The following is a 57,125-nucleotide window of genomic DNA, read 5'->3' as shown; positions in this document are numbered from 1 at the left end:
TCTCGCCATCAAGGGCATCTACTGGGCACGTCGCGATGCCGATGTGCGACGTACTCGCGTCATCGCCGGCGCCGTCGAGCATCATGCGGTCCTCGATGCGGTGCAGTGGCTCGCCGACCACGAGGGAGCTGACGTGACGTGGCTGCCGGTGGATGACGCCGGCACCGTCACGGCCGCGGCACTGCGCGCGGCCCTCGCCGAGCACGACGACGTCGCACTCATCACGGTGATGTGGGCCAACAACGAGGTCGGCACCATCAACCCCATTTGCGAGTTGGCTTCCATCGCTGCCGAGTTCGATATTCCGATGCACAGCGATGCCATCGGTGCGGTCGGCCAGCTCGATATCGATTTCGCCCTCAGCGGACTGTCGGCGATGAGTGTGGCCGCACACAAGTTCGGCGGCCCCATGGGGGTCGGTGCACTGCTCCTGCGGCGTGAAACCGCTTGTGTTCCATTGCTTCACGGTGGTGGCCACGAACGTGACATCCGTTCGGGCACGCCCGACACGGCGGCGATCGTGGCGATGTCGACCGCGCTTGTCGAGGCCGTCTCCGAACGGTGTGAGGGTTCCGCGACACTGAAAAAGCTTCGGGACGAGCTGATCGATCAGGTGCTGACCCAGATCGAGGGTTCCGTGCTCAACGGTGCTGTCGGAAACGGCAGATTGCCCGGGAACGCGCATTTCACCTTTGCCGGATGCGAGGGCGATTCGCTGCTGATGTTGCTGGACGCCAACGGCATCGAGTGTTCCACCGGCTCGGCGTGCACGGCGGGCGTCGCGCGGCCCTCGCATGTGCTCATCGAGATGGGTATCGACCCCGAAGCCGCGCGTGGATCGCTGCGATTCAGCTTCGGCCACACCTCCGTGGCCTCGGATGTGACCCGTGCTGTCGAGGCGCTGCAGGTCGCTGTTCCGCGCGCCCGGGCCGCTGCCCTGGCCAGCGCCGGAGGCCGGTCATGAGGGTGCTGGCCGCCATGAGCGGGGGAGTGGACTCCTCGGTTGCGGCTGCGCGCATGGTGGATGCCGGACACGATGTTGTTGGCGTGCACCTGGCGCTGTCGGCGGCACCCGGCACACTGCGCACCGGATCGCGGGGATGCTGCTCGAAAGAGGATGCCGCCGATGCCCGCCGCGTTGCCGACATGCTCGGAATCCCCTTCTATGTATGGGATTTCGCCGATCGATTCAAAGAAGACGTCATCGACGACTTCGTCGAGGCCTACGCCGAGGGGCGCACCCCCAATCCGTGTGTGAAGTGCAACGAGAAGATCAAGTTCGCGGCGCTGGCCGACCGCGCCATCGCGCTGGGCTTCGATGCCGTGGCCACCGGTCACTACGCGCGGTTGCAGGACGGCAGGCTGCGCCGTGCGGTCGACGCGGACAAGGACCAGTCCTATGTGCTCGGGGTGCTCACGCCGCAGCAGCTGAGCCGCGCGCTGTTCCCCGTGGGCGATAGTCCCAAGCCCGATATCCGTGCCGAGGCCGAGCGGCGCGGACTGCTTGTCGCGAACAAGCCCGACAGCCATGACATCTGCTTCATTCCTTCCGGAGACACCCAGGCTTTCCTCGGTGCGCGCATCGGCGTGCGCCGCGGGAATGTGGTGGACGCCGACGGCAGCGTGTTGGCCACCCATGCGGGGGTACACGAGTTCACCATCGGTCAGCGCAAGGGGCTCGGGCTGGTAGGCCCTGCCGCCGACGGCCGTCCCCGATACGTCACATCGATCGATGCCGACACGGCCACCGTTCGAGTGGGAACCGTTGAGGATCTCGAGATTTGGGAATTCGGGGGAGAGCCGGTGGTGTGGACCTCGGGGCAGGTACCGGCCGGGCCCATCGAGTGCCAGGTTCAGGTTCGGGCGCACGGTTCGGTGGTCGACGCGGTTGTCGAACCGGGAGCCGAGCGGATTCAGGTCCGGCTGCGTACCGCCCTGCGCGGTGTGGCGCCCGGGCAGACGGTGGTGCTGTACCGGCCGGACGCCGAGGGTGACGAGGTGCTCGGCAGCGCCGTCATCACGCGGTGATTCACAGTGCGGGCACTAGTCGGGCCTGCACGCGCTCAAGTGTCTCGTTCAGGTGCTGGAGCGAGAGTGCGTTGTTTTGCCCGAGATGGATTTGAATCTGATATTCAGGCTGGCGATCTCGCCCGAATATCGGCAGCACCACGAATTCCGTTGTCGAAAGATCATTTTCAAGGGTCGCGGTTACCGACTGTAGGCTGACGATGGTCATGAGGGTGGTGAGCTGTCGAGCGAGCCGAGACGTTGAGTCGACGGACTCGAGCATCGCTGTCAACCGTTCATGCAGGCCGGGTTGATTGTTGTCGAAGCGCCACGCGCCGTAGCCGCGCTCTCGGATGTCGGCGAGCACGTGCACGTGCTGGTCGATGTCCGCGCGTGTCAGCCGCGGTTCGACCTCGCGCAGCCACTGGTCGACGGCCGGTTGGTCGCGCCATGCCATGGCCACCAATCCGAATGGAGGGTCGATGGGAAAGCGCTGCCCGAGGTCGAGTTCGGCATCGCTGGGGTGCCCTACCGCATCGATCACTGAGATGTTCCGTGAACCGATCTTCGACAACGAACATGCCGCGCCGAGCATCTCGTGGAGGAACAGCAATGCGTCGCGGCCCTTGTCTAGCAGCGGGTGCTGCCGCCGTAGGCCGTGAACCACCGGGAGTAGTCCACTCCCTAGGGCGTAACGCCGGTCCTCGCGTCTATGCACCCACCCGCGCTGTTCCAGATCATGCAGTAGCAAAGAGCACGTCGACGTCGTGATCGCACAGGCGCGTGCCAGTTCGGTCAGCGTACTAGCCGATGGTGAATCAGCCAGTGCGGTAATGACATCCACGACTCGTTGCGTGGGTGGCGATTTGACCGTTGACATCGTTTGGTCTCCTCCCTACGATCCCTCCGATTATTTCGAACCTACTCTAAATATTAGGAGGATCGTGATCAAGGTAGGCGTATGGGGGCCGGGATCGATGGGTGTCGTCGCGCTCCGGGCGGTGATTGACCATCGCGACCTGGATCTGGTTGGTGTGGTGGTGCACAGCAATGCGAAGGTCGGCCGGGATGCGGGGGAGCTGTGCGGGGCTGAGGCTGTCGGTGTCGTCGCCACAGCTGACCCGGATTCGCTGGTGAAGAGCGATGCGGATGTGGTGATCTATGCGGCGGCCGCCAATGTGCGCCCGCTGGAGGCTATCGCCGATATGGTCTCGCTTCTGCGTGCGGGCAAGAATGTGGTCTCATGCTCGGTGGTGCCTTTGGTCTATCCCGACGCTGTAGATGACGTACTGACCCAGCCTCTGGCTGACGCTGCGCTGGAAGGTGGATCGTCGTTCCTCACGACAGGAATTGACACAGGGTTCGCGAATGATGTTCTGCCCCTGTCGCTGTCTGGAATTTCGCGATCTATCAGCTCGGTTCGTGTGACCGAGATGTTCAACTACGCCACCTATCCCGATGAGGGCGCGGTCTACGAGATTCTCGGATTTGGAAAACCTCCCGAGTTCGAGGCCTTCGCGGCGGCGCCGGGCATCTTTACGTTCGGGTGGGGCCCGACAGTGCACCAGATTGCTCATGGACTCGGCTGCGAGATCGACAGAATCGAAGAAAGCGTGGAACGGCTCGTGGCCGAAGAATCGTTCGAAACGCCAACCGGCCGTGTAGAAGCGGGAACCGTGGGCGCGATGAGATCGATCCTCACCGGCCATGTCGAGGGTGGCCGAACTATCGTCGTCGACCATGTCACCCGAATGCATGATGACTTGGCGCCGGATTGGCCGCAGCCACGGATATCCATGGCGCCAAGGGATCTCGGTTTCGGTGGTGCCAGTGGCCGCGGCGTCTATCGTGTCGAGATCACGGGGTCGCCAGACATTCTCTGCGAGCTCGAGCTGGCCGAAGACCACGACCATGACCTCGGTGCGCGTATTGCTGGTGCCGCGCGCATGGTCAATGCGATTCCGGCCGTCTATGCCGCGAAGCCAGGGTTGTTGTCGGCCTTGGACCTTCCGATTATTACCGGTGTCGGGCTGATGGGTGTCGACCCCGGGCTTTCTCCGGACAGCCGTTGCGTGGGAGGTGAAACGAAATGACAACCAATGACGAGATTGTTCGTGAGTTCTGTGGCCTATGGGCATCGATGGACGTAGAGCAGATGATTGCGTTCTTCACTGATGACGCTGTCTACCACAATATTCCGATGGAGCCGGCGGTCGGTAGGGAAGCAATCGCGACCCTCCTGAATGGATGGGCCGCGGTGCTCGATGGCATAGATTTTCAGATCCATCAGCAGGTCTCTGCGGGGAAGGTGGTGATGAACGAACGTACCGACACGATGCGTGTCAACGGTGCGTCGGTGCCGCTACCGGTGATGGGAATCTTCGAGCTCGTCGACGGAAAGATCCGGGTATGGCGTGACTACTTCGACATGGGTGAGATGACGAAGGCGTTCCAGGCGGCGTCCGCCTGACGTCTCAGGAAGCCGACGGAATTCCCGCTGAACGCATGGCGATCGCGATGCGTTCGGCGACATACTGCCGTCCCGGTGCGGTCGGGTGCATCGGAATTCCCTCATCGCCTACGCCGGTACCCGTCATCGACACGTAGCGCTGGAAATCGGATGCGCACACGCTGTGGTCGCTACTGGTCGCCGGGATGACAGGGGTGAACCCCGCCTTCGAGGATTCGGAGACGATCGTGTCGTTGAGCTGACGTTGCAGACCATTGAGGAAGGTGATGGTCTCTTGCGTGTTGATCAGGCCGACCAGACATCCCTTGGCGTCCGGCGGAAGGATGGGCAGGTAGCCCACCGTGAACACGCGCGCGTTCGGGGCCGCCTGACGGATGGCGGCGTACGCGCCCGTGAGTTTCGGGCCCACCGAGGCGACGTTGGCGCTGAATTGCGCCTTCTTCTCCGGCGGGCAGCTCAGCGCGAACAGGCAGTCGGTGGCGATCTGCTCGAATCCGGCGTCGTTGCCGCCAATGGAGACGATCGCGACCTTGGTGGCCGGGGACAGCCCCGTGTTCTGCGGGCCGCGTGTGGAGGGTGTGTAGACGTCGGTGGAGAGCGCGCCGACACAGGAGTAGTCGGCGAATGTCATCTGCGGGAATGACGTGGCGACCAGATGCGCGACATTGTCGGTCGCCTGGTTGCAGGCGGTGCCGACCGGGCCGGTGATACCGGCGGCGTTAGAACCCGCCGCCATGAACGAATCTCCGATCGCGACCAACTGGGCGCCCGCCACGGGTTCGGCCGACGCGATCGCAGGGCCGGTGACAGTCGCCGCGAACATCGTGGCGATGCCGAACACCGTCGAGAGCGTCTTGACCGCGCGCATGTATCCCTCTCATCCCCGTCGGCCGGCAGACGGCCCCGTCCAATCCTACTGAACGGGATATCGCCGTTTGCCCATGTCGACGTTACCGAGGGTTACACCTTGGCCGCCATCCGCTCGGCGCGCCTTGCCTGACGCTCCAGGTACTTGGTCTTGACCTCTTCGAAATCGCTGGCGGTCTTCTTGAGGCCGGTGATGATGCGGTGCAGGTCTTCGCGGTACCACTCGCCCTCGCCGTTGATGTCGTCACGCTCGAAGATGCGCCACTTGCGCAGCACCGGCTGGACGACCTCGGCAAGGTGTGACTGCGGGTCGTACACGCCGCCGGTGGCGATGGTGACCGCGTTACGGCGGAAGCCGGGGATCGTGTAGCCGGGCATCGTGAAGTTGTCGAGAACCTTGTGAATCGATTTCACCGCCTGGTTGGGTGCGATCTCGAGACCGGCCTCGACCATGTTGCGGTAGAAGATCATGTGCAGGTTCTCGTCATTGGAGATGTGTTTGAGGAGTTCCTGCGCGATGGGTTCGGCACAGGCGACGCCGGTGTTGCGGTGCGAAACACGGGTGGCCAGTTCCTGAAATGACACATAGGCCACCGAGTCGAACAGGCTGTCGGCGAACATGTGGTCGCCGCCCTGGCGGTTCTGTCCGGGGGAGAATCCGCGGGTCATCTGCTCGACACGCAGCTTCTCCAGTTCCACCGGATCGACGGACCGCGTGACGACGAGATAATCACGAATCGCGATGCTGTGACGCTGTTCTTCTGCCGTCCACCGGTTCACCCAGGTGCCCCATGGTCCGTCCATGGTGAAGTTCATGGCGATCTCGCGGTGATATGCGGGCAGGTTGTCCTCGGTGAGCAGGTTGGTGATCATGGCAACCTTGGCGAGTTCGGAGAGTTTGCATTGCTCGGGATCCCAGTCCTGCCCGCCCAGTGCCTTGTAGTTCTTGCCCTCGGACCACGGGATGTAGTCGTGCGGGTTCCACTCTTTGAACACGCCGAGGTGGCGATGAGTGTTCTCCTCCACCACGGGTTCGAGCTCGTGGAGGAGCTCGAGGTCGGTGTATTCCTTCTGCGGCACGGTGCGGTCCTCGGATTCGGTCGAGTTATCTGTGTCTAAAAGTGACACTTATATTCGACCGGATGGCCGCGCACCGTCCTAGTGACGAAGGTCCTCTACCTGGGGTTGGAAAGTCCCTCCTCCCACTGGTTCCCGAACCGGACGCCGAGTGCGGCCCGACGCGGAATCCCGCGTTCGATTGCGGCGGGCGACCGGCAACCGGGACCTGTACTTTCAACGGCTATGAATGGCCTAGTCGACCGGTTCTTCCGGATCTCCGAGCGGCAGTCGACGCTGGGGCGGGAAGTTCGCGGTGGGATCGTCACTTTTTTCGCGATGGCGTACATCGTGGTGCTCAACCCGCTCATCATCGGTGGCGAGCCGGGACGCGCGCACAACGCTGACGTGCTGGGCCATGTGCTGCCGGTGGGTCAGGTGGCGGCGGTGACGGCCCTGGCCGCCGGGGTGATGTCCATACTGTTCGGGTTCATCGCCAACTACCCGTTCGCGCTTGCTGCGGGGCTGGGCATCAACAGTCTGCTCGCGGTGTCCTTTGCGTCGCAGATGAGCTGGCCCGAGGCCATGGGGTTGGTGATTGTCGACGGCCTGGTCATTGTGGCGCTGGGTATCTCAGGTTTCCGCACCGCGGTGTTCCATGCCATTCCCGATGAACTGAAGGCGGCGATCGCCGCCGGAATCGGATGTTTCATCGCATTCATCGGCTTCGTTGACGCCGGGTTTGTGCGACGCATCCCCGACGCGGCGAACACCACCGTGCCGGTTGGTTTGGGAATCGACAACTCGGTGGCCACCATCCCGACCCTGATCTTCGCCGCTGGCGTGCTGTTGATGGGAATTCTGGTGGTGTGCAAGGTTCGTGGCGGACTGCTTATCGGCATCGTCGTGATGACGGGGATCTCGATGATCGCGCAGGCGCTGACCGAACGCGGTGCGCAGCCCGTCGATACCAAGGGATGGAACCTCACCGTGCCCGCCTGGCCGTCCTCGGCGGGCGGCATGCCGGACCTGAGCCTGCTCGGTCAGGTGGACATGTTCGGCGCATTCACCCGGGTGGGTGTGCTGTCGGCGACGGTGCTGGTGTTCGCGCTGGTGCTCTCGAACTTCTTCGACGCGATGGGAACCATGACCGGTCTGGGCAAGGAGGCCGCTCTGACCGACGAACACGGCACTCTGCCGGGAATCGGACGCGCGCTATCGGTGGAGGGCGTTGGTGCGGTCGTTGGAGGCGTCTCCTCCTCGTCCTCGAACACCGTGTTCGTGGAGTCTGCCTCCGGTATCGCCGAGGGTGCCCGGACCGGGCTGGCCAATGTGGTGACCGGTCTGCTGTTCCTGGCGGCGATGTTCTTCACCCCGCTGTATTCGGTGGTGCCGCTGGAGGCCGCGGCGCCGGCCCTGGTGGTGGTGGGCGCCATGATGATCGGCCAGCTGCGCAGCATCGACCTCACCCGCTTCGAGTACGCGTTGCCCTGTTTTCTGACCGTGGTGACCATGCCGTTTACCTATTCGATCGCCAATGGCATCGGTGTGGGGTTCATCAGCTGGGTGGTGCTGGCCGTCGTATCAGGGGAGCGCGGGGCCCGGCTTCGCGCCGTGCATCCGCTGCTGTACGTGGTGGCGGGATTGTTCGTCGTCTACTTCGCCAAGGGTCCGATCGAATCGCTCATCACCTAACGTTCTCGGGGTGAATATGTGGGCGAAGGGAACTGGCCTCGGCTCGTGGCCGGGGTTACAGGTGCGAGCCGCGACGGAGATTGTGGTGGCTGAGCTACCGCTGCCTCACCTTGTGGAGCTGCCCGCGCGCGGAGTGGGCGCCGATCTGATCGGCCGGGCCGCGGCACTGTTGGTCGATATCGCCCTCGACGTCTCACCTACCGGTTACCGGACGACCGCCCGGCCCGGCGCAGTGGTCCGGCGCGCGCGCGGATTCCTGGACGAGGACATGGATGCACTCGAAGAGGAGTGGGAGCGTGGCGGGCATCGGGGGAGCGAACGCGCGGTGAAGGTGCAGGGTCCGGGGCCGGTGACGCTCGCCGCACAATTAGAACTTGCCAACGGTCATCGCGCGATCACCGACCCCGGAGCGGTGCGGGACCTGGCGGCATCTCTGGCGGAAGGGCTTGCGCAGCATCAAGCCACGCTTTCTCGTCGACTTGGCGTTCCCGTACTGGTGCAGGTCGACGAACCCTCGCTGCCCGCCGCACTGGACGGCAGACTGTCGGGAACCAGCATGTTCTCGCCGGTGCATCCCGTCGACACGGCGACGGCGACGGCTCTGTTGGACCAGTGCGCTGCCGCGGTGGGTGGTGAACTGGTGGTGCATTGCTGTGCGGCCGACCCCCCGTGGGAGCTCTTGCGGGGCGCCGATATTCGTGGGGTCGCGGTGGATGCCGCGTACGTGGCGGATGCGCAGGCGCTCGATGGGCTGGCTTCGGTGCTGGATACGGGCAAGGTGGCGCTACTCGGTGTGATTCCCTCCCTTTCGCCGACCGTGCCCGTCTCATCGGACGTGCTGGCGGCCAGTACCGCGGCGCTCGCCGACAAACTGGGCTTTGGGCGCGCGGTGCTGCGGGATCGCATCGGCATCAGTGCCGGATGTGGGCTTGCCGGAGCCGATCTCCCATGGGCGCGCAGGGCAACCGAATTGACGCGCAAGGTCAGCGATCTGATCGATGCCGACCCGGACGCGCTGTGATGGACGTCTACCAGGCCATCGCTACCCGCCGGGACGTACGCGCGGAGTTCACCGGAGAGGTCATCGACGATACGACGTTGCTGAAGCTGCTGCAGGCCGCGCATCGCGCGCCCAGCGTGGGGAACAGCCAGCCCTGGGATTTCGTGGTGGTGCGCGAGGTGGAGGTTCTGGAGAACTTCGCGGCCCATGTTGCCGAGCAGCGTGAGCGATTCGCGGACAGCCTCCCCTCGGAGCGGCGAAAGACCTTCGATCCCATCAAAATTGAGGGAATCTGCGAAAGCGGTACTGGGGTGGTGGTCACCTACGATCACGGCCGTGGTGGTCCGCATGTCTTGGGGCGGCACACCATTGCCGATGCGGGCCTGTTTTCGGCGGTGCTCGCGATCCAGAACCTGTGGCTCGCCGCGGTCACCGAAGGTATCGGCGTCGGCTGGGTGTCGTTCTATGAAGAACAGTTCCTGGCCGAATTAATCGGCGCGCCAACGCACATCAGACCGATCGCCTGGTTGTGTGTCGGGCCGGTGTGTGAGTTCGCCGAGCGGCCCGATCTGGAACGATTCGGCTGGCGCAGCGGGCGTCCGTTGGATGACGCCGTGCACTGGGGCCGGTACCGGGAGACCTAGCGTCCCTTGAAGTCGGGTTCCCGCTTCTCGAAGACCGCACCGATGGCTTCCTGTAAGTCCTCCGACGGCAGGAAGGCGGCGTTCCAGGTCGACACGTACTTGAGGCCGTCGGCTACCACACTTTCGCGCTCGCGGCCCAGCACGTCCTTGACGCCCTGCACCACCAGCGGGGGGTTGGCCGCGATCTCGGCAGCGGTGGCATGCGCGGCCGCTAGCGTTGCCTCGGGGGTGTCGAACACATCGTTGACGAGACCGATCTTCTCGGCCCGAGCGGCATCGATGTCCTTGCCGGTGAACGCCAGTTCACGCAGGTGGCCATCACCGATGATCGGTGGAAGACGATGCAGCGAGCCAATATCGGCGACAATCGCGACCTTGGCCTCGCGCACACTGAACTTCGCCTCGGCACTTGCATACCGGATATCGGCGGCCGCGATGAGGTCGACGCCGCCACCGATGCACCAGCCCTGCACCGCGGCGATCACGGGCTTGCGGCAGGCTGCGACGGCGGTCACCGAGGCCTGCAGCCTCCGAATCTCGTCGAGGAACTCGGTGCGCGGCTTGGCCAGCGCCTTATCGGCCAGCAGCGGCATGAAGGTGCCCGCCATCGCGGCCAGGTCCAGCCCGTAACTGAAATGGGAGCCGGCGGCCGCGAGCACGATTGCCCGTATCTCCGGGTCGGCGTCGAGTTCGGTGAAGATCAGCGGCAGTTCCCGCCAGAAATCGGGTCCCATCGCATTACCCTTGCCGGGCCCGATGAGGGTGACCTGGGCGATATGCCCCGTGGTCTCGACGGTGAAGGCTTTCCAGTCGCTCATGTGCGTGAGCCTACGGGTTCAGGCGGGCAGCAGACCCTTGCGGTCCTCGCGGAGCTGCTTGATCACCGACTGCCAGGACATTGCCCAGGACTGCACGTCGTCTCCGGACTGGCTTGTCATGAAACCGCGAATGATGCCGACGAGCACGGTGCGGTCGCCAACATGGGTGTACACCGGGCCTCCCGAATCGCCCTTGGCGATCACCGGACCGTTAAACCTGAACCAGCCGTTGCCAAGTCGGGTTACCGATCCACACGCATCGCCTGTGGTGAAGCCGGTGCGGCAGACCGGCATACCAATATCGGGAGTAACCGTGTCATCGCGTTCGAGCCGTTGACCGTTGGCCATGACATCGTTGACGGGCAATCCGTCATCGATCGAGATCGCTTCGTAGTCGATGGTGTATTCGTTCTCGTAGACCGGGCCCTCAGGGGGACGGTTGTCGTGGGCGAGGATCTTGTGTCCTATCGCCGCGAAGTCCCCATTGCGAACGATCCCGTCGCCGTTGACGCAGTGCCCGGCCGTGATGCCCACCCGAAGCCCGGGATCGACGAACCCGAGCGTGCAGCTCAGCGAGCCCTGATAGATGAGCATGCCGGGATACACCAGCGGCGGGTCAGCATGAGCCGACGCGGGGTTGGCTGCGGGAAGCGCGCACAACACAGCGACGATGGTCGTTATCCAGAAAAACGGGCGCATGAGGGCTAGGGGACAACCATTCTCGCGGGACCGGACGGGCGGTCATCGGAGGGCGCGGGAGGCAGGACCATCGGCGGCGCCTGCGGATTGGGCGGTGCCTGTGGATTGATGGCCACGGGGCTCGCGATCTCGGGGCGGCTCGCGGCCGCCGCAATGTCATTTCGGATCTGCTGTTGCACCGTGGGCCAGGACAACGCCACGGTGGACTCCCGGCGGGTCTGATTGGCGGTGAAGCGCGCGCTCACGATGCCCACGATGGCGGCGTTGCCGGGAGAGGTGACGGTGTACACGGCACTACCGGAGTCGCCGTGGTCGGCGGGCAGGCCGTCGACGAGGAACCAGCCATTACCGAAACCGGCGATGGCACCGCACGCCTCGCCGGTGGTGATTCCCACCCGGCACACCGCCAGGCCATCGCGGGGAACGACCGCCGGGTCGACCCCGAGCCGCAGTCCGTTGGGCAGCACGTTGTTAATCGGCACGCCCTCGTCGAAGGCGATGCCCTCGTAGTCGATTCGGTAGTCGTCGCGGGACAACGGTCCTTCGGGCTTGATGTTGGACTGGGCCACGGCGAGCTGACCGATGCGCACGCCGTCGCTAGTGAACACCGGCCCATTACCGCCACAGTGACCCGCGGTGACGCCCACGCGCGCAGCAGGATCCACGAAGCCAAGGGTGCAGCTCAGTGATTCCTTCCCGGGTGGGCGCTGGATGATCTCCATGCCCGGATAAATCAGCGGGTCCGCATGTGCGGCAGCCGGGTTCGCGAGGCCAAGGCCGCACAACACGATGAGGGCCGCGGCCCACACCGGGAACCGTCCCTGCGGTTCGGTCCGTCGACCGTTGTCGCCGACACTGGTCACGCCGTAGCTCTCTGTCTGCCACGTTCACCGTCAATAAAGCCCCGACCAGTGTTAGGAGAGCACGCGGCACGACTCTCCGTGTCGCTACGAGCCTATGCGAACGAGGCGTCCTCTGGTGCAGGAAGTGTGGTCGGAGCAGGTGAATGCCCAGGTGGCGGGGGAGCGTCGGGTGCTTTCTCGAGGTCTTCTCGCAGTTGATTGACGACGGTCGACCAGGAAATCGCGGTGGTTTGCACCACGCCGGTCTCGACGCTGCGGGTAGTTCCGCGGGCGATCCCGACAATGGCACCGTGCCCCGGTGAGGTGATCGAGTACACCGGGCTGCCCGAGTCGCCGTGGTCGGCGGGTAGTCCGTCGATCTCGAACCAGCCATTGTTGACCGTGGTGACGGTGCCGCAGGACTCTCCGGTGGTGACGCCGTTACGGCACACCGGCAGTCCGGTGTGCGGCTGGATTCCGCTGCCGCGCTCAAGCCGAATCCCGTTGGGCAGTATGTCGTTGATCGCTACGTCATTGCGGAATTTGATGGCCTCGTAGTCGATCACGTACTTGGTGCCGTCGATCCGGTCGCCGTCACGCAGGTTGGAACCGGCGATGACGAGGACGCCGATCACATTGCCGGCCGAGTCGTACACCGGGCCATCGGTATCCATGGCGCAATGGCCCGCGGTGAGGCCGAAACGCGCGTCGGGATCCACGAACCCGAGCGTGCAGCTCTGAGTCCCCTGGATGATCTCCATCCCGGGAAACACCAGGGGGCCATCCGCCAGAGCCGAAGGGGCCAACGCCACCGCGGCCAACGCGGCTACGGCGAGGCCGCCGCACAATCTGCTAGCAACAGACAATTCGTACCCCAGCCTGTCTCTCCGAGTAATAGGCAAAGCTTTGAAACACAGTGTAGGGATAGGTGAGGGATCAGTCGCGCTGATCGAGCAACTTGATCAGCCGCTTGGTGGCGATCAATCGGTAGGAAGCATCGAGCAGCTCGGCGACCTCATCCCAGTCCACATTGGCGGTGCTGAAGTCGAGCCCCAGCCAGCCGTAGGGCCCCATGTACGCCGGGTAGTAGAAGCGGTCGTCCTGGAGGAGCGCGGGGCGCTCGGAATCGTCCACCTTGACCAGCACGGAATACGGGTAGGCGATCATCTCGCCCTTGGCGTCTCCTTTGGCGTTGCCGCCGAACATCGCGAAGATCTTGCCCGCTTTGAAGACGGGCCGGCCCCAGGAGATCTGTTCGGCAGCCTCGGGTAGTGCGAGTGCCAGCTGGCGAAGTTCTGCCAGGCCGGGATCGTCCTCGGTGAACATGATGGGATGCGTGCCCATGGGCCCATCGTAGGGTTCGGGCACTGTCGGGCGGGTGGGTTAGCCTGCCGATGTGGATCCTGACGTGCAGCGCCAGTGGCGTGAGCTTGCCGACGAGGTGCGTGGGCACCAGTTCCGCTACTACGTCAAGGACGCCCCGGTCGTCTCCGACGGCGAGTTCGATCGCCTCTTGAAGGAGCTCGAGGCCCTGGAAGCGCAGCATCCCGAGTTGCAGACCCCGGACTCACCCACGCAGCTGGTGGGTGGAGCAGGGTTTGTCACCGAATTCGGATCTGCTGACCACCTGGAGCGAATGCTCAGTCTGGACAACGCATTCAGTTCAGAGGAGTTGACGGCCTGGGATGCCCGCGTTCGCGGCGATATCGGGGAAGAACCGGAATACCTGTGCGAGCTGAAGATCGACGGGGTCGCACTTTCGTTGGTGTATGAGAACGGTGTGCTGGTGCGCGGCGCGACGCGCGGAGATGGCCGCAGCGGCGAGGATGTCACCCTGAACGCCAGGACCATCGAGGATGTACCGGAAAGGCTCACGGCCTCAAAGGAATACCCGATACCCGCACTCCTGGAGGTACGTGGCGAGGTCTTCTTCCGGCTGGAGGATTTCGAGGCGTTGAATGCCTCGCTGGTGGAGGAGAGTAAGCCGCCGTTCGCCAATCCGCGCAACAGTGCCGCGGGCAGTCTGCGGCAGAAGAACCCGGCCATCACGGCCAGGCGGCGGCTGCGGATGATCTGCCACGGGCTTGGCCGCGCCGAGGGGTTCGCTCCGGAGAGCCTGCACGAGGCTTATTTGGCGTTGGGGCAGTGGGGTTTACCCGTCTCTACCCACACCACCAAGGTGCGGGGCATCGCGCAGGTTCAGGAACGCGTCAACTATTGGGCCGAGCATCGCCATGATGTGGAACACGAGATCGACGGTCTTGTCGTGAAGGTCGACACGGTGGCGCTGCAACGCCGCCTGGGCAGCACCTCGCGCGCACCGCGCTGGGCCATCGCCTACAAGTACCCGCCCGAGGAGGCGACCACCGAACTGCTCGACATCCGGGTGAGCGTGGGCCGAACGGGGCGGGTTACCCCCTTCGCCTACATGACCCCCGTCAAGGTGGCCGGATCCACGGTGTCGTTGGCGACCCTGCACAACGCATCCGAGGTCAAACGCAAGGGCGTGTTGATCGGCGACACTGTGGTTATCCGTAAGGCCGGGGACGTCATCCCGGAAGTTCTGGGTCCGGTCGCCGATCTGCGGAACGGGTCCGAACGCGAATTCGTCATGCCCACAACCTGTCCCGAATGCGGCACCGTACTGGCTCACGAGAAGGAGGGCGACGCCGATATTCGCTGCCCGAATTCGCGAAGCTGCCCGGCCCAGCTGCGTGAGCGGGTATTCCACGTGGCAGGGCGTGGTGCCTTCGATATCGAGGCACTCGGTTATGAGGCGGCCATTGCCCTGCTTTCGGCAGGGGTTATCGAGGATGAGGGAGATCTGTTCAGCCTCACAGCCGAGGACCTGCTGCGCACCGACCTGTTCAAGACCAAGAATGGGTCATTGTCCGCCAACGGAAGTCGGCTGCTGGAGAACCTGGACAAGGCGAAACAGCAACAGCTGTGGCGTGTGTTGGTGGCGCTGTCGATCCGCCACGTCGGTCCGACGGCGGCGCGCGCGCTGGCCACCGAGTTCGGTGAATTGGAAGCCATCGAGGGAGCCTCTGTCGAACAGCTGGCCGCCGTCGAGGGGGTGGGTGCCACGATTGCCGCGGCGGTGGTGGATTGGTTCACCGTCGACTGGCATCGCGCCATCGTCGACAAATGGCGCGCCGCGGGTGTTCGGATGGCCGATGAACGTGATGAGTCGATACCGCGCAATCTCGAAGGCTTGTCGATCGTCGTAACCGGTTCACTCCCAGGGTTTTCGCGTGATGAGGCGAAGGAGGCCATCATTGCCCGGGGCGGCAAGTCCGCGAGTTCGGTGTCCAAGAAGACGGCGTTCGTCGTCGTCGGTGATGCGCCGGGATCCAAGTACGACAAGGCCGTTGAGCTGGGCGTGACAATCCTCGACGAGGACGGCTTCCGGGCGTTGCTGGCCGACGGGCCTCCCGCCGACTCAGCGTGAAACTGCCCCTAAGGTTTCGGCGGAACCGACAGATCGAATACTCGTAGGTCGCCGTAATCCTTTGAGGAGAAGTGGGTTTCGACCCACTTCTGGACGTCATCGGCCACCCGCTTGGTGTCGCCGTCCTTCTGTGGTTGCGGTTTGTCCTGCTCCTTGTCTTTGTCCTTATCCTTGACGGATTCGGCATAGAACTGGACGGTGCCATCCTGCGTGTAATCGATGAACTGCTGCAGGGTGATGGGGTTGTCGCGGCCGGAGAATCCGCCGATCGCCATCACGGGTGCGTTGGTCTCCAACTGAATGGGAGCGGCGGTGCGGGTGTTGGTCGTCGCCACCGGCCATCTGGCGCCGGAATCCTTGATCAACGCCGCCAGTGCCGGATCCAGCGGCGTGGGTGCCTGGCCGCCGAACTTCTCCTCGTTGGCGATCGCCGGGCCGGACGTCGAGAGCCCCCCGACCTTCGGGGTGGTCACATTGGCGATGGTGAACGCGAGCGAGCCTCCCAATGAAACTGCAAGGGCCAGTGCGGCAATGGCATAGCGCAGGCGCGCGTTACGTTCGAGTGCGCCCAGGGCGAGGGCAACGGCCGCGACGATCCCGCCGATCAGCAGAAGCCAGCGCAGCCAGGGCAGCCAGGTCGGTATGCGCCGCAGTAGTACGAAGGCCATGACGGTGGCACTGAGCGTGAACGCGCTCAGCCCGAATTTGCCGATGCGCTCGGACCGATGCCGCCACAACAGCACCGTGCCGATGGCCAGCGAACCGGCGATGGCAGGGGCCATGGCCGAGGTGTAGTAGGGGTGGAATTGTTTGGCCATGTAACTGAGGATCACGTAGTTGGACACCATCCAGGTGCCCCACAAAACGAGGCCTGCTCCCGCGGGATGGGTGGTGATGGTGCGCAGGCGGCCCAACCAGCCCGCGGTCTGCGGCGTCCTGCTGACGGTGACAAGTCCGAGGATCAGCGCGATGAACGCAGTGGGAAGCAGCCATGCGATGTGATCGGCCTGGGTGTCCTGGAACAGTCGGAAGATGCCCGGGGTACCCGAGAACGAAGGACCACTTCCCCGGCCGCCGCCCATCCCGTTCGAGTTGTCACCGAGCAGGCGGTCCAGGCCGTTGTAGCCAACCGCCAGCGTCCATTCACTGTTGTCGGTGGAGTTGTCGACGTAGGGGCGACTGGCTGCCGGGGTCAGCGCGACGGCGGCCATCCACCAACCCGATGCGGCCAAGAGGGCGCCGGCCGCACCCAGCAGGTGCATAAGCGTTGTCTTCCAAGGCCATTTCGCGGATACCAGATAGGCCAGGAGCAGCGCCGGAGCCACCAGTAGACCTTCGAGTGTCTTGCACAGGAACGCGAACCCGATACCGACTCCGGCGAGTGCCAGCCAGCCGGCGGCACTGCGTGAGCGCTCGGAATCGATTGCACGCGTGGTGAAGTATGCGGCCACCACCATGCCAAACACCATGGGTGCGTCGGGATTGGAATGCCGGAACATCACCGAGACCACCGGGATGAGAGCGAACAGGGCCGCCGCGAGCAGGCCGGCACTCGGTCCGGCCTGCCGCCGTACCGTTGCGCGAATCAGTGCGGCGCTGACGATCGCGAGGATGGCCTGCGGGATCAGCATGCTGGCGCTGGAAAAGCCAAATATCCTGGCGGACAATCCCATCAACCACAAACCGCCGGCGGGCTTGTCGACCGTCACGTAGTTCTGCGGATCGAAGCTGCCGAAGAACCAAGCCTTCCAGCTTTCACTGCCTGATTGCACGGCCGCCGCATAGAAGGTGTTGGACCACCCGTTGTGGCTGATGTCCCAGAGGTACACCACGGTGATCGTCAACAGAATGGCAGCGAAGATGAGCCGTTCACGAGTCTGGCTCATGGACGCGTCGATGTCAGTCACGCCAGTGAGTGTGCAGGGCGACTCAGGGAATTGGCTGTGCCGTTCCTGTGAACAGGCCGCTATCGCACCAAGGTGGCGACGATCCCCGCCAGATAGCCGAGGCGGGCCACCTCCGAGGGCCGAAACTCCGGGCCGCCGGGACGGCCGAGGACCACGGCGGTGTCACTGGACCCCAGTGGCGCGGCGGCGAGCGTGGTGTCCATGTCCTTCCACAGCTGCGGCACCCATTCGGCAGCTGTTTCCAGGACCTGGGCCCGGCTCAGCGGTAGCCACGGGGCGGCAGTGGCCTGTGTTTCCGGGGCACCGGCGCTGCCCGCCACCCGAATGAAACCACTGCCTTCCTGCCGCACCACGGTGCACCAGTTCGCGCGCAGCACATGCGGGGCCTCCTGGGCGAGCACTTCCAGGCGGGCGGATGACGCGGCGGCGGCCACTCTGTCGATCAGTTCCAGCTCGCGGTGTGCCTCCAGTAGCCCGGTGTGCGGGCGGATGGAATGCACATGCACCCCGTTCAAGGCCTCGGCGGCGGTGATCAACGAGTCGGGCATGGAACCGGGTGGCAGGTCGATGACCAGGTCATCGATGGCATACCCGGGACCGCGCTCGACGACGTCGAGGGACAGGATGTCCGCACCCACCGTGCCGAGCGCGACGGCGACCGATCCCAGACTTCCGGGTCGGTCGGCAAGTTGTAAGCGCAGCAGATAGGACGGCACGTCCAACACTGTGGCACAGGTCAGGTACGGCCGCCCTCTAGGCTATCTAGCCGTGAGCGCCATATCCCGTGACGAGGTCGCGCACCTGGCCAGATTGGCCCGGCTTGCGCTGACCGACGCTGAGCTGGATGGATACGCGGGGCAACTCGACGCGATCCTCGGCCACGTCAGCCAGATCAGTGCCGTGTCCACCGATGAGCTCGACGAGGTCGACGCGACGAGTTCTCCGCTTGATGCGGTAAATGTCACACGGCCGGATGTGATCGCCGACTGCCTGACCCCTGATGAGGCGCTGGCGCAGGCTCCTCGGGTGGCCGAGGGGCGTTTCGCTGTTCCGCAGATCCTGGGAGAAGAAGAGTGACCGACCTGATCAGGCAGGATGCATCATCGCTGGCGACGCTGATTCATTCCGGCGAAGTGTCATCGGTTGAGGTGACTCGCGCGCATCTGGATCAGATCGCCAGTACCGACGAGACCTACCGCGCATTCCTGCACGTGGCGGGGGAGCAGGCCCTTGCCGCGGCCAAGGATGCCGACGACGCCATCGCACGTGGCGATCAGCCCGCATCGGCCCTGGCCGGTGTGCCGCTGGCGCTCAAGGACGTCTTCACCACCCGGGACATGCCGACCACGTGTGGGTCGAAGATCCTGGAGAACTGGGTTCCGCCCTACGACGCGACGGTGACCGCTCGGCTGCGTGAGGCCGGGATCCCGATCCTGGGCAAGACGAACATGGACGAGTTCGCGATGGGCTCCTCCACCGAGAACTCCGCGTACGGCCCCACCCGCAATCCGTGGGACACCGAGCGCGTGCCGGGTGGCTCGGGTGGCGGTAGCGCGGCCGCGCTGGCCGCCTTCCAGGCACCGCTGGCCATCGGTACTGACACCGGCGGCTCCATCCGTCAGCCCGCGGCCCTCACCGCCACCGTCGGAGTCAAGCCCACTTACGGCACCGTGTCGCGGTACGGCCTGGTGGCCTGCGCGTCATCGCTGGATCAGGGTGGACCTTGTGCACGTACGGTTTTGGATACCGCACTGTTGCACCAGGTGATCGCCGGACATGACCCGCGCGACTCCACCTCGGTCGACGAGCCGGTCCCCGATGTGGTGGCCGCTGCTCGTGCCGGGGCTGCCGGCGACCTCAAAGGCGTACGCGTCGGTGTGGTCTCACAATTGCGTGGTGACGGGTACCAGCCGGGTGTGATGGCGTCTTTCGATGCGGCCGTCGAGCAGCTCACCGCGTTGGGTGCCGACGTAGTGGAGGTGTCCTGTCCGCACTTCGAATACGCACTTCCGGCGTACTACCTGATCCTGCCGTCGGAGGTGTCCTCCAACCTGGCTCGGTTCGATGCCATGCGGTACGGGATGCGCGTCGGCGACGACGGGACGCACAGCGCCGAGGAAGTCATGGCGCTCACCCGGGCCGCGGGCTTTGGCCCAGAGGTCAAGCGGCGCATCATGATCGGCACCTATGCGCTATCGGCCGGGTACTACGACGCCTATTACGGCCGGGCACAGAAGGTGCGCACCCTGATCAAGCGCGACCTGGAGCAGGCCTACGAACAGGTGGATGTACTGGTCACCCCGGCGACGCCCACGACCGCATTCCGGTTGGGGGAGAAGGTCGACGACCCGCTGGCCATGTACCAGTTCGACTTGTGCACGCTGCCGCTGAATCTGGCCGGGCATTGCGGAATGTCGGTGCCCTCGGGACTATCGGCCGACGACGGGCTGCCGGTGGGCCTGCAGATCATGGCGCCCGCCCTTGCCGACGACCGGCTGTACCGGGTCGGGGCGGCGTATGAGACGGCGCGTGGGCCGCTGCCGTCCGCACTGTAGAGATTCACAGGCAATTAGTAGGGATCCGGCCCTTCCGAGGCAGCAAGAGCTGTCATATTTGCATATATGCATATGATGGCCAGGTGCAGTGGTGCAGTGATCGCCGTCGGCGTGGTGGCAGCGGTGCCGGCGGCGTTGGTGCTTTCGCAATCGGTTCCCGCGACGCCGCAGACGAAGATCCAGTGCTCGGTGCAGACCGATACCACCTGCGATCACTCCGGCGATCCTCATCTGACGGCGCGACCGAACCCCGGCAACATGGTGCCGCGGGCGACCATCCCGCAGACAAAGACACGCCCCAGCACAGTCTTGCCGCGAGCGTGACCAGCATGACGAGGATGTCGATACGTCGGATGGCCGCGGCCGGTGCATGCGCGGCCGCTCTGGCTGGAGTGGTGGTGACGAGCCGCATCGAGGCCCCGCAGGCGGTAGTGCAGGTGAAACCGGCCGCGTGCAGCGGATCGACGGAGCCCGACTGTCTCGCTCCCGGCGACAATCACTTGTCGTCGGCGCCTGATCCGGGGAACGCGCCACCGCAGGCCACCATCGTGACAACCAGGCCAGGCCCCACGGCAGTGCGCCCGGGGCGGTGACCACCCGCGGCGGGAGCTAGGTTGGCATCCGTGGCAGCGGCGCCGAAGCGAGTGCAAGTCAACAGCGGCATTGTTGAAGGCTTTGTGCGGCGTGGAATGCGCCGTTTCCGGGGAATCCCCTATGCCGAACCGCCGGTAGGGCTGCTGCGGCTTAAGGCGCCGCGTCCCGTGCAGCCCTGGGAGGGCGTCCGGCGCTGCACGAGATTCGGTGCGGTGCCCTACCAGCCCAAGGTGTTCACCCCGCAGAAACGTCGCAGCGAGAACTGTCTGACACTCAATGTGGTGACGCCGGAGGAACTACCCGACGGTCCGTTACCGGTGATGTTCTACATCTACGGCGGTGGGTATTTCCTCGGTGCCAGTGCCTCGCCTCCCTACGAGGGATCGATACTGGCGCGTCGCGGATGCGTCTATGTATCGGCCAACTATCGCGTGGGGGCGCTGGGCGCCTTCGATCTGTCCTCGCTGTCCGATGCCGAGCACGTCATCGAAAGTAACGTGTACCTGCGTGATCTCGTGCTGGCCCTGCAGTGGGTTCGCGACAATGTCCGGGCCTTCGGCGGAGATCCGGACAATGTGACCATCTTCGGCGAGAGTGCCGGCGCCAGCGCCGTCGAGACGCTGATGACCACCCCCGCCGCCGCGGGGTTGTTCCACCGCGCGATCATCCAAAGCACCGCCAGTGGCCTGGCCGCCGGCGCCGATACGATCGCGCATGAGGCCCGGCGATTCGCTGAACTGCTTGGGGCTGGCCCTGATAACGCTGCCGAGAAGGTCATGAACGCCTCGCCCCGGCAGCTCCTGCGTGCACAGCGCAAGTTGATCGCCGAGGGCGGATTTCCATTCGGGCCTTCGGTCGATGGCGACTACTTGCCAAGCGCTCCCGTCGATGCCATCGAACGCGGTGATGCGCAACGAGTTCCGCTGATCATCGGAAGTAACGCCGATGAAGCCAGGCTTTTCACCAAGGCCATCAAGGTGATGCCGCTATCCGAAGCCGAACAGCTGGAGATTCTTGCGCGAGGAGGCCCTGGGTATCTCGAGCGGATTGTTGGCGCTTACCCGGGATATCCATCGAAGGAAGCCCGGTTGCGGCTGGCTGGAGACATGTTCTTTACCTCTTCGGTGTGGCGGATCGCCCGGGCGCATCAGCAATTCGCACCGGTTTACGTGTACCAGTTCGACTATGCGCCCTGGCCCGTGCGGGCTGCCGGCCTGAACGGCTCGCATGCCACCGAGCTGCTCGCGGTCTTCGGCAATTACCGTGGTCCGGCCGGACCGCTCTTGGCTGGGAGCTTTACTCATCGTGATGCCTCGCGGGTGGTCGACGATGTGCAAGAGCGCTGGGTGGCGTTCGCGCGCAACGGTGTTCCGAGCGAGGACTGGCCGGCATACCGAGGACCGGACTGGCCGGTGATGGTCTTCGACCGTGTGACATGCGTCGAGAAGAACCTCGGCGTCGGCCGCCGTGATGTGTGGGCGGGGTTCACGCTGAGCGCCCCGCAGCGTCCACCGAAGGCGTCGTAGCGCTGCCGCCCGGCCACGTCACGGGCATGATGGGGCCTATGCGTATCGGAGTGCTTACCGGTGGCGGCGACTGTCCCGGGCTGAACGCCGTCATCAGGGCGGTGGTACGGACCTGTGCCAACCGCTACGACTCGCAGGTCGTGGGATTTCAGGACGGCTGGCGCGGTCTGTTGGAGAACCGCCGCATCCAGCTGGCCAACGACGACCGCAACGACCGGCTGCTGACCAAGGGCGGCACGGTGCTGGGCACCGCCCGCACCAATCCCGACAAGCTGCGTGCCGGGCTGGACCAGATCAAACAGACCCTCGACGACAACGGGATCGATGTGCTGATCCCGATCGGTGGGGAGGGCACGCTCACCGCGGCGAGCTGGCTCGCCGACGAGAATGTCCCCGTGGTCGGGGTGCCCAAGACGATCGACAACGACATCGATTGCACCGATGTCACTTTCGGGTTCGATACCGCGCTGACCATCGCCACCGACGCCATCGATCGGTTGCACAGCACGGCCGAATCGCATCAGCGCGTCATGCTGGTGGAAGTGATGGGCAGGCACGCGGGCTGGATCGCCCTGCACTCCGGACTGGCTTCCGGCGCGCACATGACATTGATCCCCGAAGTGCCGTACGACGTGGAAGAGGTGTGTCGACTCATCAAAGGCCGCTTCCAGCGTGGGGATTCGCATTTCATCTGTGTGGTGGCAGAGGGCGCCAAGCCGGCCGAGGGCTCAATGGAGTTACGCGACGGCGGAATTGACGAGTTCGGGCATCAGCGGTTTACCGGAGTGGCGCAGCAGCTGGGTGTGGAAATCGAGAAGCGCATCAACAAGGAGGTGCGCACGACCGTGCTGGGCCATGTGCAGCGCGGCGGCACCCCGACACCGTTCGACAGGGTGCTCGCCACCCGATTCGGAGTGAACGCCGCGGACGCGGCCCATGCCGGTGAGTATGGGGTGATGGTGTCGTTGCGGGGCCAGGACATCGGACGGGTGCCCTTGTCCGAGGCCACCCGTCATCTCAAGCTGGTCCCCAAGAACCGCTACGAGGACGCTGCGGCCTTCTTCGGCTGATCGGGCAGGTTCGCCGAGCGCATACCTGGTGTGGATGATTCACGCGATTCACCTCCGTGCGGTATGCGCTCGACGGAGGGGCCTGTTGGGTAGGGCCAGCTCAGCCCCCGGGCGGCAAAGCCGACCTATTAGGATCGCAGCATGACAGAACTGCTGGACTACGACGATGTGCTGACCCGATACGAGCCGGTGCTCGGCATGGAGGTCCACGTCGAACTGTCCACAGCCACCAAGATGTTCTGCGGCTGCCCCACCACATTCGGCGCGGAGCCGAACACCCAGATCTGCCCCGTCTGTCTGGGGCTGCCGGGCTCGTTGCCGGTGGTCAACGAGAAGGCCGTCGAATCGGCCATCCGTATCGGGCTGGCGCTGAACTGTGAGATCGCCCCGTGGGGCCGGTTCGCCCGCAAGAACTACTTCTACCCGGACCAGCCGAAGAACTACCAGATCTCTCAATACGACGAGCCGATCGCGTTCAACGGGTACCTGGACGTCCCGCTCGAAGACGGCACCACCTGGCGGGTGCAGATCGAGCGCGCCCACATGGAGGAAGACACCGGCAAGCTGACGCATATCGGCAGCGAGACCGGCCGCATCTCCGGGGCCACCGAATCCCTGCTCGACTACAACCGGGCGGGCGTGCCGCTTGTCGAGATCGTCACCAAGCCCATCGAGGGCACCGGGGAACGTGCTCCGGAGATCGCCCGCGCCTACGTTACGGCGCTGCGGGACCTGTTGCGCGCGTTGGATGTTTCCGATGTGCGCATGGATCACGGGTCCATGCGCTGCGATGCGAATGTGTCGCTGATGCCCACCGGTGCCGACCAGTTCGGCACCCGCACCGAGACCAAGAACGTCAACTCACTCAAGAGCGTCGAAGTGGCGGTGCGCTACGAGATGCGCCGCCAGGCAGCTGTTCTGGATGCGGGTGAGGACGTCATTCAGGAAACCCGGCACTTCCTGGAGCAGGACGGCTCTACCAGTGCGGGGCGCCGCAAGGAGACGGCCGAGGACTACCGCTACTTCCCGGAGCCCGACCTGGAACCCGTCGCGCCCAGCGGCGAGCTGATCGAGCGGCTACGCGGCACCCTGCCCGAGCTGCCCTGGCTGCGGTTGGGGCGCATTCAGCAGGAATGGGGCGTCTCCGATGAGGTGATGCGCGACCTGGTGAACAACGGCGCCGTCGAACTCGTACAGGCCACCGTCGTCGAGGGGGCCAGCAGCGAGGAGGCGCGTTCGTGGTGGGGCAACTACCTCGTCCAGCAAGCCAATTCGCGCGAGGTCGAGCTGGCTGAGCTTCCCATCACGCCAAAGCAGGTGGCCGCTGTCGCCGCGTTGATCAACGACGGCAAGCTGTCCAACAAGTTGGCGCGCCAGGTGGTCGACGGCGTGCTGGCCGGAGAGGGTGAGCCCGAGCAGGTGATGACCGCCCGCGGGTTGACCGTGGTGCGCGACGATTCGGTGATCCAGGCCGCCGTAGATGAGGCATTGGCAGCCAATCCCGATGTCGCGCAGAAGATCCGCGACGGCAAGGTGGCGGCCGCGGGCGCCATCGTCGGTGCGGTGATGAAGGCCACCCGGGGACAAGCGGATGCCGCGCTGGTCAAGGATCTGGTGCTGAAGGCCTGCGGCCAGGCGTAATCACACGCTGACTGTCGACTTCTCGCGACAAAGTGCGAGTGAGCACCGCGAGAAGTCGACAGTCGGCGACTAATTAGTCCAGGTCGTCGTTGGCGCGGGGGAATCCGCCGCCCTTCGGGAACAGTGGGAACACCACGTCCTCGGTGGGGGTGGCGGTGCCGAAGTCCTTGTTGATGGAACCGCCCCAGACGTTCCCGTCGGCCGAGAGCTTGAGCGCCCGCACGTGACCGTGCTGCTCTTTCTGGCGGAGCACTTCGGGATCGCCGGTGACCGCGCCGGTCTCCGGGTTCTGGCGCACCACGACGGTGGTCTGGTTGAAGACCAGGTTGACCATCACCGAGCTGTCCAACGCGGCGCAGCCCGCCACCCCGGGTTTGTCGGGCCAGGTCCAGACCGTCGTGATCTTTCCGTCCTTGGTCAGCTTTTGTAGCCGGTCGCCGACGGGGGAGCGGTCGGTGACGTATAGCGCGCCGTTGGCGGCGTCCACGCACATCGCTCCGCCGTCGCCGAGGCCGCTGATGGCGGTGGTCGGTGCGGCCTGGTCGATGGTGGTCGGCTGTTCGATGCGGATCACCTTGCCGGCCAGCGAGTTCGGATCATTGGCTGCGGCCGGATTACCGCCGGTGCCGGTCTGGACCACCAGCGTGGTGGGGCTGATGAACGCCAGCGATCCGGCATTACCGTTGGGGCCCTTAGGAATTCCAGTGAGAATGTCCTTGGGCACATCGCCGTCGGCGATGCGGATCACCCGGTTGTCGGTGGGGGTGCTGATGTAGGCGTACATCAGCCGGTCCTGCTGGTATGAGGGGGAGAGCACGATATCGGACAGTCCTCCGTCCCCGGAGGGGTCGACGGGGATGGTTGTCTTCACCTTCGGTTCGGCGCTCGTCGCGATCTCTTTGACGGCACCCGTTGCCCGCTCGGCGACCAAAGCGGTCTTGCCATCGCTGCCCATGATGAGGCCGCTGGTGGCTTCCAGGCATCCCTGCATCACGCCGTCGGCGGCGCACTGCTTGGGAAACGGTTTACCCGGCAACGGTGGCGGCGGGGTGGTCGTGGTCTGGGCAATCCCGCGGCTGGGGACCTCGGTGAACGGCTGATCCTGGGTGGGATCGAACCGTACGCAACCCGAGAGCAGGGTCACCGTCCCGGCCAACGCCGCCACCGAACCGACAAACAGTCTTCTCCCCGATGGCTCATTGGTCGGTCCCGTCGTGGGATTTGGCCGGATGTCGCCGGCCCTGCGGCTCCGGCAGCGAATGAGCATGCCCGCAAGATTACGGACCTTACGGCGTTGCTCGCCACATTCAGGCCTCCAATGGACTTACTCTTGGGCCGTGACCGGTCATTCGGACGATCCGCAGGTGTGGCGTAAGCCGCCCGAACTGGTCGACCCTGAAGACGATGTGCCGTCGGCCACCTATGGCGGCGATTTCGAGACCACGGCAATCCCGCATTACCAGGGGGAAAAGCTGACGAGCTCCCACGACGTGAAAGAGGTTGGACCGTTGTACGATCCAGCGCCGCTGCCCTATGCCGAACCTGCCACCACCCAGATATCTTCCGAGGCGGTGCAGGCGCGACATGCCGCGCCGTGGGGCACCCAAGACCCGACGGGCGACCGTCGCGGCACCCAAGATCTTGGACTGTTATTGCTGCGTGTCGGCGTGGGCGCGGTGCTCATCGCGCACGGATTGCGCAAGGTTTTCGGCTGGTGGGGCGGCACCGGCCTCAATGGTTTCGAATCGACGCTGACTGATCGCGGCTTCAAGTACGCCGACATCCTTACTTATGTCGGTGTCACCGCAGAGCTCGGCGCCGGGGTACTGCTGATTCTCGGTCTGCTGACGCCGCTGGCGGGGGCGGCCGGGCTGGCCTTCATGGTCAATGTCCTGCTGTCCGACATGGTGTCCGACAAGGCGAACCGGTACGCGATCTTTTGGCCCGACGGGCACGAGTTCGAGCTGTTGATGATCGTCGCGCTCATCGCGGTGATCCTCGTAGGCCCTGGTCGGTACGGGTTTGACGCCGGAAGGGGCTGGGCCCGCAGGCCGTTTGTGGGCTCCTTCGCCGCGCTGCTGCTGGGCCTGGGTGCCGCGGCTGCCATCTGGGTGTTCCTCAACGGAACGAACCCGCTCGCTTAGATCACCCACTCTCGCCGACACGTGATATTGGTGTCGGCGACAGAAGTGCGGCGTAAACCCTGGTTTCGGCGGCGGTTCGGTGCGCCGATGCAGCGACGGCATTGTTGCCGAATCCGGTGCGAAACCGATATTTCATGACGAATTCCGCTCTTGATGGGCGAAATGTCAACGGAAAACGTATTCTGCTCGCAGTCCGCCAAGCGAGGAGACGCGTATGAGCTCAGATAACCCCGTCGAGAGCAAGGGGCTCAAGGGCGGCGCGATGGGGCTGCTGTCCAGCGTTGTGGTCGGGCTGGCGTCCACGGCGCCGGCCTACAGTCTGGCCGCCACCCTGGGGCTGATCGTCGCCAGCGGCGGCGCCCTGCTCGCCGGAGTCAAGGCGCCCGCCATTGTGCTGATCTCGTTCATCCCGATCTATCTGATCGCGGTGGCCTATCAGGAACTGAACAAGGCCGAACCGGACTGCGGGACCACGTTCACCTGGGCGTCGCGCACCTTCGGGCCGATCGTCGGATGGCTGGGCGGCTGGGGGATCATCGCCGCGGACGTCATCGTGATGGCCAACCTGGCCCAGATCGCGGGCGCCTATTCGTTCACCTTCGTCGGCGACCTGGGCTGGTCGGCGGCAGCCAGTCTGGCTGACAGCACCCTGTGGTCCACAGTGGCGGGCGTTCTGTGGATCGTGATCATGACGTATATCTGCTACCGCGGTATCGAAGTCTCGGTGCGCTTGCAGTACGGACTCTTGCTGGTCGAGATGGTTGTTCTGGTCGTCGTCTCGATCATCGCGTTGATCAAGGTCTACACCCATAACGCCGAGGCCTACTCGCTGCTGCCGTCCTTGTCGTGGTTCTGGCCCGGGGGCTTGGACTTCGGCACCGTGATCGCACCGGCAGTACTGACGACGATCTTCATCTACTGGGGCTGGGATACCGCAGTGGCCTGCAATGAGGAGTCCGATGACCCGGGACGTACGCCCGGACGCGCCGCGGTGCTGTCCACATTCCTGTTGCTGGCCACCTATGCGCTGGTCAGTGTGGCGGCGGTGGCCTTCGCGGGAGTCGGCACGGAGGGGATAGGCCTGGGTAATCAGGAGAATGCGGCGGATGTGTTCGCGGCTATCGGTCCCGAACTGTTCGGTGACAGCTTCCTTGGACATGTGGGGATGCTCTTGCTCTCCGCCTCCATCCTGACGTCGGCCTCGGCCTGCACCCAGACCACGATCCTGCCGACGGCCCGCACCACCCTGTCGATGGGTGTCTACAAGGCCCTACCGGAATCGTTCGCCTCGATCCACCGCACGTACCTGACGCCGACCACCTCTACCGTGGCGATGGGTGCGGTCTCGATCGCGTGCTACGTGCTCTTTACGATCATCAGCACCAACCTGCTGACCGCGCTGATCGGATCGGTCGGCCTGATGATTGCTTTCTACTACGGGCTCACCGGCTTCGCGTGTGTGTGGTTTTACCGTCGGACACTCACACAGAGTGCTCGCAATTTCATGATGCGAGGTGCGATCCCGTTGCTCGGTGGAATCGCGCTGACGGTCATCTTCGCTTACGGACTGATTCAGTACGCCAAGCCCGACTGGCTCATCGATGACGCCGGTAACAACGTCACCGTCTTCGGATTCGGAGCTGTGGCGGTGGTCGGTATCGGCGCGCTGGTGCTCGGCGTGGTTGTGATGCTGCTGTGGCGGGTGGCCGCGCCGCCCTTCTTCCTGGGGGAGACGTTGCCGCGGCGCAGCGCCGATCTGGTGCTGGCTCCGGCCGGGGCCACCGCTCACTTCGGAGTGCCCGATGCGGTCGAGGCGCAACAGACCGTCATCGCCGGCGATCTGTCCAACCTCCCCGAGGGTGAGGTTGCGGTGAATCCGCAGACGGGTGAGGAGTTCACCAAGGATTAGAGCGAGGCCAATGCCGCCTCGGCCGCCGCGGCGGCGTCGTAGTCGGGGATCCAATCACCGGCCAGGATCGCGGTGAGTCCGGCGGCTTGCTCCTGGGCGCTGAGATCGGTGGCGCGGTAGATCGCGCCCGCTTGGCGTGCGTTCTGCTGAATGCGGCTTGTGCGGTCGCGCCGCAGGGACTCGTACAAGGCCAGCCGCTGGGGGACATCGGCCACCGAAGCGCCCGCGAGAACGGTGGCGAGCACGACCGCGTCCTCGATCGCCATGTTCGCACCCTGGCCCAGATGCGGGGTTACCGGGTGCGCGGCGTCGCCGAGAAGAGTGATGCGGTCAGTTGACCATCGGCCCAACGACTTTCGATCGTAAAGTCCCCACCGGAAGGTTTCTGGAAGTGCGTCGATAATGGCCGGAACAGGGTGTGCCCAATCCGCGAATTCCGCCGCGAGGGCCCGCACATCACCCGGCGCCGTCCACGATTCCTCGGCATCGAGATCGGTGGCCGTGAAGGCCACGATGTTCAGCAACCGCCCTCGGGAGACCGGATAGATGAGGAAACTGCGCCCAGGGCCGAGCCACATCTGCATCCGCTGGAGGTCGACGGAGTCGTCGAGGCGTTCGACGGGAATCAAACCGCGGTAGGCCATGATGCCCTCGCTGGACAGCTCAACGGGGCCTGCGACCACCTGCTGCACCGCCGAGTGGATGCCATCGGCACCGACGACGATGTCGGCGTGCTCCTCGGAGCCGTCGGCGAAGACGATGCGGGCCCCGTCGGCGGTTTCGATCACGTCCTGGCAGGGGCGCCCGAGGTGGACGGTCCCGGCGGGTAGTGCGCCCAGCAGCGCCTGCTGTAGTTCGCCGCGGTGTACGGGCAGGGAGGTCACCGGGCGTCCCGGGGTGACCGACGGCCACGCAGGCGGCACCGGGACATCTTCTCCGTGCCAGGTGCTCCACACGGTGCGTTCGATATGCGTGCCGACCTCCCGTACCCGATCGCCAAGGCCCACGGCATCGAGTGCGCGCTGGCCGTTGTTCGCGACGACGACGCCCGCGCCTACCTCACGCAGTTCGTGCGCCTTCTCATAGACGATGACGTCGATACCGTTGGTGCGCAATGCCGCTGCTGCGGTGAGCCCACCGATTCCGGCGCCGATGATCGCTACACGCATGTTCGTGTCCTTTCGTTGGCTTCGACAATAACGTTAGCATGCTAACTATTGTCATGCTAACCCTTAGACTGTCGGGGTGCCAGGACAACCGAGCGGAAACAGTGCCCGTGAGATCGAAGAGCTGGTGGCGGCTACGGACGCGCTGTACTTCGCGATGCGCCGGGGCCGAACGTCGCCCGCGGGGACGCAGGCGGGTATGAGTCGCTCGCAGCTCGAGCTGCTGGCGCCGCTACTGGACCGGGATTCGATGTCGGTGAGTCAGCTGGCCGGGACGGCGGGAGTGGCGGTGCCGACGGCCACGCGCGCGCTCAAGCAGTTAGAAGAACGGGGTGTGGTCGAACGCACCCGCTCGGCATCGGATGACCGGTTGGTCCTGGTGGGCTTGACCACCGCCGGGCGTACGAGGGTGGTCAACGCGCAGATGGCCTTTCGGGCACGGCAGCACGCGGTCTTCGCCGAATTGGCGGGTGCCGACCGCCGTGCGATGACCACGAGCCTTACCCGGCTCGCGGCGCTCATCAACGACAACTTGGACGCGCGGCCCTAACGTTTCGCGAAAATAGTTCTGTGCCAGTCCTTTTCGGCGGTACCGGTGATATCGCTCATCACGTGCTTGATGGTCAGATACTCCTCAAGGGAGTAGGCGGACATGTCCTTGCCGAAGCCGGACGCGCCGAATCCGCCGTGCGGCATCTCGCTGACGATGGGGATGTGGTCGTTGATCCATACGCAACCCGCCTTGATCTGCCGCGAGGCCCGCTGCGCGCGGTAGACATCGCGCGTCCACGCCGAGGCCGCAAGGCCATAGGCGGTGTCGTTCGCCTGCCGTAGTGCGTCGTCGTCATCGGAGAACGCGCGCACGGTGAGTACCGGGCCGAAGATCTCGTCGCGGTAGGCCTCGGATGTCTCCGCGACATCGGCGATCAGGGTGGGCCGGTAGAAGAATCCCGGCAGATCGGGTGAGCTTGCACCGCTGACGATTCGGCCGCCCTGAGCGGGGGCGCGGTCCACGATGCTCGCGACTCTGGCGCGATGGGGGGCCGAAATGAGCGGTCCGATATCGGTGTTCGGATCCAAGGGATCGCCGACGACGATCTTGTTCATCACCTCGCCGACTCCGGCGACGAAGTCGTCGTACAGATCGCGGGCGACGATCGCCCGGGTCGCGGCCGTGCAGTCCTGGCCGGAGTTGATGATCGTGCCGGCGACCGCGCCCTGAATGGCGGCGTCCAGGTCGGCGTCGTCGAACACGACGAAGGGTGCCTTGCCGCCGAGCTCCAGCTGTGTTCGATGCCCATGAACGGCGGCCGCGGCCATCACCTTTCGGCCGACAGTGGTGGACCCGGTGAAGGTCACCAAATCCACATCGGGGTGGCCCGCGAGGGTACTGCCCACGTCATCGCCGCGTCCGGTGACGACGTTGAGCACACCATCGGGCAGCCCGGCCTCGGTGGCCAGGCGTGCCAGCGTCAGTGTGGTCAGCGGTGTCAGCTCGCTGGGCTTGATCACCACCGTGCACCCCGCCGCCAGTGCGGGCAGCACCTTCCACACCGCCATCTGCAGCGGGTAGTTCCACGGGGTGATGGTGGCTACCACCCCGGCGGCCTCGCGCCGGATGCTGGAGGTGTGGTCGGGCGAGTATTCGGCCGTGGCCTTACCGTCCAGATGTCTTGCGGCACCCGCGAAAAACTCGACATTGTCGATGCTGCCGGGCACATCGAACTCCGATGCCAGGCGCACCGGTTTACCCGTCTGGGAGACCTCCTCGGCCACCAGCGTGTCGGCGTTGGCCGCCATGGCGGCGGCCAGTTTGGCCAGGACGGCGGCACGGTCGGCGGGGGTTGAGCAGGCCCAGCCGGGCCCCGCGGCCCTGGCTGCCGCCACTGCCGCATCGGCGTCGTCGGGGGTCGCCAGGCTTAGCTCGGCGACGGTTGTCCCGGTCGCGGGGTTGATCACGCGATGCGTATCGCCGCGGGTTGTGACGAGGCGGCCATTGATCCAGCTGCTTGGTGCGCTCACCTGGCCACGGTATCGAAAATCGGTGCTTTAAGCCACGGATTCCATCGTCAATAGTCCGCTCTTAACGGTAATTCGTCGTAAAACATTGCAATGGATGACGGAATCCGTGCACAATCGAGCTCGTGACCAACACGAAACGGCGTCTGTTGCGAGTCGCCGATCCGGGTAACGGCTCGGCAGCATTCCAGCTCGATGAGGCTTCCAAAGCGATTGTCGAGGAGCTTCAGCAGGATGGGCGGCGCCCATACGCGACCATCGGTAAGTCGGTGGGCCTCTCGGAGGCGGCGGTGCGTCAACGAGTGCAACGCATGATCGACGCCGGTGTCATGCAGATCGTGGCGGTCACCGATCCCATGCAGCTGGGGTTCGCGCGCCAGGCCATGATCGGCATCAAATGCTCCGGTGACACCACCGAGGTGGCCGACCGGCTCGCGGAGCTGGAGGCGGTCGACTACGTAGTGCTCACTGCCGGAACCTTCGACGCGATCGTCGAGGTGGTCTGCGAGGACGACGACGACCTGTTGGTTCTGCTGAACAAGCAGATTCGTGCCGTGCCCGGGGTGACCTCCACGGAAACCCTGGTTTATCTGAAACTAGTGAAACAACAATACAATTGGGGTACACGGTGACAACCGTCGATGTAGCACACGAGATCTCCGGCGACCTGCAGGAAAAGGCGTCCCGCCATCTGTGGGGCCACTTCGCCCGCCACGGTGAGGGCATATCGCCGCCCATCATCACGCGCGGTGAGGGCGTGCGGATCTGGGATGACCGCGGTAAGAGTTATCTCGACGGTCTTTCGGGATTGTTCGTCGTGCAGGCCGGGCACGGCCGTACCGAACTGGCGGAGGCCGCCGCCCGGCAAGCCGAGAAGCTCGCGTTCTTCCCGCTGTGGTCCTACGCCACCCCGACCGCGATCGAGCTGGCTGATCGGATCGCCGGGTACGCCCCGGGCGACCTGAACCGCGTCTTCTTCACCACGGGCGGGGGAGAAGCGGTGGAAAGCGCGTGGAAGCTGGCCAAACAGTTCTTCAAGCTGACCGGTAAACCTGGTAAGCACAAGGTGATTTCGCGCGCCATCGCGTATCACGGAACCCCGCAGGGCGCTCTGGCCATCACCGGTCTGCCGGCGTTCAAGGCGCCCTTCGAACCGCTGACCCCGGGCGGATTCCGCGCACCGAACACCAACTTCTATCGGGCCCCGGAGGCATACGCCCACGATCCCAAGGCGTTCGGGCGCTACTGTGCCGACCGGATCGCCGAGGCGATCGAATTCGAGGGACCCGACACGGTCGCGGCGGTCTTCCTCGAACCTGTGCAGAACGCCGGCGGTTGCTTCCCGCCCCCGCCCGGCTACTTCGAGCGGGTGCGGGAAATCTGCGACGAGTACGACGTGCTGCTGGTGTCCGACGAGGTGATCTGCGCCTTCGGTCGTATCGGATCAATGTTCGCCTGCGAGGATTTCGGGTACCAGCCGGATATCATCACCTGCGCCAAGGGCATGACCTCCGGGTACTCGCCGATCGGGGCGATGATCGCCACGGACCGCCTGTTCGAGCCGTTCAACGACGGTAAGACCACCTTCCCGCACGGATATACCTTTGGCGGACATCCTGTTTCGGCGGCGGTGGCTCTTGCCAACCTCGATATCTTCGAACGGGAGGGCCTCAACGATCGGGTGCATGAGAACGCCCCGGTGTTCCGCGCCACCCTGGAGAAGCTCCACGACCTGCCGATCGTCGGTGACGTGCGCGGTGAGGGGTACTTCTACGGAATCGAATTGGTCAAGGACAAGACGACCAAGGAGACGTTCAGCGGCGAGGAGAGTGAGCGGCTGCTGCGCGGCTTCCTGTCTGCCGCGCTCTGGGATGCGGGCCTGTACTGTCGCGCCGACGACCGCGGCGACCCGGTGATTCAGCTTGCACCGCCGCTGATTTCGGGGAAGCAGGAGTTCGATGCGATCGAGCAGATCCTGCGCGGAGTGCTCACCGAGGCCTGGGCGCGGTTATAGACATGCGAATTCTCATCGTGGGTGCCGGGGGAGTGGGCAGCGCGGCCGCGTTCATCGCGGCCCGTCGCGAGTTCTTCGAGGCGCTGGTGATCGCGGACTATGACATGGCGCGGTCGCAGGCAGTGGTGGATCGACTCGGTGATCCCCGGTTCACGGCGGCCCGCATCGATGCCTCCTCGGCTGACGATGTCGCGGCGCTGTGCCGGGAGCACCGAATCACCCACGCGCTCAACGCGGTCGACCCCCGATTCGTGATGAGTGTGTTCGACGGGTGCTTCGCAGCAGGCGTGACCTACCTCGACATGGCGATGAGTTTGTCGCATCGTCACCCGGAAAGGCCGTACGAACTGCCCGGGGTGATGCTCGGCGATGAACAGTTCGCCGCGGCCGAAAAGTGGGAAGCGGCAGGGCAGTTGGCTTTGGTCGGTATCGGGGTCGAGCCGGGCCTGAGCGACGTGTTTGCGCGGTACGCCGCCGACCATCTGTTCTCCGAGATCGACGAGCTGGGTACGCGCGACGGATCCAATCTCGAGGTGCAGGGATACCGATTCGCGCCGTCCTTCTCGATCTGGACGACCATCGAGGAGTGCCTGAATCCGCCCCTGATCTGGGAACGCAACAAGGGTTTCTTCACCACCGAACCCTTCAGTGAACCGGAGGTTTTCGACTTCCCCGGCGGCATCGGTCCCGTCGAATGCGTCAACGTCGAGCACGAGGAAGTGGTGCTCATGCCGCGCTGGGTGAAGGCCCGGCGGGTGACATTCAAATATGGCCTCGGCGCCGAATTCATCAACGTGCTGCGCACCCTGCGTCTGGTCGGGCTGGACAGCACCGACCCGGTCAGCGTGCACGCCGACGGTCGCGACGCCTCCGTCAGCCCTCGTGATGTGGTGGCGGCGTGCCTGCCGGACCCGGCCGGGCTGGGGCATCTGATGCGCGGGGCCACCTGTGCGGGTCTATGGGTCACCGGGACCGGTAAGGACGGCAAGCCCCGCGAGGTCTACCTGCACCACGTCGTCGACAACGAGTGGACGATGGCACGCGACGGTGCGCAATGCGTCGTGTGGCAGACCGCCGTGAACCCGGTGGTGGCCCTGGAACTGCTCGCCGAGGGTGCGTGGAGCGGCACCGGTGTGCTGGGGCCGGAGGCATTCGACAGCCTCCCGTTCCTGGACCGGCTCAATACCTTCGGTGCGCCGTGGGGCATGCAGGACCGTTTGGCCGCCTAGCGCTGAACCCCTTGGTACGGATTCGGCACCCGGCCATTGCTGGCCGCCGACAGGATCGGCAGCGTCGAGAAGGTGACTGCCGGAAGACGCAGCGAGGTGCCGTCGACGAGTTCGGCGCGTGCCCAGGCGTGCCTGTCGAATCCGAGGCCCTTGACCTCGGTCCACGGCAGCGTCCGGGTGCTTGCCAGCGTTCTTACCTGCACTGATTCGGTGTCGACTGCGGTCCGATACCGGAAGATGGCATAGGACATGGCGGCGGGGATCAGCAGCAGCGGCGCAAGGACCGGGAGGTACAGGACGAACGTCAGGATGCCGAGCGCCAGGAACCCGGACATGAAATGCGCCATCGGCGACGTCCTGATGACTGTGCGCTTCTCCTCGGTCATCCATCCATTGTCCCCGACGGTGAGGCCAGGGCGAGAATTCGGCCCGGAACTCAGTGGCTTCACGCTCGGCGAAGCCGCCCCTAGCAGGGATTTGACTCGGACCTCCAGAAACGACTACCGTACGCGGTGTGAACAACCCCGCCTTGCTCGTAGTAATCGGTATGCGCGTCGACGCGTAGCCCGAGTCCAAGGCAACTCGCGCACACTCGACGCGCAACCCTCGTACAGCAGACCGCTGGCGGGGGTTTTTTGTTGCCATAGGTTTTCAGTACGGACACAACAAGAGGACAGACCACCATGAGTGCACCTGCAAAGCCCAAGCCGGCTTCTGCTTCTGGGCCGGCCCCAGCAGCAGCTCCGGAAGCGAACACCGTCGCACCCCAGCGCGTCACCGGCGCGCAGTCGGTAGTGCGCTCGCTTGAGGAGCTCGGTGTCGAGGTCATCTTCGGTATTCCCGGCGGTGCGGTGCTGCCCGTGTACGACCCGCTGTACGACTCGGTGAAGGTCCGGCATGTCCTGGTGCGGCACGAGCAGGGTGGCGGGCACGCCGCCAGCGGGTACGCCCACGCCAGCGGCAAGGTCGGCGTCATGATGGCCACCTCCGGCCCGGGTGCCACCAACCTGGTCACCCCGTTGGCCGACGCGCAGATGGACTCCATCCCGGTGGTCGCGATCACCGGGCAGGTGGGGCGGGGCCTCATCGGCACCGACGCCTTCCAGGAAGCCGACATCTCCGGCATCACCATGCCGATCACCAAGCACAACTTCCTGGTGAACAACGCCGAGGAAATCCCGCGGGTCATCGCCGAGGCTTTCTACATCGCCCAGAGCGGCCGTCCCGGTGCGGTCCTCGTCGATATCCCCAAGGACGTGCTGCAGGCGCAGACCACGTTCAGCTGGCCGCCGCAGATCTATCTGCCTGGCTACAAGCCCGTCACCAAGCCGCACGGCAAGCAGGTCCGTGAGGCGGTTCGGCTCATCGCCGCCGCCAAGCGCCCGGTGCTGTACGTCGGTGGCGGTGTCATCCGCGCGGACGCATCCCCGGAACTCAAGGAATTGGCCGAACTGACCGGCATCCCCGTCGTCACCACCCTTATGGCGCGCGGTGCATTCCCCGACAGCCACGAGCTGCACATGGGTATGCCCGGGATGCACGGCACCGTCGGCGCGGTGGCAGCACTGCAGCGCAGCGATCTGCTGATCACCCTGGGCGCGCGTTTCGACGACCGCGTCACCGGGCAGCTGGACTCGTTCGCGCCGGACGCCAAGGTGATTCACGCCGATATCGACCCCGCCGAGATCGGTAAGAACCGCCACGCGGATGTGCCGATCGTCGGCGACGTGAAGAACGTCATCTCCGAGCTGACCGAGGCCATCCGGAACGACCGTGCGACCGGTGCGACCACCGATCTGTCCGAGTGGTGGGAGTACCTGTCCGGTATCCGCGCGACCTACCCACTGGGATACGACGCACAGCACGACGGCAGCCTGGGCCCGGAGTTCGTCATCGAGACGTTGGGCAAGATCGCCGGACCAGACGCGGTCTACGTGGCGGGCGTTGGGCAGCACCAGATGTGGGCCGCGCAGTTCGTCAAGTACGAGAACCCGCGTACCTGGCTCAACTCCGGTGGCCTGGGCACCATGGGCTTCGCGGTTCCCGCGGCCATGGGTGCCAAGATGGCGCGCCCCGAGGCCGAGGTGTGGGCCATCGACGGTGACGGCTGCTTCCAGATGACCAACCAGGAGCTGGCCACCTGCGCCATCGAGGGCGTGCCCATCAAGGTGGCGCTCATCAACAACGGCAACCTGGGCATGGTGCGTCAGTGGCAGACGCTGTTCTACGAGCAGCGCTACTCGCAGACCGACTTGGCCACGCACTCGCGCCGCATCCCCGATTTCGTGAAGCTGGCCGAGGCGCTTGGCTGCGTCGGATTGCGTTGCGAGCGTGAAGAGGACGTCGCCAAGGTGATCGAAGAGGCACGGGCCATCAACGATCGCCCGGTGGTCATCGACTTCATCGTCGGTGCCGACGCCCAGGTGTGGCCGATGGTCGCGGCGGGCACCAGCAATGACGAGATCCAGGCGGCGCGGGGCATCCGGCCGCTGTTCGACGATGATGAAACTGCGGAGCAGGAAGGGTCACGATGACCAGCACCCACACTCTGAGCGTTCTGGTCGAGGACCGTCCCGGTGTGCTCGCCCGTGTCGCCGCACTGTTCTCCCGTCGTGGCTTCAACATCGCATCGTTGGCGGTGGGCCCGACGGAGCTCAAAGGTATTTCGCGCATGACAATCGTCGTCACCGTCGACGATTTTCCGCTCGAACAGGTCACCAAGCAGCTCAACAAGCTCATCAACGTGATCAAGATCGTCGAACAGGACGAGGAGAATTCGGTGGCCCGCGAGCTCATGCTCGTCAAGGTGCGCGCCGATGCGTCGGTGCGGGCGCAGGTCATCGAGGTGGTGAACCTGTTCCGTGCCAAGGTCGTGGATGTATCGCCGGAGTCGGTGACCATCGAGGCGACGGGCACCCAGTCCAAGCTGGATGCACTGCTGCGGATGCTCGACCCGTACGGTATTCGGGAGATCGTGCAGTCCGGCGTGGTCGCGCTGTCGCGCGGCCCGCGGTCCATCGCCGCCGCCAAGTAATACTTAAAAGAGAAGGTAAGAAGGGAAAAGCACTGTGGCAGTTGAGATGTTCTATGACGATGATGCGGACCTCACCCTGATTCAGGGCCGCAAGGTCGGCGTTATCGGGTACGGCAGCCAGGGACACGCGCACTCGCTGAGCCTGCGCGACTCCGGCGTTCAGGTGAAGGTCGGTCTGCGCGAGGGTTCGAAGTCGCGCGACAAGGTCACCGAGCAGGGTCTTGAGGTCGACACTCCCGAAGAGGTCGCCAAGTGGGCCGACGTCATCATGATCCTGGCGCCCGACACCGCGCAGGCCGAGATTTTCTCCAAGGAGATCGAGCCGCACCTCAAGGACGGCGACGCGCTGTTCTTCGGTCACGGCCTGAACATCCACTTCGGTCTGATCAAGCCCCCGGCCAACGTCACCGTTGCCATGGTCGCCCCCAAGGGCCCCGGCCACCTGGTGCGTCGTCAGTTCGTCGACGGCAAGGGTGTGCCCGCGCTCATCGCCGTGCATCAGGACCCCAAGGGTGAGGGCCAGGCCCTCGCGCTGTCCTATGCCAAGGGCATTGGTGGCACCCGCGCCGGCGTCATCAAGACCGACTTCAAGGAAGAGACCGAGACCGACCTGTTCGGTGAGCAGGCCGTGCTCTGCGGTGGCACCGAAGAACTGGTCAAGACCGGATTCGACGTCATGGTCGAGGCCGGATACGCCCCCGAGATGGCGTACTTCGAGGTGCTGCACGAGCTCAAGCTGATCGTCGACCTGATGTACGAGGGCGGCATCGCCCGCATGAACTACTCGGTGTCCGACACCGCGGAGTTCGGTGGGTACCTGTCGGGCCCGCGCGTCATCGACGCCGGCACCAAGCAGCGGATGAAGGACATCCTCACGGACATCCAGGACGGCACCTTCGTCAAGCGCCTCGTCGCCAACGTCGAGGGCGGCAACAAGGAGCTTGAGGGTCTGCGCAAGGAGAACGCCGAGCACCCGATCGAGGTCACCGGCAAGAAGCTGCGCGACCTGATGAGCTGGGTTGACCGGCCCATCACCGAGACCGCTTAGGATCTGTTTATCTGAACGCAAGGCCCCCGCACTCTTCGGAGTGGCGGGGGTTTTTGCCTTTCGGGCTGTGGTCGCCCAACGGGAATGGTGCCGATCGAGTATGCGACTGTGGCCATACCCGGAACGGTGGATACTGGAACCCGATGACCACCTCCCACGCGACGTCCGTCGCTTCCCGTCTCGCCGCACCCGTCGTTGTGGGTGCGGCGGCGGTCGCGGGTTGTGCGGCGATCTGGCTCGGAGACCCGACAACGCCTGGGGGAGTGCTTCCGGTGTGTCCGTTCAAGGCGCTCACCGGACTTGACTGCCCCGCGTGCGGTGGCCTGCGGATGGTCTACTCATTGATGCACGGCGACGTGCTGGCGGCACTGCGCTACAACGCGGTTGCCTTGGTGGCCTTGGGGTTCCTCGCGGTCTGTTTTGTCGCGTGGACGCGCAGCCGCTGGCGGGGAGCCACTGACTGGAATCCGCCATGGCTGCGCGGGTGGGTGGCGTCCATCATCCTGGTGGTGTTCGCGGCCTGGTTCGTCATCAGGCTGATTCCGATCGCGCCGTTCACCGCGCTCCGAGTGTGAGGGTCTAGGCGGACTGCTCCATAAGTTCGCGGGCGTTCTCTCCCAACGTAATACCGTCATCGCCGATGAACAGTCTCGAGATCTCGCGCGCCATCGGCTCGAGTGTGAACGGCACAAAGGCAGGCTGCGCCACCCGTAGCAGCAGGGCCAGCACCGGGTCGGCGATGCGGGGAATCCCCAAATGACGCCGCACCTTTGGGGGCACCACCGCAACAGACGGCACGGCGGTGACCAGGGTGATCGCGGCAACCGCAGCCGCCGTCAGTCCACCGAAGCCCCGTGCGTTTCTGATCACCGATACAGCGAATCGCATGCCACCCGGCACAAAACCCTTCACCATCCGGTATTCGGATTCGATCGAGTCGTAATAGGCCTCCACCTCCTCGGAGGTCACCGGCACCGTGTCCGGGTCGGCTCCCATGAGTTCGGCGAATGTCTTGACTTCCAAGAAGAATTGGTCGCGTTCGGCTTTGGGGAGACGCCGGGGGATAAGACGCCCCGGCGCGGGAGTGTTCTCGTAGATCCGTAGTGCCGCATGCATGATCGTCACATGCGCGAAGAGCACCAGGGCCGGGCCCTGCGCATCGTAGGGCCGGTCGGTGCCGGGAATGACACCCTTCATGTTGCGGTGATAGTGACGCAGGTGCGCGGCGAGCGCGTCGGCACTTGCGGTGTCGCCGAAGATAATCGGTATCGGGACGCCGGCAGTGCGCTGGATGCGCTTGACGGTGTCGTCGAAGTCGACCTGATTGCGCTTGCTCTTGGTGAACACCGGATCGTGGTTGATCTCGACGGCCTGCAGCCCCTCATGGCTGCCCTCCAGGAGGGCGGTCACCAGCACGATCATCGGTGCCACCGAGGGATGCAGAAACACCTTCCAGGTCACTGAGCCGGGGCCGAAGTAGCCGTAATCCAGGTGTCCGTCGGGGCCGGTGCGTTGACCGGCGGGAGTGGCACCGTCTCCGCGGCGCCAGATTCGGGCTTTGGCATCACCGCGTGGCGGCATGCCCGCCGAGCGTGATGTTGCGGCGTGTGCAGCTGTGCTTGGCATCGTTGCCTCCCAGGGAGCGGTTCGCTTCCTCCTCATTGGAGACGTTAACAACGTCAGTTGTCAACAGTGGCGCGCACATCTGTTATCGGAGTGGCTCTCGTGTTGTGATCTCTGCCGATGAAACGCCAGCTACAGGCGGTTTGCATCGATCAGGTCAAGGCCCAGGGCGGTGGCGTCGTGGATGACCGCTTTACCGTCACGGCGGCTGCGCACCAAGCGTGCTTGCCGCAGCGCCGAGGTGTGTTCGGACGCTGATGCGGGGCTGATCCCGAGGTTGCGGGCGATATCACCGGTGGTGTGCTCCGCGGTCAGCACGCGCAGTACCGCGGCGCGGGTCGATCCGAGTATTGCCGCGAGTGGGTCGGATTCAGCACCGACACTGAGGGTCAAATCGATGGGGGCAGGGTACGCCAGGACGACCGGCTGCTCGCCGAGCTCACCGACCAGGGGTGGTCCCGCCCAGAAAACGCTGGGCGTCAACACGATGCCGCGGCCACGCAGCGCGATGGTGGTGCGTTGCGGACTGTCGATCTCAAGGCAGTCGCCATTCCATCGTGCGCCGGGGACAATCTTGCCGAGGGCGGCCCGCACACCGTGGCGCGCCATCACGCGTCCCTGCCGCACGAGTTCAATCTGATGGTTCGCCTGGATGTCGGGCCAGTACGGTTCCAGCACCGCTTTGTAGGCGCCTTTCGTCATGCGCCCCAATGCCACAGTGGCTTCGCGATCACCGGCGATGGCATGCCGGAGATACGGTGGCGCCCCGGCACCTTCGGTGGGGCCGCGCCCGAAGACGGCCAACTCTGCCAGCGCCTGCTGGCGATTCAGCTTCTCGATGGACCGCATACCCTCATCGAAGCTGTCGCCCAGCACGGTGGGCGACAGTGACCATGAAAAGTGGCTCACCACTGTACGTCCCGGTGCTGCCGCGATGGGAAATGCTGCCAGTGCGCGACAACGCCACCGCTCGCCCCACGGTGTGCGAATACCTTGCCGTAGTGCTCGTGTGGCGAACTTCATCTCCAACAATGGCGCAGGCATAGGCAGAAACCTCGTCAAAGCAAGGTCATTCGCTGTGAAGATGAGTCGCAACACGCTGGCCTACAACCCGCTGCGGACCGCTTTGACGAGCATTTCCACACAATATGCCCATACCTGCCCGCACACCCATGAAATGTCTGCGTGGAACTGTCGGGAACGCAAACTACCTGTGAAACCGCATGGGGATGCTGCGCGGTCCCCGGATGGCGGGGGCGTCCCGCCAGCTGACGGGGCCAATCACCTCGGGTCCGCGCGCCAGGATTTCACCGATGGCCACCGTGGTCTCCAGCTTGGCCAACGCCGAGCCCAGGCAATGGTGTGCGCCATATCCGAAGGCCAGCGGCGGGGTGCTCTTGCGGCCCAGCCGGAACTCCGCGGGATCGACGAACACCTGCGGATCGCGGTTCGCCGCGGCAATCGCGATGAGCACCGTCTGGCGCTCCCGGATCATGTGCCCGGCCAGATTGTGGTCCTCGGTCGCAACGCGCGCGGTGCCCTGTACCGGACCGTCGAGCCGGAGCAGTTCAGTAACGACCGCCGGGTCGTCGGGGTCGATCTCGTCGGCCAGCCGAAGGCTGTGGGGGCGTGGGGCAAGCAGTCGAAGCATGCTCGCGCCCAGTAGGTTTGCCGTCGTCTCATGACCCGCGATGGCGATCATCAACGCCATGGTGACCACGTCTTCCAGCGATAGGTTGATATCGGATGCGATCAGGCTGAGGAGGTCGTCTCCGGGGTGTACGCGGCGGTCCGCGGCCAGCGGCAGAAGTTCGGTAGCGAGGGTCGCGCCCGCGGAGGTGCCGGCCAGGACAGTCTCGACGTCGGCGAAGGCCCCGAGCATCTGGATGATGATCGGGGACTCCTGGCGAAGGACGGCTGACGCCGCATCGTCCAGGCCGAGCCACTCGCCGATGATCGCGATCGGCAACGGCAGGGCGATATCGGTCATGAAGTCGAAAGTTTCTCCAGCTTGCGGATATTCGACGACCTGAGCGGTGATGGATTGCACGCCTTCGCGCAGGCCGGCGATGAACCCCGGGGTGAATACGTCGCGGACGGCGCCCCTGAGCTCGGTGTGGTCGGGTCCGTCGACGAAGAGCATGTTTCTGCCGAAGTCGGACAGGTCGAGGTACTCGGGGACCGAGGCCCGCATCTGCGGGCTGGCGAGGGGATCGCTCGACCATCCGGTGCCACCCAGTACCTCGCGGGCCGGGTGGTAACCCAGAACCACCCAGGTTCCGGCATTCTCGTCCCAGACCACGTCACCGCGGGCCCGCAGGTTTTCGTAGTAGCGGTAGGGATCCCTTGAATCCCAGGGAATCCGGGGTGCGATGGGGTTAGCAGTGGTCATGGTGATCCAATCCGAAGGGCAGGCCTCGCTCGCGGACCCATCCGACATGCTGTTTACCTAGCGGGGAAATGGCTTCGGCCACACCATCGAGATCATCGAGCAGCGCGTGCGTGTGCACTGTCGCGTTGAGCGTTGCCGAGAGTGCGCTGATGTTCAGATTGATCCGGGCCAGGAACACCAGATCGCTGGGTATCGACATCTGATGCAGCGTCTGGAAGTTCAGCAGGGAACGGGTCGCGCTGTTCGATATCTCACGGGTAAATGTCACCGGCTGAGGGCCCCGGATGTCCTGCACGGTTGCCCCGAGCCACTGAAAGACATCGTGAGCCGACAGCGGGGAGTCGGCGGCGAAATATCCGGCATCGACCGTCAGCTGGCGTAGGTCTTCGCGGCGTTCCTCGGCGGCCGCGCGAATCATCTGTACGAGCCGATAGCGCAAGGACTCGGGCACCACCTTGATGCAGCCGAAGTCGACAAAACCAACGGACCCGTCCATTCCGAACCGATAGTTGCCCGGATGCGGGTCGGCGTGAAACAGATTCGCGTGCCGAAATGATCCGGTGCTGAAACGCCAGATTGTCTCCACCCAAACATCTTTGAGATCCTGGTCGGCCTGTTGTGCGGCCACCCAATCCAGGCCGTCCAGATAGGTCATGGTGAGCACCCGATTGCCGGACGCTTCAGATATCACCTCGGGTATCCGGATAAAGGGATGGTCCGCGTAGAGCGCCGCGAAGGCCCTGATATTCGCCGCTTCCTGTCGATAGTCCAACTCCTCGGAGATGCGTGCGGCCACCTCGTCGGCCATGAGTCGATGGTCCAGTTGTGGCCGCGGCCCGGCAATACCTGTTGCGAAGCGCAGGAAAGTGGCCATCAGCTCCGCGTTCGATAGATCGTGCTCGATGGCTTGTGCCACACCGGGATACTGGACCTTGACGGCGACCGGGCGGCCATCGTGGAGGGTCGCTCGATGTACCTGGCCGATCGACGCCGCGGCGATCGGATCATCGCTGAATTCGGAGAAGAGTTCTTCGACGGATCTCCCAAGATCTTCTTCGAGGGCCTGGCGTGCCAACAGGGGATGCATGGGCGGTGCGTCAGCCTGCAGGCGCGTCAAGGCGTTTTGATATGGGGAAAGCTGGTTGTAGCCGTGGGATGCGATATCGGCGACCGAGAAGATTTGGCCGGCCTTCATCAGGACGCCCTTGGAGTGTCCGAGTAGTTCGGTGTAGCGCTCGGCGGTGCGTTCGTGGAACCGTTCGACAGCGCCGGTGTCCCCGGCTTTTTCGCGCAGGCCCGCGACGAGTCGCCCGCCTGCGGCTCGGGCGGTGAAGCCGGCCAGCGGCATGGTGCGCCGGATTCGGCCGCGCGGGATGGGTTTGTCGTTCACAGCTGGACACCAATCTTTGACGGGTCTCGCGGCTCCAATCCGAACGGCAGACCGCGCTCCCGCACCCATGCCACATGTCGCACCCCGAGCGCAGTGGTGGGCTCGGCGACACCGGTCATGTCTTCGACGACTGCGCGGGCGTCCACCGTGGCACCCAATTTGGACAGGGTTGACCGCACACCCAGCGGAACCCGGACGAAGTAGATGAGATCGGGCGGTAACGCGATGCGTGCAGACAGCGAGTTCGGGCTGCTGGTGTCCAGAGTGGCCATATTCCGGTTGACCAGTTGGGGCGTATAGGTAACAGGTTGCGGACCAACAACATCCGGATTGTTCTGGTCCATCCACCGGTGCACTTCATCGGTCGTCATGGTGGATCCGGCGGGTATGAACCCGGCTTCGGTCATGATCGAGTGCAGGTCCCCGATTCTTTTCTGCAGGTTGGCGACGATCATTTGTATCCATGCCAGGCGCAGGCGTTCGGGAATGATCTTCACGGACCCGAAGTCGACGATCCCGATCGATCCGTCGAGGCCGAACCGGTAGTTTCCCGGGTGCAGGTCCGTGTAGAACGCCGAGGCGTGTTGTAGAGGGGAGAGGCTAAATCTCCACAGCGCCTCTCCCCACGTGTCTTTGAGTTCACGGCTGCACTGCTGGGCCTGCGCCCAGCCGATTCCGTCGACGTAGGTCATGGTGAGTACCTGGTCGCTGGATAGCTCCGGCACGGCCTCGGGGACTCGGATGAAGGGATGCCCACGGAACAACTCGTGGAATGAGGCGATGTTGGCGGCCTCGCGGCGATAGTCGAGTTCTTCGGCGATCCGTTCCGAAATGTCTTCGGCCGTCGCGCGTAGGTCAATGGCGACGCTGCGACCGAGCAGGGACAAGAAGGTCCGCAGGAAAGTCGTGACGAGTTCGGTGTTGGCGAGATCTTCCTGAATAGCCTGGGCCACACCGGGATACTGGATTTTGACGGCGACCGCGCGGCCGTCATGAAGTACCGCGCGATGAACCTGACCTATGGATGCCGACGATATCGGCTCGTCGGTGAACTCGGCGTATGCCTCGTCCACCGAGAGTCCGAGCCCCGATTCGACGATGCTCCGTGCCAACGCGGGGTCCATGGGCGGCGACTGGGTCTGCAGCTTGGCCATCGCTCGCTCGTACGGCGAGATGCGCCCATCACCCATTGCGCTCGTGTCGATGCTCGAGAAGATCTGGCCGGCCTTCATCAGGACGCCCTTAGAGTGCCCGAGTAGTTCGGTGTAACGCTCGGCGGTCTTTTCATGGAAGCGGTCCACGGCGCCGGTGTCTCCGGCCTTCTCGCGCAAGCCTGCGACCAGTCGGCCGCCCGCGGCCCGGGCGGTGAATCCCGCCAGCGGCATCGTGCGCCGGATGCGGCCCCGGGGAACCAGGTCCTCTGTCATGACTACCTCCTACCGGTGGACCATGCCAGCTGCTAAAGTACTCACTGAGTGACACTAAGTGATTACTTGGGAGCCGTCAATGGTTGAGATTTCCACAAAAGAACGCCTGGTCGCCGAGGCCATGAGGCTCTTTGGCGAGCAGGGGTACAAGGCGACTAGCGTCGCCCAGATCGAGAAGGCGGCCGGTCTTACTCCCGGATCAGGCGGGCTCTATCACCACTTCAAGTCCAAAGAAGCGCTGCTGGAGGCGGGCATCGATCGTCAGCTCGATCGCCGGCGCGCGATGCGTGACATTCGCGCGCTATTCGGTGGACTCGGCGACCTGCGTAACGAACTCACCATGATGGGTCGGTACCTGCTGACCGTGCTCGATGAGGAGTCGCAGCTGCTGCAGATCGCATCGAGTGTTCCGGCCGGTCACCTGGCCAGGCTCGATACCGCCTATGCCGCACTCTTCGATGGCCTCTACGCCGAGCTCACCGACTGGGTACATGGCTGGGCCCCGGACATCGGCAAGGCGCAAGCGGAATCGATTGGGGCGCTGGGCGTCAACGCCCTCTTGGGCAAGCGTGCGACCAGTACGGTTTTCCGGGCACCGACCGCCACCATCGCCGACGAGGACTACATCGCGGAATGGACGGCTGTACTGGCTACCAGGATCGAATCGCTGCGCTAGTCTCCGCCGGTGGCCATGACACCGGAGACCGTGCCCGTTGAGTCTGCGGTACCGCGCAGCCGGATCGTCGTCGCCTCCATGGTGGGTACAAGTATCGAGTTCTTCGACTTCTACATCTATGCCACCGCGGCGGTGCTGGTGTTCCCAACGTTGTTCTTTCCCAGGGGGGATGACACCGCGGCGCTGCTGTCGTCGTTCGCGACGTTCGGGTTGGCCTTCGTCGCCCGCCCCGTCGGCTCCATGGTGTTCGGGCATTTCGGCGATCGGATCGGCCGTAAGGCCACCCTCGTCGGATCGCTGATGACCATGGGGGTGGCGACCTTCGCGATCGGGCTGCTGCCCACCTTCGACACCGTTGGCTACTGGGCGCCCGCGCTGCTCTCGCTGTTGCGCTTTTGTCAGGGTCTGGGATTGGGAGGGGAGTGGTCGGGGGCTGCGCTGCTGGCAACCGAAACCGCCGAGGAAGGGAAGCGCGGCTGGGCGGCGATGTGGCCACAGCTGGGCGCCCCGATCGGATTCTTCTTCGCCAACGGCACTTTCCTGTTGCTGATGCTCGTCATGGGCTTCGACGCCAAGACAGCTGCGGCCAACCATGCGTTCCTGTCCTGGGGCTGGCGAGTGCCGTTTTTGGCCAGTGCGGTCATTGTGGTTGTCGGCCTTTATGTCCGGCTCAAACTCACCGAGACGCCCGTCTTCACCCAGGCAGTCGCCGAGGGCAAGAAGGTCCGCGCGCCGCTGGCCGAGGTGGCTAAGACTTCCTGGCGCCAGCTGGTGATCGGCACGTTCGTCATGCTGGCCACGTACACGATCTTCTACGTCGTGACGACCTGGGCGACGTCGTACGGAACGGGGAAGGTGGTCGACAAGTCCGGGGTCAAGCTCGCGATCGGTTACGTCGATTTCCTACAGATGCAGCTGATTTCGGTGCTGTTCCTGGCAGCGTGCGTGCCGATATCCGGACGGCTGGCCGACAGGTACGGCCGCAGACCGGTGCTGCTGACGTTCACGGCCGGGATCATCGTGTTCGGGCTGTCGTTCGGCTGGTTCCTCGACCCCTCGACGGTGAACAAGCCGATGATGTTGGTGTTCTTGAGTGTTGGAATGGCATTGATGGGCCTGTCCTTTGGCCCGATGAGCGCCCTGCTGCCCGAGCTGTTCCCCACGAACGTGCGTTACACCGGGTCGGGGATCGCGTACAACTTCGCCTCCATCATCGGAGCCGCCGTCGCGCCGTTCATCGCCACCTGGCTGGTGCACGACTTCGGCGTCGCATGGGTAGGGGTCTACCTGTCGATCGCCGGTGTGTTGACATTCGTCGCATTGCTCGCCGCGCGCGAGACCCGTGGAGTGGATCTCGCCGAGGTCTGATTCAGCTGCCCAGGTCGATCGAGGGGAAGTAGATGACCTGCCCCACAGAAAGGTGATCGGGGTTTTCGATGAGGTTGGCCGCCGCCACCATCTGGACCGCGATCTGTGTCCGTGCGGTGTTGTAGTCGCCGTAGTTCTGCTGCGCCAGCTTCCAGAGTGTGTCGCCGGAGACGACGGTGTGGCGCCGGTTGAGCCGAGGCTGGATCAGCACGGAGCCGGGTTCCGGATCATCACCGCTGAGCTGATTCGCGATGGCAATCACGATCCAGAGCGTCCAATCGCCGTACCAGCGGTCCGCGAGCACCTGCAGCGTCTCGCCCGGCATCACGGTGTGATGTCCCACGTTGGCGAGGTCCGGCATCAGCAGCCATTCGCCGACAATCAGGTCGCGCTGCGATACACCGCTGGGGCTTTCGAACACCCCACTCATCGAGAAGCTGCCGTAGAAATGTTCGGCGATTGAGCCCTTGGTGTCACCCGCCTTGACCTGGTAGCGATAGGTGACGTACGGAATCTCAAGTTCCTGCCCCACCTCGATGAGATCAGGATCGGATAGGTCGTTGACCACCGCGATCACCCGGTAGCGGCGTCCGTCGCCGTAGAACATTTCGGACAGTTTCCACAGGGTGTCACCACTGCGGACCGTGTATGGGCCACTGACAGGTAGTACATGTGTTTCGGTCATGCGCATAGCGTCATCCGGGCGTGTGTCCTGGGTCGCGAGTAGTGCGCTACTCGATGTGGCGGGCCACGACCACGGTTGTCGGCGACTGTGATGTCCGCCGCTTACGGCGGCACACTAGGCTATGGCGACGTGAGCGAACGTCCAGTCGTGCTGATTGCCGACAAACTTGCCCAGTCGACCGTCGAAGCACTTGGTGATGGTGTGGAGGTGCGCTGGGTCGACGGCCCGGATCGTCCCGCACTGCTGGCCGCGGTACCCGACGCTGACGCGCTGTTGGTGCGTTCGGCGACCACCGTGGACGCCGAGGTACTGGCAGCCGGCACCAAGCTCAAAATCGTCGCGCGTGCCGGCGTCGGACTCGACAACGTCGACGTCAAGGCCGCAACCGCCCGCGGTGTCCTGGTGGTCAACGCACCCACCTCGAACATCCACAGCGCTGCCGAGCATGCCGTCACCCTGCTGCTGTCCACCGCGCGGCAGATCCCGGCCGCCGACGCCTCGCTCAAGGCGCACACCTGGAAGCGTTCGTCGTTCAACGGCACGGAGATCTTCGGCAAGACGGTCGGTGTGGTGGGCCTGGGCCGCATCGGCCAGCTGTTCGCGCAACGCCTTGCCGCGTTCGGGACGCACATCGTCGCCTACGACCCCTACGTCTCGGCCGCTCGCGCCGCCCAGCTCGGCATCGAGCTGCTGACCCTCGACGAACTTTTGGGTCGGGCAGATTTCATCTCGGTGCACCTGCCCAAGACCCCGGAGACCGCGGGTCTGATCGGCAAGGAAGCCCTCGCCAAGACCAAGCCGGGCGTCATCATCGTCAACGCCGCACGCGGTGGGCTTATCGACGAGGCCGCCCTGGCTGACGCGATCCGCAGCGGTCACGTCCGCGGCGCCGGGCTCGACGTGTTCTCCACCGAGCCGTGCACCGACAGCCCGCTTTTCGAGCTCGACCAGGTTGTGGTGACCCCGCACCTGGGCGCCTCGACCAGCGAGGCCCAGGACCGCGCCGGTACCGATGTGGCGGCAAGCGTGAAGTTGGCCCTGGCAGGCGAATTCGTGCCCGACGCCGTCAACGTCGGCGGGGGAGTTGTCAGCGAAGAGGTCGCGCCGTGGCTTGAGGTTGTCCGCAAGCTTGGTGTGCTCATCGGGGCCGTCTCCGAGCAGCTGCCCACCTCGCTGTCGGTCGACGTCCGTGGCGAACTGGCCTCCGAAGACGTTGCGGTGCTGAAGCTTTCCGCGCTGCGCGGACTCTTCTCGTCGGTGATCGAGGATCAGGTGACCTTCGTGAACGCTCCGTCGATCGCCGAGGAGCGTGGCGTGAGTGCGGAGATCAGCACGGCCACCGAGAGCCCCAACCACCGCAGCGTTGTCGACGTACGCGCCGTATACGCCGACGGTTCGGTGATCAATGTGGCGGGCACTCTGTCCGGCCCACAGCAGGTGCAGAAGATCGTCCAGATCAACGGACGCAACTTCGACCTGCGTGCCGAGGGCGAGAACCTGGTCATCAACTACGCCGACGTGCCCGGCGCCCTCGGCAAGATCGGCACCGTGCTGGGTTCGGCAGACGTCAACATCCAGGCCGCGCAGCTGAGCCAGGACGCTTCGGGCGAGGCGGCCACCATCATCCTGCGTATCGACCGCAGCGCCCCGGACGCCGTACTCGACGAGATCCGCGCTGCTGTCGGTGCGACAACCCTTGAGCTGGTGGATCTTTCATGACAAAGCTCGCGATCATCGCTGGCGACGGCATTGGCCCCGAGGTCATCGGCGAGGCGGTGAAGGTGCTCGACGCGGTGCTGCCCGGTGTCGAGAAGACCGAATACGACCTGGGTGCCCGTAGGTACCTGGCCACCGGTGAGCTCATGCCCGATTCGGTGCTCGACGAGCTGCGCGGGCACGACGCCATTCTGCTTGGTGCCATTGGCGATCCCTCGGTGCAGAGCGGAGTGCTGGAACGCGGTCTGCTGCTGCACACCCGATTCGCACTCGATCACCACATCAACCTGCGCCCCGCCAAGCTGTACCCGGGCGTGACGGGTCCGCTGGCGGGTAACCCGGCCATCGACTTGGTCGTGGTGCGCGAGGGCACCGAGGGGCCGTACACCGGCAACGGCGGCGCCATCCGCGTAGAGACCCCGCACGAGGTCGCCACCGAGGTCAGTCTCAACACCCGCTTCGGAGTCGAGCGTGTGGTGCGCAACGCCTTCCAGCGCGCCGAGGCCCGTAGCAAGAACCTGACGCTCGTGCACAAGAACAACGTGCTCAAGTACGCCGGTTCGCTGTGGACGCGGACCGTCGACGAAGTCGCCACCGAGCACCCGGACGTGCAGGTTTCTTACCAGCACATCGACGCCGCCACCATCCACATGGTGACCGACCCGGGCCGGTTCGACGTCATCGTCACCGACAACCTGTTCGGCGACATCATCACCGACCTGACGGCCGCCGTCACCGGTGGAATCGGTTTGGCTGCAAGCGGAAACATCGACGGTTCGGGCAAGAACCCCTCGATGTTCGAGCCGGTGCACGGCAGTGCGCCCGATATCGCGGGGCAGGGGATCGCCGATCCCACCGCCGCTGTGGTGTCGGTGGCCCTGCTGCTGGATCACCTTGGCGAGAAGGAAGCCTCGGCGCGTGTGGAGAAGGCTGTCGAACAGCACCTGGCCACCCGGGGCGCGGAGAAGCTGTCCACCTCGGCCACCGGCGATCGGATCGCCAGCTTCCTGTAGTCCTGATCGAGTGCGAGCCTCACGCGGAAATCCAGCCGGAAAATCGCGTCAGGCTCGCATTCGGCGTTATTGGGCGGGTTTCTCCAGCTTCACCGGCACCAAACCGACAGCGGCCAAAGGGAACAACGCACACACGGCGAAGGCTGCGGAGAATCCCACCGCCGTAGCGATCGCCCCGAAAACCGGCGGTGCCACGGCGGCGGCCAGCAGCTGGCCGGTGTTCTGTGCGCCCAGGGCGCGGCCGCTCCAGAACGGTCCCGCGATTTCCGCGATCGATGTGTACGCCAGACCGTTGTCGGACACCGTGATCACCGACGCCACCAGCATGACGACGACGCTGATGGACCAGTCCAGTTGATTGGTGAGAGCCAATAGCGCCATGGCGGCTGACGCGGCCACCGCGATGGCCCGGATCGGGCGCATACGTGAACCCCAACGATCAGACCACATTCCGGCGGCAACCCGGCCGAGCGCGCCGGCCAGCTGCGCCACCGTCACCATGATGCTGGCCGCGCCGATACTCCACCCTCTGTCGGTCACCAGCCACACCAGGGTGAAGGTCCACACGACCACCTGGGGAACCACCAGCAGCACCGACACCGCGTGGATCAGCCACAGCACCCGCGAACCGCGATAGGGGTTGGACAGATGTTCCTCGGGTGCTTCCGAGCGCGGTGGTCGCGGCGGGTCGATGATGCCCACCAGGCAAATCGCCGAGGACACCGCACATACGGCCGCCGGGAAGATCAATGCCGTTGCCACACTGTGGCTTTCCGCGATACGGGGGATGACTAGGGCGCCCAGTGCAACTCCGAGTGGCTGCGCCATCTGGCGGATGCCCATCACCGTGCCCCGCTGGTTCGGCGGGAACCACCCCACCACCACGCGCCCGCTGGCCGAGTTGCACGCTGCCGCAGACGCCCCACCCAACAGTAGGAAGACGCCCGTGAGCACCAACGACGGCGCCTCGGCCGCGGCGAACGCGGCCAGGGCCGTCAGCGCGAGGCCGCTCACCAACGCGATCCGCTCACCGAATCTGTCGATGAGCGCGCCCCATGCGATGAGTGTCAGCACCATCCCGAAGCTGGGCATCGCCGACAGCAACCCCGCGTTGGCGAGATCCAGCCCGCGCTCGGTGTGTAAGGCGGGGATGAGGAACGCCACACCGTTGATGAAGACATTGGCGGCGGCGGTGGACCCCAGGGAAATGGCCAGCATCGCCCAACGGCGTGCTGTACCAACCTCATCAACACGAACCATGAGTGCCATGGTTCCACATCTATCTCAAATTGTTGAACTAGTATCCCAATATATGGGATTTGCTAGCTGGCCGTCGCGAGCTTGTCGTGCTGCCGGTAGGTGCGATCGCCCCCGGTCTGTGCCATGCCGCGCGAGACGATCTGGCGCCGCGCAAAGTGACCGAATTCCTCGCTGATGCGGGTCATTCCCGGCAAGACATTGCGGCGCTCGAAGAACCAATTGACCACCGACGTCCCCAGGACCGCGGCCTGCATCGACTTGCTGTCGATAAGCCCCAGGTGATCGGCATGTGTCTTGCCGAGGATGAGGCGGCTGTAGGACGAAAGATAGGCGCGGGAAAGCCGCATGAACGCGGGCTCGTCCGGCATAGACCGGTGTAGCGCCTGCGTCAGCGAGTACGAGTCCTCGTCGGGCAGGAACTCGGTATCGGCCTCCAGCCAGAACAACCGCCAGGTGTCCTCCTCGCTGGTGGGTACGAGTTCGGGGTGAATTCCCATGAGCTGCCCGACATATCGCCAGAAATGGAAGACTGCCTCGCGCTCAGTGTCCGAGAAACTCATGCCCATGGCCTGGCATCCCGCCAGATTGGCCAGCGAGAAGAGCATCAGCGTCCCCGCCAACTGGATCTGATTGATCGGGGTGTCCCAGTTCTCGTAATCCCAGTCATCGCGCCGATTCATGGCGCCGCGAACCAGCGCATGCATGAGACGGACTCGAGACACTCCCTTGAAACCGGTGGCGAACCGCTCGAGTCCACCGGGGGAGGTGACATCGATGAGCCATTGCGCCGTCTCGTGCAGCCGGCGCGGGGCCGCGGCCTGCAGATTTAGATTGCCGGTACCGACCAGGGGTTTGTCGGCGCGGGACGAGAGATAGCCCCCGGTGAGGGCGAGGCCGGGCAGTGCCAGGCCCAGGCCCACCACTCCGGTGCGCATGCTGACCCGCGCGGCCAGCTCAAGCTTCGCGTCGTCGAGCCAATACGGCCGGGCATCGACCTGTGTGAAGAACGCAACGAGTTCCTCGGGGGGATTGTCGACCGATTCGATGCCGGACTCCAATGCCATCTCGAACATCCGTCGCCCCTGGCCTGCCGGGAAGCGCGCGAACATCGCGACCACGGCATCGGCGAGCGGGTCGCCGACGTGCGCGTACTGACGGAAGGTCTCCCGCTGCTCGGCGGTCGCGCGGATGTCTCGTCCGGCCAGGAAGCGCGTGAACACGTTGAACGGGAACTCGCGAAGCTGCGGCGGGTTGGGGAGCTTCTGCCAGCTCGAAGCCATGAATGAGGTCCTTTCCTCGTTGAACGGGCCATCTGGTGACACGTCTCACCATCTGGTGAGAATCATCACCAGAAAATGCCGTGAGGTCAAGAACCAAAGTGCGACAATCGGCAGATGCCATCCCGGACCTATGGCGGCGCCACCTCCGGTGAACGACGCGCACGACGACGCGCGGCGCTCCTGGACGCCGCGCTGGACCTGGTCGCCGGTGGCGGCGTGAAGGGGCTGACGGTGCGTGGCGTATGTGCCGAGGCCCGGCTCAACGATCGGTACTTCTACGAGAGTTTCCGCAGCACCGACGAGTTGGTGCTCGCGATGCTCGATGAACAGATGCTGGAGGGGTCGGCGGCCATCATCGAGGCCATTGCGAAGAGTTCGACGTCGAAGGATCCGGTGGTACGCACCCGTGCGGCCATCGGTAGCGGCTTGCGATTTCTCACCGCCGACCCGCGTCGGGGCAGGCTGCTGGTGGAATCGCAGGCCACCGAAGGGTTGGCGGCCCGCCGCCGCGATCTGGTCAAGACGCTGGCACAGGTGATGGCCGATCAGGGCCGCGTGCTGCTTCCCGCTGACGATGCGCTGGACCCCGATCTGGACCTGGCCACCTTCACGTTGGTATCCGGTGGACTGGACTTGGTCACCACCTGGTTTCGTGGGGAACTCGATATCACCCACGACCGGTTGGAGGACTTTCTGGTGGCGTTGGTCACTCGCGCCAACATCCGGGAGGACCAACGTGAGGACGCCGAGGAAGGTGCGAAGCCCGGCAACTAGGCTCATGTAAATGCGCCTAGGACGTATTGCCAGCCCAGACGGTGTCGCCTTCGTCAGTATCGAGGGAGATGACGGCACCGAGACCGCCAGGGAGATCGCCGAGCATCCCTTCGGGACGCCCACTTTCACCGGGCGCCAGTGGCCGCTCGCCGACGTCAGGCTGCTGGCGCCGATTCTGGCCAGCAAGGTGGTGGCCATGGGCAAGAACTACGCCGCCCATGCCGCCGAGATGGGTGGTGCCCCACCGGAGTCGCCGGTGATCTTTATCAAGCCCAACACGTCGATCATTGGTCCGGGTCTGCCGATTCAGCTGCCGCCCAGCGCATCCGAGGTCCACCACGAGGGTGAGCTGGCGATTGTGATCGGCCGGCCGTGCAAGGACGTCCCCGCTTCCCGGGCGGCCGAGGTCATTCTGGGATACACGATCGGCAACGACGTCTCCGCGCGCGATCACCAGCGTGCCGACGGGCAGTGGACACGAGCCAAGGGGCACGACACGTTCTGCCCGCTGGGGCCGTGGATTGTCACTGATCTGGATCCCTCGGATCTGGCCATCCGTACCGAGGTCAATGGCGAAGTTCGGCAAAGCAGCCGAACCTCGTTGCTGTTGCACGATGTCGGCGCGATCGTGGAGTGGGTGTCGGCCGTGATGACCCTGCTGCCCGGCGACGTGATCCTTACCGGAACACCTGAGGGTGTCGGTCCCATCGTCGACGGCGATACCGTGAGCGTCACCATCGAAGGTATCGGCACGTTGTCCAATCCTGTTGTGCGGAAGGCGAAGTAACAATGAGTGACACCACTGGATCTGGCAAGGTCCGGGTACGTTTCTGCCCATCGCCGACCGGCACCCCGCATGTCGGATTGATACGGACCGCGCTGTTCAACTGGGCCTACGCGCGACACTGCGGTGGCGACTTCGTATTCCGTATCGAGGACACCGATGCGGGCCGCGACAGCGAGGAGAGCTATCTGGCGATCCTGGACGCCCTGCGGTGGCTGGGCATGGACTGGGACGAGGGCCCCGAGGTTGGCGGCCCGTACGCGCCGTACCGGCAGTCGCAGCGCAAGGACCTACACCTCGAGGTGGTACGCAAGCTGCTCGCGGCGGGGGAGGCCTATGAGTCGTTCTCCACACCGGAGGAGGTGGAGGCGCGCCATCTCGCCGCAGGACGCAATCCGAAGCTCGGGTACGACAATTACGACCGCGACCTCACTGATGAGCAGCGTGCGGCGTTCCAGGCGGAAGGGCGCAACCCCGTTGTCCGACTGCGGATGCCCGATCACGACATCACCTGGAACGACCTGGTGCGTGGGGAGACCACGTTCGCCGCGGGTGTGGTGCCCGATTTCGCGCTGACCCGCGGTAACGGAGATCCGTTGTACACGTTGGTGAACCCCGTCGACGACGCGTTGATGAAGATCACCCACGTGCTGCGCGGTGAGGATCTGCTGCCGTCGACCCCGCGCCAGATCGCCTTGTATGAGGCCATGATCCGGATCGGAGTCGCCGACTCGATACCGGTGTTCGCGCACCTGCCGTCGGTGCTCGGCGAGGGCACCAAGAAGCTGTCCAAGCGTGATCCGCAGTCCAACTTGTTCCTGCACCGCGACCGCGGGTTCATCCCCGAGGGGCTGCTGAATTACCTTGCCCTGCTGGGATGGTCGATAGCCGACGATCATGACATCTTCAGCCTGTCGGAGATGGTCGCCGCCTTCGACGTCGCCAACGTCAACTCGAATCCGGCGCGGTTCGATCAGAAAAAGGCCGACGCCATCAACGCCGAGCACATCCGGCTGTTGGCCCCGGAGGAGTTCGTGGCGCGGCTGCAGACCTTCTTTGCCGCCCATGGGTACGAGCTCGGATTGGAGGACAGCGCTTTCGCGGTGGCGGCAGATCTGGTGCAGACGCGGGTTGTGGTGCTGGGCGACGCCTGGGGGCTGCTGAAGTTCCTCAACGACGATGTCTATGCCATCGATCCGGGATCGGCCCGTAAGGAACTAGGGGAGGGCTCGCTGCCGGTGCTGGATGCGGCGATCGGTGCGCTGGAGTCCGTCGACGCCTGGACCACACTTGCGATCGAAGAGGCGCTCAAGGGCGCGCTCATCGAGGGGC

Annotated in this window: 54 protein-coding genes (2 of these 54 cut by a window edge); 32 read left to right on the top strand and 22 right to left on the bottom strand. The window is 64.7% G+C overall.

Annotated elements, in window-relative coordinates:
• A protein-coding gene (locus AOT83_RS24570; RefSeq protein WP_057963723.1) for a cysteine desulfurase family protein crosses the window boundary here: on the top strand, window positions 1-964 show its 3' portion. 248 nt of this gene lie to the left of the window's left edge; the window shows 964 of its 1,212 coding nt (coding positions 249-1,212); the start codon falls outside the window, past its left edge; its stop codon occupies window positions 962-964.
• A complete protein-coding gene (mnmA, locus tag AOT83_RS24565) occupies window positions 961-2,028 on the top strand; it encodes a tRNA 2-thiouridine(34) synthase MnmA (RefSeq protein ID WP_057963722.1) in 1,068 nt (355 codons plus the stop codon). The genes AOT83_RS24570 and mnmA overlap by 4 nt, the downstream gene beginning before the upstream one ends.
• A gap of 1 nt (window position 2,029) precedes the next feature.
• Here the strand turns inward: mnmA and AOT83_RS24560 are convergent, their stop codons facing one another.
• Entirely contained in the window at window positions 2,030-2,887 is an 858-nt protein-coding gene (locus AOT83_RS24560; RefSeq protein WP_057963721.1) for a helix-turn-helix domain-containing protein, read from the bottom strand.
• 64 nt (window positions 2,888-2,951) lie between these two features.
• On the opposite strand from AOT83_RS24560, the gene AOT83_RS24555 reads away from it, so the two are divergent.
• Window positions 2,952-4,100, top strand: coding sequence for a dihydrodipicolinate reductase (locus tag AOT83_RS24555; protein WP_198530384.1), 1,149 nt, complete (start codon window positions 2,952-2,954; stop codon window positions 4,098-4,100).
• Entirely contained in the window at window positions 4,097-4,477 is a 381-nt protein-coding gene (locus AOT83_RS24550; protein ID WP_057963719.1) for a limonene-1,2-epoxide hydrolase family protein, read from the top strand. Before AOT83_RS24555 ends, AOT83_RS24550 begins: the two co-directional genes overlap by 4 nt.
• Before the next feature lie 4 nt (window positions 4,478-4,481).
• Here the strand turns inward: AOT83_RS24550 and AOT83_RS24545 are convergent, their stop codons facing one another.
• Window positions 4,482-5,345, bottom strand: a complete 864-nt coding sequence (locus AOT83_RS24545) for an SGNH/GDSL hydrolase family protein (protein WP_057963718.1) — start codon at window positions 5,343-5,345, stop codon at window positions 4,482-4,484.
• Window positions 5,346-5,437: 92 nt separating this feature from the next.
• Window positions 5,438-6,424, bottom strand: a complete 987-nt coding sequence (locus tag AOT83_RS24540; protein WP_057963737.1) for an acyl-ACP desaturase — start codon at window positions 6,422-6,424, stop codon at window positions 5,438-5,440.
• A gap of 222 nt (window positions 6,425-6,646) precedes the next feature.
• Between AOT83_RS24540 and AOT83_RS24535 the strand changes: the two genes are divergently transcribed.
• The 3 genes from AOT83_RS24535 to bluB are packed head-to-tail and all read left to right on the top strand — an operon-like array spanning window position 6,647 to window position 9,739.
• Window positions 6,647-8,095 carry an NCS2 family permease gene (locus tag AOT83_RS24535; protein ID WP_057963717.1) on the top strand — a complete coding sequence of 483 codons (1,449 nt, stop codon included), beginning with the start codon at window positions 6,647-6,649 and terminating at the stop codon, window positions 8,093-8,095.
• A 16-nt stretch (window positions 8,096-8,111) separates the two neighbouring features.
• The gene (locus tag AOT83_RS24530) at window positions 8,112-9,116 is read left to right on the top strand and encodes a methionine synthase (RefSeq protein ID WP_030094145.1); all 1,005 of its coding nucleotides are present in this window, start codon (window positions 8,112-8,114) and stop codon (window positions 9,114-9,116) included.
• Window positions 9,116-9,739 carry a 5,6-dimethylbenzimidazole synthase gene (gene bluB, locus AOT83_RS24525; protein WP_030094144.1) on the top strand — a complete coding sequence of 208 codons (624 nt, stop codon included), beginning with the start codon at window positions 9,116-9,118 and terminating at the stop codon, window positions 9,737-9,739. The genes AOT83_RS24530 and bluB overlap by 1 nt, the downstream gene beginning before the upstream one ends.
• On the opposite strand, the gene AOT83_RS24520 is transcribed toward bluB, so the two are convergent.
• From AOT83_RS24520 to AOT83_RS24500, 5 genes are all read right to left on the bottom strand, one after another.
• Window positions 9,736-10,557: a crotonase/enoyl-CoA hydratase family protein gene (locus AOT83_RS24520; protein WP_030094143.1), complete on the bottom strand. Its 822-nt coding sequence runs from the start codon at window positions 10,555-10,557 to the stop codon at window positions 9,736-9,738. The two genes, bluB and AOT83_RS24520, sit on opposite strands and share 4 nt — an antisense overlap.
• Window positions 10,558-10,575: 18 nt before the next feature.
• Window positions 10,576-11,256, bottom strand: a complete 681-nt coding sequence (locus AOT83_RS24515; protein WP_057963716.1) for a hypothetical protein — start codon at window positions 11,254-11,256, stop codon at window positions 10,576-10,578.
• A 5-nt stretch (window positions 11,257-11,261) separates the two neighbouring features.
• Complete coding sequence (locus tag AOT83_RS24510; RefSeq protein WP_057963715.1) at window positions 11,262-12,119, bottom strand: hypothetical protein; 858 nt, start codon at window positions 12,117-12,119, stop codon at window positions 11,262-11,264.
• Between the two features lie 92 nt (window positions 12,120-12,211).
• A complete protein-coding gene (locus tag AOT83_RS24505) occupies window positions 12,212-12,964 on the bottom strand; it encodes a hypothetical protein (RefSeq protein WP_030094140.1) in 753 nt (250 codons plus the stop codon).
• A 70-nt stretch (window positions 12,965-13,034) separates the two neighbouring features.
• On the bottom strand, window positions 13,035-13,442 hold the full coding sequence (locus tag AOT83_RS24500) for an MmcQ/YjbR family DNA-binding protein (protein WP_057963714.1): 408 nt from the start codon (window positions 13,440-13,442) through the stop codon (window positions 13,035-13,037).
• A 52-nt stretch (window positions 13,443-13,494) separates the two neighbouring features.
• On the opposite strand from AOT83_RS24500, the gene ligA reads away from it, so the two are divergent.
• A complete protein-coding gene (ligA, locus tag AOT83_RS24495; protein ID WP_030094138.1) occupies window positions 13,495-15,549 on the top strand; it encodes an NAD-dependent DNA ligase LigA in 2,055 nt (684 codons plus the stop codon).
• Between the two features lie 8 nt (window positions 15,550-15,557).
• On the opposite strand, the gene AOT83_RS24490 is transcribed toward ligA, so the two are convergent.
• Both AOT83_RS24490 and AOT83_RS24485 read right to left on the bottom strand, forming a co-directional pair.
• Window positions 15,558-17,435 carry a glycosyltransferase family 39 protein gene (locus AOT83_RS24490; RefSeq protein ID WP_057963736.1) on the bottom strand — a complete coding sequence of 626 codons (1,878 nt, stop codon included), beginning with the start codon at window positions 17,433-17,435 and terminating at the stop codon, window positions 15,558-15,560.
• Window positions 17,436-17,515: 80 nt separating this feature from the next.
• Window positions 17,516-18,172: an amino acid-binding protein gene (locus AOT83_RS24485; protein ID WP_101312511.1), complete on the bottom strand. Its 657-nt coding sequence runs from the start codon at window positions 18,170-18,172 to the stop codon at window positions 17,516-17,518.
• 52 nt (window positions 18,173-18,224) lie between these two features.
• Here AOT83_RS24485 and gatC point away from each other — a divergent pair, with 52 nt between their 5' ends.
• The 7 genes from gatC (at window position 18,225) to gatB (ending at window position 24,842) form a co-directional block, all read left to right on the top strand.
• A complete protein-coding gene (gatC, locus tag AOT83_RS24480; RefSeq protein ID WP_030094135.1) occupies window positions 18,225-18,533 on the top strand; it encodes an Asp-tRNA(Asn)/Glu-tRNA(Gln) amidotransferase subunit GatC in 309 nt (102 codons plus the stop codon).
• Complete coding sequence (gatA, locus tag AOT83_RS24475; protein ID WP_030094134.1) at window positions 18,530-20,011, top strand: Asp-tRNA(Asn)/Glu-tRNA(Gln) amidotransferase subunit GatA; 1,482 nt, start codon at window positions 18,530-18,532, stop codon at window positions 20,009-20,011. The genes gatC and gatA overlap by 4 nt, the downstream gene beginning before the upstream one ends.
• A gap of 96 nt (window positions 20,012-20,107) precedes the next feature.
• The gene (locus tag AOT83_RS24470) at window positions 20,108-20,335 is read left to right on the top strand and encodes a hypothetical protein (protein ID WP_234797617.1); all 228 of its coding nucleotides are present in this window, start codon (window positions 20,108-20,110) and stop codon (window positions 20,333-20,335) included.
• A gap of 14 nt (window positions 20,336-20,349) precedes the next feature.
• Window positions 20,350-20,604: a hypothetical protein gene (locus AOT83_RS24465; protein WP_131726919.1), complete on the top strand. Its 255-nt coding sequence runs from the start codon at window positions 20,350-20,352 to the stop codon at window positions 20,602-20,604.
• 30 nt (window positions 20,605-20,634) lie between these two features.
• Window positions 20,635-22,131 (top strand): carboxylesterase/lipase family protein, encoded by a 1,497-nt coding sequence (locus AOT83_RS24460; protein ID WP_057963712.1) that lies wholly within the window; start codon window positions 20,635-20,637, stop codon window positions 22,129-22,131.
• 38 nt (window positions 22,132-22,169) lie between these two features.
• Window positions 22,170-23,201, top strand: a complete 1,032-nt coding sequence (locus tag AOT83_RS24455) for an ATP-dependent 6-phosphofructokinase (protein WP_030094131.1) — start codon at window positions 22,170-22,172, stop codon at window positions 23,199-23,201.
• 141 nt (window positions 23,202-23,342) lie between these two features.
• Window positions 23,343-24,842 (top strand): Asp-tRNA(Asn)/Glu-tRNA(Gln) amidotransferase subunit GatB, encoded by a 1,500-nt coding sequence (gatB, locus tag AOT83_RS24450; protein ID WP_057963711.1) that lies wholly within the window; start codon window positions 23,343-23,345, stop codon window positions 24,840-24,842.
• Between the two features lie 73 nt (window positions 24,843-24,915).
• Here gatB and AOT83_RS24445 read toward each other — a convergent pair whose 3' ends face one another.
• On the bottom strand, window positions 24,916-26,109 hold the full coding sequence (locus AOT83_RS24445; protein WP_075908782.1) for a PQQ-dependent sugar dehydrogenase: 1,194 nt from the start codon (window positions 26,107-26,109) through the stop codon (window positions 24,916-24,918).
• Between the two features lie 70 nt (window positions 26,110-26,179).
• Here AOT83_RS24445 and AOT83_RS24440 point away from each other — a divergent pair, with 70 nt between their 5' ends.
• Window positions 26,180-26,986, top strand: coding sequence for a DoxX family protein (locus AOT83_RS24440; protein ID WP_030094128.1), 807 nt, complete (start codon window positions 26,180-26,182; stop codon window positions 26,984-26,986).
• A 214-nt stretch (window positions 26,987-27,200) separates the two neighbouring features.
• Complete coding sequence (locus AOT83_RS24435) at window positions 27,201-28,895, top strand: APC family permease (protein ID WP_030094127.1); 1,695 nt, start codon at window positions 27,201-27,203, stop codon at window positions 28,893-28,895.
• On the opposite strand, the gene AOT83_RS24430 is transcribed toward AOT83_RS24435, so the two are convergent.
• Complete coding sequence (locus AOT83_RS24430) at window positions 28,892-30,064, bottom strand: FAD-dependent monooxygenase (RefSeq protein ID WP_057963710.1); 1,173 nt, start codon at window positions 30,062-30,064, stop codon at window positions 28,892-28,894. The two genes, AOT83_RS24435 and AOT83_RS24430, sit on opposite strands and share 4 nt — an antisense overlap.
• 76 nt (window positions 30,065-30,140) lie before the next feature.
• Here AOT83_RS24430 and AOT83_RS24425 point away from each other — a divergent pair, with 76 nt between their 5' ends.
• On the top strand, window positions 30,141-30,611 hold the full coding sequence (locus AOT83_RS24425) for a MarR family winged helix-turn-helix transcriptional regulator (RefSeq protein WP_070919830.1): 471 nt from the start codon (window positions 30,141-30,143) through the stop codon (window positions 30,609-30,611).
• Here the strand turns inward: AOT83_RS24425 and AOT83_RS24420 are convergent.
• Window positions 30,608-32,083: a gamma-aminobutyraldehyde dehydrogenase gene (locus tag AOT83_RS24420; protein ID WP_057963709.1), complete on the bottom strand. Its 1,476-nt coding sequence runs from the start codon at window positions 32,081-32,083 to the stop codon at window positions 30,608-30,610. The genes AOT83_RS24425 and AOT83_RS24420 overlap by 4 nt on opposite strands.
• A gap of 122 nt (window positions 32,084-32,205) precedes the next feature.
• On the opposite strand from AOT83_RS24420, the gene AOT83_RS24415 reads away from it, so the two are divergent.
• Genes AOT83_RS24415 through AOT83_RS24405 form a run of 3 tightly spaced genes read left to right on the top strand, consistent with a single transcriptional unit; the run spans window position 32,206 to window position 35,323 of the window.
• Window positions 32,206-32,712: an Lrp/AsnC family transcriptional regulator gene (locus AOT83_RS24415; RefSeq protein ID WP_030094123.1), complete on the top strand. Its 507-nt coding sequence runs from the start codon at window positions 32,206-32,208 to the stop codon at window positions 32,710-32,712.
• Window positions 32,709-34,094, top strand: coding sequence for an aspartate aminotransferase family protein (locus AOT83_RS24410; protein WP_030094122.1), 1,386 nt, complete (start codon window positions 32,709-32,711; stop codon window positions 34,092-34,094). Before AOT83_RS24415 ends, AOT83_RS24410 begins: the two co-directional genes overlap by 4 nt.
• A gap of 2 nt (window positions 34,095-34,096) precedes the next feature.
• On the top strand, window positions 34,097-35,323 hold the full coding sequence (locus tag AOT83_RS24405; RefSeq protein ID WP_057963708.1) for a saccharopine dehydrogenase C-terminal domain-containing protein: 1,227 nt from the start codon (window positions 34,097-34,099) through the stop codon (window positions 35,321-35,323).
• On the opposite strand, the gene AOT83_RS24400 is transcribed toward AOT83_RS24405, so the two are convergent.
• A complete protein-coding gene (locus tag AOT83_RS24400) occupies window positions 35,320-35,709 on the bottom strand; it encodes a PH domain-containing protein (RefSeq protein ID WP_030094120.1) in 390 nt (129 codons plus the stop codon). The two genes, AOT83_RS24405 and AOT83_RS24400, sit on opposite strands and share 4 nt — an antisense overlap.
• A gap of 297 nt (window positions 35,710-36,006) precedes the next feature.
• Between AOT83_RS24400 and AOT83_RS24395 the strand changes: the two genes are divergently transcribed.
• The 4 genes from AOT83_RS24395 (at window position 36,007) to AOT83_RS24380 (ending at window position 39,980) form a co-directional block, all read left to right on the top strand.
• Entirely contained in the window at window positions 36,007-37,857 is a 1,851-nt protein-coding gene (locus AOT83_RS24395) for an acetolactate synthase large subunit (protein ID WP_030094119.1), read from the top strand.
• Window positions 37,854-38,357 carry an acetolactate synthase small subunit gene (ilvN, locus tag AOT83_RS24390; protein ID WP_057963707.1) on the top strand — a complete coding sequence of 168 codons (504 nt, stop codon included), beginning with the start codon at window positions 37,854-37,856 and terminating at the stop codon, window positions 38,355-38,357. The genes AOT83_RS24395 and ilvN overlap by 4 nt, the downstream gene beginning before the upstream one ends.
• A 46-nt stretch (window positions 38,358-38,403) precedes the next feature.
• Window positions 38,404-39,405, top strand: coding sequence for a ketol-acid reductoisomerase (gene ilvC / locus AOT83_RS24385; RefSeq protein ID WP_030094117.1), 1,002 nt, complete (start codon window positions 38,404-38,406; stop codon window positions 39,403-39,405).
• 143 nt (window positions 39,406-39,548) lie between these two features.
• Window positions 39,549-39,980, top strand: a complete 432-nt coding sequence (locus AOT83_RS24380; protein WP_030094116.1) for a DUF2752 domain-containing protein — start codon at window positions 39,549-39,551, stop codon at window positions 39,978-39,980.
• A gap of 4 nt (window positions 39,981-39,984) precedes the next feature.
• On the opposite strand, the gene AOT83_RS24375 is transcribed toward AOT83_RS24380, so the two are convergent.
• The 5 genes from AOT83_RS24375 to AOT83_RS24355 form a co-directional block, all read right to left on the bottom strand.
• Window positions 39,985-41,031, bottom strand: a complete 1,047-nt coding sequence (locus AOT83_RS24375) for an oxygenase MpaB family protein (RefSeq protein ID WP_057963706.1) — start codon at window positions 41,029-41,031, stop codon at window positions 39,985-39,987.
• Window positions 41,032-41,160: 129 nt separating this feature from the next.
• Window positions 41,161-42,126, bottom strand: a complete 966-nt coding sequence (locus AOT83_RS24370; RefSeq protein WP_046254261.1) for an ArsR family transcriptional regulator — start codon at window positions 42,124-42,126, stop codon at window positions 41,161-41,163.
• Window positions 42,127-42,235: 109 nt separating this feature from the next.
• Complete coding sequence (locus tag AOT83_RS24365) at window positions 42,236-43,420, bottom strand: cytochrome P450 (protein WP_057963705.1); 1,185 nt, start codon at window positions 43,418-43,420, stop codon at window positions 42,236-42,238.
• Window positions 43,407-44,810, bottom strand: a complete 1,404-nt coding sequence (locus AOT83_RS24360; protein WP_057963704.1) for an AarF/ABC1/UbiB kinase family protein — start codon at window positions 44,808-44,810, stop codon at window positions 43,407-43,409. The genes AOT83_RS24365 and AOT83_RS24360 overlap by 14 nt, the downstream gene beginning before the upstream one ends.
• Window positions 44,807-46,237 (bottom strand): AarF/ABC1/UbiB kinase family protein, encoded by a 1,431-nt coding sequence (locus AOT83_RS24355; RefSeq protein ID WP_057963703.1) that lies wholly within the window; start codon window positions 46,235-46,237, stop codon window positions 44,807-44,809. The genes AOT83_RS24360 and AOT83_RS24355 overlap by 4 nt, the downstream gene beginning before the upstream one ends.
• A 79-nt stretch (window positions 46,238-46,316) precedes the next feature.
• On the opposite strand from AOT83_RS24355, the gene AOT83_RS24350 reads away from it, so the two are divergent.
• Both AOT83_RS24350 and AOT83_RS24345 read left to right on the top strand, forming a co-directional pair.
• Window positions 46,317-46,913 carry a TetR/AcrR family transcriptional regulator gene (locus AOT83_RS24350; RefSeq protein ID WP_057963702.1) on the top strand — a complete coding sequence of 199 codons (597 nt, stop codon included), beginning with the start codon at window positions 46,317-46,319 and terminating at the stop codon, window positions 46,911-46,913.
• Between the two features lie 15 nt (window positions 46,914-46,928).
• Entirely contained in the window at window positions 46,929-48,281 is a 1,353-nt protein-coding gene (locus AOT83_RS24345) for an MFS transporter (RefSeq protein WP_057963701.1), read from the top strand.
• Between the two features lies 1 nt (window position 48,282).
• Here AOT83_RS24345 and AOT83_RS24340 read toward each other — a convergent pair whose 3' ends face one another.
• Complete coding sequence (locus AOT83_RS24340; RefSeq protein ID WP_232783305.1) at window positions 48,283-48,966, bottom strand: LysM peptidoglycan-binding domain-containing protein; 684 nt, start codon at window positions 48,964-48,966, stop codon at window positions 48,283-48,285.
• A gap of 147 nt (window positions 48,967-49,113) precedes the next feature.
• On the opposite strand from AOT83_RS24340, the gene serA reads away from it, so the two are divergent.
• Complete coding sequence (gene serA / locus AOT83_RS24335; RefSeq protein ID WP_030094107.1) at window positions 49,114-50,685, top strand: phosphoglycerate dehydrogenase; 1,572 nt, start codon at window positions 49,114-49,116, stop codon at window positions 50,683-50,685.
• Window positions 50,682-51,695, top strand: a complete 1,014-nt coding sequence (locus AOT83_RS24330) for a 3-isopropylmalate dehydrogenase (RefSeq protein ID WP_030094106.1) — start codon at window positions 50,682-50,684, stop codon at window positions 51,693-51,695. Before serA ends, AOT83_RS24330 begins: the two co-directional genes overlap by 4 nt.
• Window positions 51,696-51,761: 66 nt before the next feature.
• Here the strand turns inward: AOT83_RS24330 and AOT83_RS24325 are convergent, their stop codons facing one another.
• Together AOT83_RS24325 and AOT83_RS24320 are read right to left on the bottom strand one after the other, a co-directional pair.
• Window positions 51,762-52,964, bottom strand: a complete 1,203-nt coding sequence (locus AOT83_RS24325; protein ID WP_057963700.1) for an MFS transporter — start codon at window positions 52,962-52,964, stop codon at window positions 51,762-51,764.
• Between the two features lie 53 nt (window positions 52,965-53,017).
• Window positions 53,018-54,235 (bottom strand): oxygenase MpaB family protein, encoded by a 1,218-nt coding sequence (locus AOT83_RS24320; RefSeq protein ID WP_046254251.1) that lies wholly within the window; start codon window positions 54,233-54,235, stop codon window positions 53,018-53,020.
• 114 nt (window positions 54,236-54,349) lie between these two features.
• Between AOT83_RS24320 and AOT83_RS24315 the strand changes: the two genes are divergently transcribed.
• The 3 genes in view from AOT83_RS24315 to gltX are tightly spaced (at most 10 nt apart) and all read left to right on the top strand, a layout consistent with a single transcriptional unit that may run on beyond the window.
• The gene (locus AOT83_RS24315; RefSeq protein WP_057963699.1) at window positions 54,350-55,009 is read left to right on the top strand and encodes a TetR/AcrR family transcriptional regulator; all 660 of its coding nucleotides are present in this window, start codon (window positions 54,350-54,352) and stop codon (window positions 55,007-55,009) included.
• A gap of 10 nt (window positions 55,010-55,019) precedes the next feature.
• Window positions 55,020-55,796: a fumarylacetoacetate hydrolase family protein gene (locus AOT83_RS24310; protein ID WP_030094102.1), complete on the top strand. Its 777-nt coding sequence runs from the start codon at window positions 55,020-55,022 to the stop codon at window positions 55,794-55,796.
• Window positions 55,797-55,798: 2 nt separating this feature from the next.
• Window positions 55,799-57,125 carry the 5' portion of a glutamate--tRNA ligase gene (gltX, locus tag AOT83_RS24305; protein WP_057963698.1) on the top strand. The gene runs 176 nt beyond the window's last position, so the window shows 1,327 of its 1,503 coding nt (coding positions 1-1,327); its start codon is at window positions 55,799-55,801; its stop codon lies off the right edge, out of view.

Origin of the sequence: Mycobacteroides sp. H001, from assembly GCF_001440005.1 — a bacterium.
GTDB classification, from domain to species: Bacteria; Actinomycetota; Actinomycetes; order Mycobacteriales; family Mycobacteriaceae; genus Mycobacterium; species Mycobacterium gwanakae.
The sequence above is the reverse complement of the archived record's forward strand: the minus strand, read 5'-3'. Positions and strand labels throughout refer to the sequence as shown.

Bases quoted from the DNA above. Each gene is read 5' to 3' on its own strand.
- AOT83_RS24430 (WP_057963710.1), bottom strand. From the start codon at position 30,064: ATGCGTGTAGCGATCATCGGCGCCGGAATCGGTGGGCTCACCGCAGCA.
- AOT83_RS24310 (WP_030094102.1), top strand. From the start codon at position 55,020: ATGCGCCTAGGACGTATTGCCAGCCCAGACGGTGTCGCCTTCGTCAGT.
- AOT83_RS24350 (WP_057963702.1), top strand. From the start codon at position 46,317: ATGGTTGAGATTTCCACAAAAGAACGCCTGGTCGCCGAGGCCATGAGG.
- AOT83_RS24320 (WP_046254251.1), bottom strand. From the start codon at position 54,235: ATGGCTTCGAGCTGGCAGAAGCTCCCCAACCCGCCGCAGCTTCGCGAG.
- AOT83_RS24560 (WP_057963721.1), bottom strand. From the start codon at position 2,887: ATGTCAACGGTCAAATCGCCACCCACGCAACGAGTCGTGGATGTCATT.
- bluB (WP_030094144.1), top strand. From the start codon at position 9,116: ATGGACGTCTACCAGGCCATCGCTACCCGCCGGGACGTACGCGCGGAG.
- AOT83_RS24535 (WP_057963717.1), top strand. From the start codon at position 6,647: ATGAATGGCCTAGTCGACCGGTTCTTCCGGATCTCCGAGCGGCAGTCG.
- AOT83_RS24500 (WP_057963714.1), bottom strand. From the start codon at position 13,442: ATGGGCACGCATCCCATCATGTTCACCGAGGACGATCCCGGCCTGGCA.
- AOT83_RS24330 (WP_030094106.1), top strand. From the start codon at position 50,682: ATGACAAAGCTCGCGATCATCGCTGGCGACGGCATTGGCCCCGAGGTC.
- AOT83_RS24395 (WP_030094119.1), top strand. From the start codon at position 36,007: ATGAGTGCACCTGCAAAGCCCAAGCCGGCTTCTGCTTCTGGGCCGGCC.
- AOT83_RS24515 (WP_057963716.1), bottom strand. From the start codon at position 11,256: ATGCGCCCGTTTTTCTGGATAACGACCATCGTCGCTGTGTTGTGCGCG.
- ilvN (WP_057963707.1), top strand. From the start codon at position 37,854: ATGACCAGCACCCACACTCTGAGCGTTCTGGTCGAGGACCGTCCCGGT.
- AOT83_RS24345 (WP_057963701.1), top strand. From the start codon at position 46,929: ATGACACCGGAGACCGTGCCCGTTGAGTCTGCGGTACCGCGCAGCCGG.
- AOT83_RS24520 (WP_030094143.1), bottom strand. From the start codon at position 10,557: ATGAGCGACTGGAAAGCCTTCACCGTCGAGACCACGGGGCATATCGCC.
- AOT83_RS24455 (WP_030094131.1), top strand. From the start codon at position 22,170: ATGCGTATCGGAGTGCTTACCGGTGGCGGCGACTGTCCCGGGCTGAAC.
- AOT83_RS24545 (WP_057963718.1), bottom strand. From the start codon at position 5,345: ATGCGCGCGGTCAAGACGCTCTCGACGGTGTTCGGCATCGCCACGATG.
- gatB (WP_057963711.1), top strand. From the start codon at position 23,343: ATGACAGAACTGCTGGACTACGACGATGTGCTGACCCGATACGAGCCG.
- AOT83_RS24530 (WP_030094145.1), top strand. From the start codon at position 8,112: ATGTGGGCGAAGGGAACTGGCCTCGGCTCGTGGCCGGGGTTACAGGTG.
- AOT83_RS24490 (WP_057963736.1), bottom strand. From the start codon at position 17,435: ATGAGCCAGACTCGTGAACGGCTCATCTTCGCTGCCATTCTGTTGACG.
- AOT83_RS24355 (WP_057963703.1), bottom strand. From the start codon at position 46,237: ATGACAGAGGACCTGGTTCCCCGGGGCCGCATCCGGCGCACGATGCCG.
- AOT83_RS24340 (WP_232783305.1), bottom strand. From the start codon at position 48,966: ATGACCGAAACACATGTACTACCTGTCAGTGGCCCATACACGGTCCGC.
- AOT83_RS24550 (WP_057963719.1), top strand. From the start codon at position 4,097: ATGACAACCAATGACGAGATTGTTCGTGAGTTCTGTGGCCTATGGGCA.
- ilvC (WP_030094117.1), top strand. From the start codon at position 38,404: ATGTTCTATGACGATGATGCGGACCTCACCCTGATTCAGGGCCGCAAG.
- mnmA (WP_057963722.1), top strand. From the start codon at position 961: ATGAGGGTGCTGGCCGCCATGAGCGGGGGAGTGGACTCCTCGGTTGCG.
- AOT83_RS24400 (WP_030094120.1), bottom strand. From the start codon at position 35,709: ATGACCGAGGAGAAGCGCACAGTCATCAGGACGTCGCCGATGGCGCAT.
- AOT83_RS24315 (WP_057963699.1), top strand. From the start codon at position 54,350: ATGCCATCCCGGACCTATGGCGGCGCCACCTCCGGTGAACGACGCGCA.
- AOT83_RS24375 (WP_057963706.1), bottom strand. From the start codon at position 41,031: ATGCCAAGCACAGCTGCACACGCCGCAACATCACGCTCGGCGGGCATG.
- AOT83_RS24325 (WP_057963700.1), bottom strand. From the start codon at position 52,964: ATGGCACTCATGGTTCGTGTTGATGAGGTTGGTACAGCACGCCGTTGG.
- AOT83_RS24445 (WP_075908782.1), bottom strand. From the start codon at position 26,109: ATGCTCATTCGCTGCCGGAGCCGCAGGGCCGGCGACATCCGGCCAAAT.
- AOT83_RS24405 (WP_057963708.1), top strand. From the start codon at position 34,097: ATGCGAATTCTCATCGTGGGTGCCGGGGGAGTGGGCAGCGCGGCCGCG.
- AOT83_RS24465 (WP_131726919.1), top strand. From the start codon at position 20,350: ATGTCGATACGTCGGATGGCCGCGGCCGGTGCATGCGCGGCCGCTCTG.
- AOT83_RS24435 (WP_030094127.1), top strand. From the start codon at position 27,201: ATGAGCTCAGATAACCCCGTCGAGAGCAAGGGGCTCAAGGGCGGCGCG.
- AOT83_RS24365 (WP_057963705.1), bottom strand. From the start codon at position 43,420: ATGACCACTGCTAACCCCATCGCACCCCGGATTCCCTGGGATTCAAGG.
- AOT83_RS24380 (WP_030094116.1), top strand. From the start codon at position 39,549: ATGACCACCTCCCACGCGACGTCCGTCGCTTCCCGTCTCGCCGCACCC.